We start from the raw sequence: 57671 nt of genomic DNA, 5'->3' as shown, positions 1-57671 counted from the left end.
TTCAACACGGCCACATTGGCCACGGTCCGCAAGCGCGGCTGGGCCGAATCCATCAACGAGCGAGAAGAGGGGGTATGCTCCATTTCGGCCCCAATCCGCAACGGATCCGGACAAGTCATGGCAGCCATATCCATCTCCGGGCCTGTCAACCGCATGTCCACCACGCCGGGAAGGCGATACGCCCCTCTGGTCATGGCCGCTGGCAAATACCTGACCGAAGCCCTGCTGCGAGCCTCATCCCCCGCCCATCACAGGGTCTGAGCGGATTCCTGGCTCTTCACGGCCGCCTGGTGGAGCGCCAAGAGGCAATCAGCCCCGCCAGGGCCGTCAGGCCACCTGCCAGAAATCCGGGCCGACGCAGCAGATTGACCGCATCCCCAGTAGAGGTAGGCACATGGCTCATGGCGAAGGTATAGACCTTGTGGGATCCGGGCCGTCCCACCAATTGGCCGAATTCCAGGAGCTGGGTGCGCGGATTATGGGGATGGCGAATGTCGAACTCGAAAAGCCGTGCCGCCCGCTTGCCGGGCACCGGTCCATAGGAGCCAAATCCGCATGTGGGCGTTGCCCCCAGAGTCAGGTCACCACTGCGTCCGACGAAGCCATTGCGATGGTCATGCCCGGCGAAGAGTGCAAAGTAGCCGCCGTCGCGGGTCAGCAGGTCATACTCCCCGCTGTCCTCGTCCGGACAGGAGACGCCCTCGCCCAGGTAGGAGCCCGGGCAGGTGCGCGATTCATCCAGGATGTAGCAATGGGAGTCGAAGCTTCGGTAGCCCTGGACCGCATAAGCCGTAGTGGCCGGCACTGGCTTAAGCAGATCATAGAACTGGGGAATTGGCATGTGCTGGAACACCATGGATCGGTTGCCTAAGAGATCCGGGACGGCCGCCAGGAAGTCCAGGGCCTGGGCCGAAGGCGGGCCATAGCCGCCGGAGCGGGCATAGTCGCCGGAGTCCAGCAGGACCAGGCCCATGACCACCCCATGACCGTCGCAATCCGCCACTGGCAGGGCGAAAGTGCCTGGGGCACAGACGAAGGCCGTCTGGGAGGGCAGGGCCGATCCGATCAACGCGTGGACCCGATCCGGATGGGCGACCGTAGCCTCTGGGTTCAGACAACCGGGCACTTCCCGGTAGATGGCATCCATCTGATCGGTGTCTAGACCGCACTGGAAGTCGTGATTGCCGTAGGTAACGACGAAGGGAATCCCCCGTTCTACCAGCGGGCCGGTGATCAGACCGACGGTTCTGCGGACCAGGTCCTCGGTGTGCTTGATATTCTGCCGACGTACAGGCTCGGCACCCCTGCCGGTCTCTCCATGCTCCGATCCCCGGCGGCCCGCAGCCGCTTGGCCATTCTGGGGCTTGGAGGAGCGCCTCAGCGAGGCTCCCCCCAGTCCCAGGGCGCCGCCCATGCTCAGACCTGCTGAGTAGATGCCATCCAGGGGAGTACTCCAACGCCTCTTGCGGAAGGTGTGCTCGTAGGCCGTGTCGTAACCGGCCACCTGGTTGCCCGAGAAGACCACCAGATCAGGCCTGGCTGCATCACAGGCCGCGCCTATCAGCCTGATCGTGTCCGTAGAGACCTTGGGGCCCTCCTGGACATCGGCCAATTGCAAAAGTCTGAACTTGCCCGAGTGATGGAACTGAAGTCGCCCTAGCCGGGCCGAAACGGACAGCGGTCGATCATGCCCTGCCTCGCCGCCTTGTGGGCAGGCCTGATACGCGTGGTAATGCTGACTCATATATCCCAGCCTACTTCACCTGGCTTCGGCCCTCGCCCGATCTGTGCAACCACTCCCCAGAAATGGCCCGTGAAGATGGCATCCTTCGTCCTAGGTCGGAGCATCGCCGCAGCGCGGTGGCAGCAGGGTGTGAGATTGGCCACATTGGCCACAGCGGCAGCCAGGACCGGGCCAATGATCTCCAGGCATGGTCTTGTACTTGGTATATTGAATATGTTGCGGTTCTCAACAAGCGAGAGGGAGCATACCTCCATGGCAGAAGGACAAGGGCTCCTGTTGCGCAAGGATCTTGAGCGGGTCGTCGACCGCCTGCACCAAGAGCGCACCCATGTGGCTCCCTATCAGGAGGATTACCGTCGACTGCTGGACAACCACGGCAAGATGATCCGAGCCGCTATGGTGGTCCTCTTTGCCCGAGCCGGCACCAGCACTGAAGGGCTGGTGGACGACACTGTCATCACCGGCGCAGCCGCCATCGAGATGCTCCATCTGGCTACGCTGGTTCACGACGACGTTCTGGACAGTGCCCCCATCCGCCGCAACAAGCCTACGGTCCACACCATCCGAGGCAACAAGGCCGCCATCTATCTGGGAGATCTGATCCTCTCGCGCTACATGGAGATCATGGCCTCCATAGCCCCTGATACAGCCTTTATCAGGGAGCAGGCCGGCACAGTCTGCGAAATTGTAGGCGGGGAGCTTTATCAGGAGTCCGACCGCCACCACACCCAGATAACCATAGACGACTACGACCGAGCCATCTCCGGAAAAACGGCGGCCCTCTTCCGCCTGGCCTGCCTGACCGGGATCCGCCTCGACGGCCAGCCAACCGACCCGGCACTGGAACGGACTGCCCGAAACTTCGGCAGTAATCTGGGTATGGCCTTCCAAATCATCGACGACATCAATGATTTTGAACTGGATCACGACACCGGCAAGCCCAAGCTGGAAGATATCCGCGATGGGATCTACACTCTGCCGGTTCTGCTGGGATTCCAGGAGGATGAAAACTTCAGAACACTGGTCCAGCAAGACGATCCTGTCCAGGTAGTCGCCTACTTCAGAAGCCATCCCCACCTGATGGAGAGCAGTCGGCAAACCGCCAAGGACTATCTGCGGCGTGCTGCAGACAGTCTGGAGGATTCCCCCGTGGCCAAAGGCGTGCGCGACCTGCTTCAGGGCATGGCAACTACGATGACCGCTCAGATCTGACCGAATCGGCACTACCAAACGAAAGGGAGCGAAGTCGGTCGGATATCATGCATATGCCGAGCATTCGCCAAAACATTCGCTTCATGCTCGGGATTGCCCCCCACTGACGCCAAGGCCTGATGGCAGCAAAGCCCCCGTCCCGAACCGTGAGGTCCGAAACGGGGGCTTGCCGAAGGGGAAGAGAGGGTGGGCCAGCTAGCCAGCCAGCCGTCAGGCCAAGGCCACCCGGGCGGGAGCGCCATGCACCTTGGCGGTCTGCGGCCCATTGCCGTCATCCGGCCGGTAGAAGGGTCCCTGGTGCAGGGTCCTCCTGGTATAGAAGACCATGACTCCGCCCAGTACCAGGAAGAGGAGGAAATAGACAGTGCAGGTGAAGAGCAGGTTTGGCACCGTGCTCGTCGGCGAAACTCCATCGGCAATGGTCTGGAAACCGTAGACCAGCCATGGATATCGTCCAAGCTCCGTCACCAGCCAGCCGCTGGTCGTGGCCACGAAGGGGACGAAAGTAAAGATACCCATGATCCAGAGCTTCCAACGAGTGGTGAACAGCGTGTTCTTCTTCTTGCGGGTAAACCAAAGCACCAATGCGGATATCAGAGCGAAGGCAAAGCCGACTCCGGCCATCAGGCGGAAGACCCAGAAAAGGGTGGCGGCCGGTACGTAGTAGTTCATGTCCTTGCCATACTTGGCATCATACTTCTCGTGCAGCTCCTTGTTGATGGTGTTCATGCCCTTGACGGCCCCTGTGCTCTTGCCGTAAGCCAGTATGGACATGGCGCCTGGAACCTCGACAGACCCGTCGACCTTGTGATCCTTCTCGTTGACCAAAGCCACAACCGTCCAGGGGGCAGGATCGCCGGTATCCTCGTAGATGCCCTCAGTGGCGGCCAGCTTCATCGGTTGATCGGTCACGATGTACTTGCCCTGCAGATCACCATAGGTAATCACGCAGATGGAGCCGATCAGCCCCATCAGGGCGGCCAGACGGATGGACTTGGTGAAGAAGTTGACCTTGGCCTGCTTACCGGAGTCAGCCTCTACAGCAGCCACGGCCTTATCCTTGTTGCCCAGATGCATCCTCAGCAGGCTGAAAGCGCTGCAGCCCATGACCACAAAAGCCCCTGTGCAGACGGCAGCGAAGAAGACGTGGGGGAATTCTATCCATAACTGGGGGTTGGATACCACCGCGCCGAAATCGGTCAGACGCACATGGCCGGTGGCCTGGTTGATCTCGAAGCCGACCGGATGCTGCATGAAGCTGTTGGCAGCCAGAATCCAGATGGCCGACATGGATGAGCCCAGGAAGGTCAGCCAGATGAAGACCGCATGCACAGCCGGCTTGAAGCGGTTCCAAGTGAACATCCACACACCGATGAATGTGGATTCCAGGAAGAAGGCCAGCAAGGCTTCGATGGCCAATGGGGCACCGAAGATATCACCCATGAACCTGGAGTAGTTGGACCAGTTCATGCCGAACTGGAACTCCTGGATGATCCCAGTGACCACGCCGACTGCGAAGGAGAGCAGGAAGATCTTGGACCAGAACATGGTCATCTTCTTGTAGACATCCTTCTTGGTCACCACATAGATGGTCTCCATGATCGCGACCGCCAGGGACAGACCGATGGTCATAGGGACATAGAAGAAGTGGAATATCGTCGTCATGGCGAACTGGAATCTAGACAATCCCAATACAGTGAACATCGTTCCTCCCAATCTCTGCAGTGATTCGTCGGGCGTGAGTGCGCGGGTCGAATCCGAACGGATTCAGATGTGACCGGACTTCTTGCCTACGAAAGCCTTTTGGCCCTCCCCGGCTTAGCGATCCTGCCGCTTCTCCGGGCTTCGGCTTCCATACCGTACAGTCCATGAACTGTCGGCATGCAACAACCAGCAGGGAAGCCATCCGCCAAGATCGACGACCTGGCAACCGCGCAAAGCTCACTGCCCGGAAAACAGCCTGATGGTCATTCAACAGGGTTCCGTCCATCCGAATCTGACTGCCAGTCCAAGTATATCCCTTGACCGTCGCTCTTGTCCACGTCCGAGACATCCATGCGATAAAGTTCACGGAAACGTGCGTTCTCCCGATACAGGTCGACCGGGCGCCCTTGCATGACGATGTGCCCGTCCTGCATGAAGATGACCTGGTCGGCCTCCTCCAGCCCCTGCAGGTGATGGGTCACCCAAAGGAGTGTGCGCTTTTGGCTTACTCTGAAAATCATAGCCATGAGCCGTCGCTCGGTAATGGGATCCAGACCGATGGTGGGCTCGTCCAAAAGAATGATGGGAGTGCGCTTGAGCACGATTCTGGCCAAGGCCACACGCTGACGCTGCCCGCCTGAAAGACGGCCGCCGGCCTCCTCCACCGGCGTGTCGATTCCCTGGGGCATGCCCGCAACGACCTTATCCAGCTGAACAGCCTTCAAGGCCTGGCGGACCTGATCGTCATCGGCCTGTGGAGCGCCCAGACGCACGTTGGAGGCAATCGTGGTATTGAAGAGGAATGCCTGCTGGTTCAAATAGCCGAAAAGCTCGGGACGCTGGTCCTGCAAGGCATCGACCGGTATTCCATTGATCAGGATACGGCCACTGGTGGGGCGCAGGTCGCCCAGAAGCAGCTGAAGAACCGTTGTCTTGCCCTCACCGCTGGGACCGAGCAGGGCCACTCGTTGTCCACCCTTGATCCGCAGGCTGAAGTCGTCCAGCAACAGCGGGTCATCAGGCCCGTAGGAGAAACTGACATGATCGAAAACGATCGACCGGATCGGCCCCTCCAGCCTGGTCTGAGCACTGGCCGGAATCCGCCGGGACTCGACCCGGTCGGTCAGTTCATTCAGGTGGCCCAGAGAGTCCGTATAAAGGGGAACCTCAGCCACCGCCTGGGAGACCACGATGAAACAGTCGACCAAAGGAAAAACCGCCAGGACCACTGCTGCCGCGAAGTCCGCAACGGAGGTGGAACTGGTCATACGCAGATCCGCTCCAACGATCAGAGCCACCACCATGAGGGCGAAAATCATCTGGATGCCGCAATTGCGCCATCGTTCGAACCGCTTTTGCTGCCTACGGCCATTAGCGATGTCGTTGAAATCGTCGGACGCTATATCCACAAACCGCCGCCGGCGGCGGGTGATCACCCAATCCCCCAGGCCCATATAGCTCTCAGTTACAGCAGTGTACTGGTCCTGCCGCCTTGCCTTCTCCATGTCATAGCGCCCGTCTGAATAAGCCAGCGAGACCAGCGGGACCAGGATCAGGATCAAGGCGAAAAGCAGGAAGAGCAGGAGCGAGGTCAGCCAGGAGAAGACTCCTACGGCGATGGTGACCACCACCCACATAATATAGGCCACGACCGTGGGGAAGATGGTGCGCAGGTAGAAGTTCTCCAAATGGTCCAGGTCGTCCGAGAGCATGCCCAAAACCTCGCCCGTGCGTTCATGCTCGTTCAGGAAGGCAGCATCCTGCGAGAGGGTGCGATAGAGCTGAACCCGCAGCTTGGAGACTACTCGGAGCACCCAATCATGGCTCTTGATGCGCTCCAGGTACTTGAATGACGGCCGTCCGATGCCGAAGGCCCTGGTCAGGACCACCGGCACATAGACTGCGAAGATGTTGAAGGGGTGACGGGCCGACCTGCTGATCAGGAAGCCCGAGGTGAACATCAGCCCGGCCGCGCAGACGAAGGTGATGGCCCCCAGGAAAAAGATCAGGGCAAGCAACCCCTTGTTCTGACGAAGGTAGGGCCAGAACCAATGATCCCGGTGCCAGATCTGCATGTAGCCTGACAGCCCGCGGCCGCGGCGGGAGGTCTTCGGCGCCCTCCTGCCGCCTTTTCCGGCGGCATCAGTCCTGCTGGTAGTCGGCAATCTGGTTCCCCCCCATCTCATTGATCAGATCATCCAAGGGCCCGCCCTGACCGATCAGCTCGCGCGGATCGCCTTGGGCTACAATCCGTCCATCCTCCAGCATGATCACCCAATCCATGTTGGCCAGCCAGTGCAGGCGGTGGGTGGCCAGGACGACAAGGTGCCCGTTCATGATGGGCAGCAGTGTCTGCTTCAGATCGTATTCCGTCTCGATGTCCAGGTGGGCGGTGGGCTCGTCAAACAACAGGATCTCGCGTGAGGGGTCCAAGACGCCCCTGGCCAGGGCGATTCGCTGAGCCTGGCCGCCGCTGATGCCACGGTTGCCCTCACCGATTCGGGTGTTCAGACCGTCGGACAGTGTTTTTAGCCAGTCGGTCAACCCGGCCTGGTCGGCTGCACGAGCCACCGCAGCATCGTCTGCATCCTGGTTGTAGAAGCGTATGTTGTCAGCCACGGTGCCATGGAAGATGAAGGGGTTCTGGGGAATATAACTGATGTGCCGCTGCCAGGCAGCCGCATTGCAGTGCTCCAGCAGATGACCGTCCAAGTCGATGCTGCCCGCCTTGGGCTGCTCAAAGCCGGCCAGCAAATCCATCAATGTGGACTTGCCTGCTCCTGAACGGCCGACGACGGCCACCTTGGAAAAGCCGCGCAGGTCCAGGTCCAGCCCGCTCAGGGCCAGGGGCTGCTCCTCGGCATCGCTGTCGACCCGGCGGACCTGTGACTCCGGAACATCCTCGACTTCGGTTCCTCGCGATGCTCCGGAATTGGATGCCACCGAAACCGGCATCCCATCACCGTCATGACCCTTGGATGCCTTGGGCTTATTGCTTTTCTTGCCGGTCTTTTGATTCTCGGATTTGGCCATGGCATCCATCTGCGCCCCGGCTGAAGCATTGCTCTGCAACGGCTTGGGGCCAGGATAGGCGAAGTCGATTCCCTCCAGGTGCAGGTGGCTGTCCTGCTTCCACCCGGACCAGTCCAGCTCCTCCAAGCGCTTAGGCTCAGGCTGGGCCAGCATGTCTACGATGTCATCCAAGGCATTCTTGCCGTTCAGTGTTGCATGGAAGTCGTCTCCGAACTGGCGAATAGGCATGAAGTATTCGGGAGCCAGGATCAGGGCCAGCAGGGAGGGAAAGAGCTCCGCTTTGCCATCGATCAGGCTGTTGCCCAGGAAGACCGCCATGATGGCGATGGCCAAAGTGGCGAAGAAGTCCAGGGCAAAAGTGGAGGTCATAGCCACCCGGATAACGCTCATGGTCCTCTTCCGGAAGCGGTCGGATACCGAATAGATCTCGTCCTCGTACTCCTTGTCGATGCCCAGCATCTTCAGGGTCGGCAGGCCCAAGACCGTATCCATGAACCTTGTGTTGAGCTTTCGGAACTGGGCGTACTGTCGACTGGAGCGATCCCTGGCGGCCAGGCCCAGGATGACCATGAAGAAGATGAGCAGGGGCAGCATAAGCAGGAGAATCAGACCGGAACCTGCATCCTGTGCCCAGACCATGACCAGAACGATCAGGGGGATGAAAATGAGATCCATCAGCTTGGGCAGGACCGTCAACACATAGGTGCGCACCTGGTCGAGTCCGTCCACCAACATGGTGACGGCCGATCCTGTGCCGCGCCGGGCCAGAGCCGATGGACCCAGCGAGAAGACCTTGTCCTGAATTCGGGGCCGCAGCTGCGCCACGACGGCATCGGCACGATCGGTGGCGATACGATCCTTGGCCACGTCGCAGAGCTGCCGACAGGTGTAGGCGACCAAAAAGATCAGCACTGGCGCCACCAGCACACTGAGGTTCTGAAGGTGCCAAATGCGCACCAGAGCCAAGGTAAGTCCATAGGCCTGAGCCACCACACCGATTCCCTGGACCAGGGACAGGCCGGCCAGCAGGCCCAGGGTGGACCGGACTCCATCGAAACGGAAGAGATTTTTGTCGATCAATGCATTACCCTTCGGATGTCCTCCGGTCCTGTCGGCGCTGCCTCCCCTGCCCCTAGAATTTCAGAGGGTCTCAGCCACGGTGGCCGAAGGGGCCACAGGCGAGGTCAGGTGGGCGCCATCGGTCTCCAGCCGCTTGCGCTGGATGAAGTAGCTCCAGATGAAGTAGGCCAGCATGATGGGCAGGAGGATGCAAAGCACCACAGTCATGATCTTCATGGTCAGCGGAGAAGCCGAGGCATCCTGGATCAGCAGGTCGTGAGCCGGATTGTCGGCAATCATCACACGGGGGAAGAGCCCGTTGAAGATAAAGGCGATGATGGCCATCAAAGTGATGCCCGAGCAGGTGAAGGCATAGCCGCCGTGCTTCTTGAAGACAGCAAGGTGGCCTCCAATGACGGATGCCAGAATGATCACAGTGATCAGCCAGGTGGACAGGGGGCGGGCCTTGTAGAAGTCGGTGTTGAAGATAGCCAGGAGCACAAAGACGACCAGTGCCGGATAGGCGATCCAATAGGCCTTCTCGCTGACGTTGAGCATCCGGCGTGAATCCATGGCTCCAAGCTTCAGGCTCAGGAAATGCAGGCCGTGGACGAAGCTGAAGAAGACGACTGCTATGCCGCCTACCACGGAAAGCCAGTTGAACACGTCAAAGAACCCGGGCCAGGCATCGCCGTTCTTATCCATGGGAATGCCCTGGATCAGACTGGTCAGCATCATACCCAGGAAGAAGGGCGCAAACAGGGAGCCGATGAAGTTGGCCCACTGCCATACGCCACGTTCACGGCTGGTCAGTGCGTGGGAGGCGAACTCGAATGAGACTCCGCGCAGGATCAGGGCGACCAGCACCAGGAAGAGCAGGATGTAATACCCCGAAAAGAGGGAGGCGTACCAGAGCGGGAAAGCCGCGAACATGGCGCCGCCGGCAGTGATCAGCCAGACCTCGTTGCCGTCCCAGTGGGGGCCGATGGCCCTCATGAAGGTGGCACGCTCATCACCATCGCGGGCCACGAACCTGGTAGCCATGCCAACGCCAAAGTCGAACCCCTCGAGCAGGAGGAACCCTGCAAAAAGCAGGCCAATGACGAAAAACCACAAACCTTGTAGGAAACTCATGCTAATGCCACTCTCCTCTCGCTCCTGCCGATCCGCATACGGGCGCGGGATCTCCGCACTCCTGGCGGAAGCCGCAGTCGGCCGGGGTTTCCGCCGGAATGAGAAGGAGCAGGAGGTAGTCAATCATATTGATGAACGCAGGGCCAATGGCAATCCTCGCCGCAAATGATCCGATCCGAGGCTGGAGCGGAACGAACCTGCTTTCCGTCGCAGACCGATGCGGCGACTTCCTCATGTCCTGAATCATGTTCGTCCTCCCCTCTTTCATCGCCTTGTCCCTTGCATTCCTTGAGACGCTGGTTCAGTTGCTCTCCAGCATGGTACGCACGTCGGCCAACTCAAGGACCGACCGCTCGTTGACGATCCACTTCAGGACCGAGACCATCCTGCCCCTGAGCTTCAGCGTCCCCATTCGGTCGATTTCGGCGACCCCGGCGTGAGGGCCAAGGGAGCACACAGTTCCTTCGCTCCGGAAGGTGAACCGCTGAGGCTCCTGCCCCCGCGTTCTGGCAAGGACATTCGCGGCCGCGGTATCAGCCTGGGCCATCGAAATCTGTGCAGTAGTTGGGTAGAGCCGACCTGACTGGGGGTCGGGAACGGCGCTCACATCACCCACCAGGAACTCCTCTGGATGCTGCTCCACCGATAGGTCATCCCTGACCACTACACGGTTGCGCTTCTGATTATACCCTGAATCGGCAATAACGTGGCTGCCACGTACGCCCGTTGTCCAAATGATCGTATGGGCCTTGAACTCCTGGTCATTGGAGACCACGGCACCTTGCTTGACCTCGGTGATAGGGGTCGAGGTGTGGAAGTTGACTCCCCGCTTGCTCAGGTAATCCACAGCCCAGTCGACCAGGTCCTTGCTGAACATGGGCAGAATCTTGGGCGACGCCTCTATGCAGTCCACCTTGACCCGATCCATGGGGAAGCCCAGGCGCTTCGAAAGCTGAGGCAGCCGATAGACCAGCTCGCCCAGGTACTCGATGCTGGTGAAGCCCGCGCCACAAACCGCTATGCTCAGGTCCAGCGGATCATGGCTGGTCTGGTAGCGGGCCAGCGTCTGCTCCAATTTCCTGCGGGCTGCCAGAGCGGTGTCCACGTCCACGATGGGCCATCCATGCTCTTCGGCCCCCTTGATGCCGAAGGTTTCGGACTCGAAGCCCAGGGCGTTGACCAAGTAATCGTAGGACAGGGGATCGTGATGCTCCAGGCTCACCCGATGGCCGTCCTGATCAATGCCGACCACCTTGTCGACGATCAGTGTCACCGAATCAGGTAGAGACTTGCGCAGGTCGAAGACCACATCCGCTGGCTCCTTGGTTCCCGCCGCCAACTGATGCAGCTGGGTGGACTCGTAGTGGTACTCATTCTGGTTGACCAGCACCACATGGGCATCCGTCTTGGCATGAGCCAGCCTCTTGACCACGCGAAGGCCCGCATAACCGGCTCCCAACACCATGATTGTCGTCATGTTCACGCACCTTTACCAAAGAAAACCGTACAATGACTCAAACACTGGGTGATGCCGCCCGATCAGCCGATGACCGGGTCCATCACTCAAACTTCTATGCTCAACGTATCAGATTCCACCATCGGAAACTCTGACATGACTGCCTGCCGGGCCTCCTCTTTTTGTTTGCTTGCTCACACCGCGGACGACTCTCATGGACACGACCGGCCGCCTCTTTGGAAACCGGAAGCATTTCTGAGAAACGCAGCAATACGCATACAAGAAGAGCGGAACATCGTTTCGATGCTCCGCTCTTGGGGACTCTGAATCCCTACTGCTGGGGTACCTGGACTCGAACCAAGAATGGATGAACCAGAATCACCTGTGTTGCCAATTACACCATACCCCAATTGGCTGTGCGACAACCGCTTGGACGATTGCCACATGTCGTACCCCCGACCGGATTTGGACCGGTGTTGGCGCCGTGAGAGGGCGTAGTCCTAGACCGCTAGACGACGGGGGCTTCACTTTTCGCCGCGTACGAACCCGGTTCAGCAGGTCAGTAGCACAACAAAAAAGAAATATACCCGCTCAGAGGTTTTGGCGCAAGTTGGCCATCCTCCGGAGTGTTGTGCTCTTGCCCAAGATCTCCAGGGACTCAAACAGGGGTGGCGAAACCCGCCTTCCCGAGACCGCCACCCTGACCGGCCCGAAGGCCAGTCGGGGCTTATAGCCGCCCTCATCCACCAGCGCCTGAGTAAGCAGGTCGTGCAGGTGATCGGTTTTCCAGTCCTGGTCGGATACATCATCCAGAGCGGCAATGGCCAGGTCCAAGACTTGTCCAGCGGAGTCCTTGAGCTGTTTACGGGCATCCGGCTGGGGCTCCAGGTAATCCTCCTTGCTGAGCAGACTGCCTACCATGCCGGAGACCTCGCCCAGCAGACGTACGCGAGGCTGGACCAGGGGGGCGGCAGCGGTCAGGATCCGCTGCTCACGATCGCTCAGGTCCTGCCAGCGCTCGGCACTCACCAGCCTGTCGCGCCTGAGGTAGGGCAAGGACCGGTTCAGGAAGTCCTGTGGCTCCAGCATGCGAATGTGCTCGGCGTTGATAGCTACTGCCTTGTCGATGTCGAAGTGGGCCGGATTGGCCTTGACATCCCGGATGTCAAAGTGCTCAACCATCTCATCCATGGAGAAGACATCCCGGTCGGGGCCAATTGACCAGCCCAGCAGGGCCAGATAGTTGAGCAGACCTTCCGGAATGAAGCCGTGCTCCCGGTGCAGAAAGAGGTTGGACTCAGGGTCGCGCTTAGACAGCTTCTTCTTGCCCTGGCCCATGACATAGGGCAGGTGCCCGAAGAGAGGCATGGCCCGGGCTATGCCCAGCTTCATCAAATAACGGTAGAGAACGATCTGCCGGGGGGTGGAACTGAGCAGGTCCTCGCCGCGCAGGACCACATTGATGCGCATCAGGGCATCATCCACCGGATTGGTCAGAGTATAAAGCGGATCGCCGTTGGGGCGCACAATCACATAGTCGGGCACGGACCCGGCCTTGAACTCGATATGCCCGCGAATCAGGTCGTCAAAGGCGATGTCCTCGTCAGGCATGCGGATGCGCAGGGCGGGCCGCCGACCCTGGTCGCGGAAGGCCTGACGCTGCTCATTGCTCAGGTCGCGGTCATAGCCGTCATAGCCGAAAGCCGCCGGTCGACCAGCGGCCAGGTTACGCTCCTTGATCTCCTCGGCAGTGGAATAGGACTCGTAGGCGTAGCCGGCATCCAGCAGCTGCCGGGCTACATCGCGGTAAATATCGCCACGCTCGGACTGCCGGTAGGGGCCATCCGGGCCGCCGACCTCCACACCCTCGTCCCAGTCCAGCCCCAGCCACTTGAGGGCCTCCAGAATCTGCTGGTAGCTCTCCTCGCTGTCGCGCTGGGCATCGGTGTCCTCGATGCGGAAGACGAAGGTACCGTGCGAGTGCCGAGCCTGAGCCCAGTTGAAGAGTGCGGTTCGAACCATGCCCACATGCGGGGTGCCGGTCGGCGAGGGGCAGAAGCGGACCCTCAGATCCTTGGGCAGGTCGGGTTTGGCGTCGTGATCATGCTCATCAGTCATGACACCCATTGTGCCCCGGCAAGGCGACGTAGACCAACTCAGAGCAGGAGCCGGTATCAGCCCCGCTGCTGCTCTTGCTGCCTGTCCTTGCTGTAGGTCTCCGGAATAAACCTGGTCTGGTCATGCAGCTTGGGCCAGATGACCACCTGGCCCTGCTCCAAGGAACGCGGCACATCGATGATCCGCTGGTTGTCCGAGCCCCGGAACTGGAGCAGGCTGTTCTTCCGATTCTCCAAGTAGCGTCCGTCCACCAACACGTCAAGGTAGGAGATCAGCTGGGCCTTGTCCGGGGTCTCCCCCGGCCGGTTCAGCTCCTCCCATGTATAGCCTGTCCAGCACCAGATATCCTTCTCATGGCCGAACTCGCGCCGGATCCGCTCCGAAAGGCCGAGCAGCATGGGGGTGTTGAGCAGGGGCTCCCCGCCCAGGTAGGTGATGCCCTGCACATAGGACAGCGACAGGTCCTTGACAATGCGGTCCTCAAGCTGCTGGGTATAGGGGTGCCCGGCGCCGAAGTCCCAGATGGAAGCGTTGTAGCACCCCTGGCAACGGAAAGGGCAGCCGCTGACGTAGAGGGAGCAGCGGATCCCCTCGCCGTCGGTCATGACCAGACGCTTGTAGTCCGCCACGATTCCTCGACTAAGCCGACGGCCGTCCCACTGGCCGGCCTTGGGATTGTTGGTCAGCTCAGAGGGGATCCCTGGACCGCGCCCCTGCTCATCAGCAGCGAAGTCACGGTGGCCGCCTGTCTTTCTCATGGCTCCCTGTTTGTCCATCATCTGGTCCTCCTCATGACAATGGCGGGCCGCAAACTACCCGGCCCGCCATGTACTGCGCCTCTTCAGAGCCTATTCGGCCTTGTCGTCGAACCACTCCCTGGTGGATCCGTCCTTGAGGACCACGTGGCCGGTCTCGCCCTCCATGTGCTTGACGCGGTGGGCGATCTCCTCGTGCCTGCCGTGGACCATGGGCCGCTGGACTGGGTTGCCCAGGTAGCCGCAGGTGCGCTTGGTCACGTTGCACTTATCGGGGTCGTCATTGCCGCATTCGGGGCATTTGAAACCCTCCTCAGTGGGCTCGAAGTCGCCCTCGTAGCCGCAGACGAAGCAGTGGTCGATGGGGGTGTTGGTGCCCAGGTAGCCGATGCCGATGTCGTAGGCGTAGTCCCAGACCGCCTCCAGGGCCTTGGGGTTCTGCTGCATGGATGGGAACTCGCAGTAGTTGATGAACCCGCCCGAGGCCAGGTAAGGGAAGTCCCGCTCGTAGCTGAGCTTCTCCATGGGCGTGGGCCGCAGCCAGACCGGGTAGTGGAAGCTGTTGGTGTAGAAGTCGTGGTCGGTGACGCCGTCGACTACGCCGAACTTCTCCTTGTCCATCCGTGCGAAGCGGTCAGTCAGCGACTCGGCCGGAGTGGAGTAGACCGAATAGTGGTACCCCTCAGCCTTCTCCCACTGCTTGCAGAGCTGGTTCATCCGGCGCACAATGCTTAGGGCGAACTCCTTGCCATCGGGATCCCAGGAGTGGTCCTTCATCCAGTCCTTGCCGTAGAAGACGCTGGTGGCCTCATAGAGTCCGATGTAGCCCAAGGAAACAGTGGAGCGGCTGTTGCGGAAGAGGGTGTCTACGCTGTCGGTGGGCTTCAGCCTGCCGAAGGCGCCGTACTGGTAGAGGGTGGGGGCGTTGATGGGCGTGGCCTGCTTGCAGCGCATGATGCGGAACTGCAGAGCATGGTGGGCCACCTCCATACGCTGGTCAAAGATCTTCCAGAAGCGGTCCTTGTCGCCGCGGGACTCCAGAGCGATGCGGGGGATGTTGACGGTCACGACACCAAGGTTCATGCGACCGTCCTCTTCGTCCTCGCCCGTCTCGGGATTGGTCCAGGCCTGCAGGAAGGAGCGGCACCCCATGGGGGCCTTGAAGGAGCCGGTGATCTTGACCAAATTCTCGTAGAAGACCACGTCAGGGTACATGCGCTTGGTCGAGCACTCCAGAGCCAGCTGCTTCATGTCGTAGTTGGGATCGCCCTCGTCCGCGTTCAGCCCATGCTTGATGGTGAAGACCAGCTTGGGGAAGATGGCGGTGTGGCGGTCCTTGCCCAGTCCGCGGATGCGAATCAGGAAGATGGCCCGCTGAATCTCCCTGGCGAACCAAGAGGTGCCCAGGCCGAAGCCCACAGTGACAAAGGGTGTCTGACCATTGGAGACACGGTTGGAGTTGATCTGGTACTCCATGGTCTGCATGGCATCGTAGATGTTCTTGCGAGTCAAGATCTTGGCATAGACCTGACGCAGCCGAACAATCTGCGGAGCGTCCAGATCGAAGGGGGCGTCCTCGCCAATGGGAGCACGATCGTCCAAGTGGAGCCAGTCAGCTTCCCGGGCCTTGAGGCCGCGGACGACATCCTTGGCCACGTCGATAGGCTCCTCGTCCGGCAGAACAGCCTCAGCCATGGAATAGTTCTTCTTGTAGTCCAGACGCGCATACCTGTCCAGCATCTCGTCACAACGGTTGACGGTCTGACCGCCGTACTGGGAGCCGGCAATGTCCTTGATGATCTGGGTGATCTGCGTAGCAGCGGTGCCGATGGACTTGGGCGAGTCCATCATGGCGTTGCCCAGCTCGAAACCATGGGCCAGCATGTCACCGAAGTCAGGCAGGGAGCAGTTGGTCTCAGCAGTAAAGGGCGAGTAGTCCGCGTCGTGGAAGTGGATGTCGCCCTTCATGTGGGCGTTGGAGACATCCTTGGGCAGCATGGCGAAGGCCGAGGCCTTGGATACCGCGCCGGCCAGCAGGTCGCGCTGGGTGGCGTAGACGTTGGCGTCCTTGTTGGCGTTCTCGCGCACCAGAGTCTCGTCCTTGCTGGTCAGACGATGAACGGCCTCATTGACATCAGTGGCCTTGGCCCGCTGAATGTCACGGTCAAGACGGTAGGAGGTATAGGAGCGAGCAATCTCGTAAAGATGGGCATTGACCAGGGCATGCTCGACCAGGGTCTGGATGTCCTCGATCTTGACTGGGTTGGTGTAGCGATCAGTGATCTCGGACTGGACGGTCAGGGCCATACCCCGGATCTGCTGGCGATCCTCAGGACTGACCTCGTGCTTGACATCCTTGAAAGCAGCTTCGATGGCGTTCATGATGTTGACAGGATCAAAATCGACGATCCGGCCGTCGCGCTTCTCGACCAGAATGCCGTCAACAGCATCGCGATCCGAAATGCCACGCTCCTTCACGCTATCGGTCATGACCTCAGTATCCATCGTCACTCCTCATACGGTTGTCATACGGTTACTCATGTGCGCTTGCTTTGGCGTTCCCGAATTCCATACCGGGAACAGCGAATCACATGTATGTCATTTTTGCTGACAGGACTTACTCTATCACGTCGTGACCACCATATGTAGTGTCTGATGATGATTCGTTTCCTACATTTAGTTGTTCCCGTGTTTGGTGGACTAAGTCACCAACAGCGGGGTCTGGACAAGGGCTGCAAATGGCCGAAGAGCCATCGGGGGATCATCTACAGGGACGACGCAGCCGCCCGACACGCATGCATTTTGTCCAGCCCCGACCCCTGCATCAAGCAGGAACAGACCTAAGCCAACAGACCCCGCGGCACAAAGAGGGTTTGGGTGCGCAGGCGGCGATCCATGCTCATGCCCTCCGGGGCCTGCCGCCCCGACTCGATCATGGACAGGAGCATGTCAACCCCCTGGCGACCCATGCGGTCCACCTGCTGGGAGATGACCGACACCTGAGGACTGATCAGTTGGAAGACCTCCAGGTCGTCGAAAGAGACCAAGGGCACTCGCGAGCGCTGGTCGCCGTCCCACTCCATAGCAACGGCCTTGATGGCATCGGCAGAGTAGCCGAAGATAACGGCGTCCACCCCCTGACCGAGCAGGTGGCGCATGGTCGCAGCCGCCCGGGGGCGATCCTCGAAACCTTGGCGGACCACCAATCCCGTCAGCCCCTGACAGGCATCCACACCGGCCAGAAAAGCCTGCTCGCGCTCGCGGAAGGTATAGGAGCGACTCTCTGGGCCCGGGACGAAAGCCACTCGTCTGCAGCCCCTTGCTACTAGAGCATCCAAGGATGCCTCCAGGCCAGGCACCGGGTCAGAATCCACCAGAGGAACACCGGGCAGGGTCCGGTCGGGACGGTCTACGAAGACCACAGGAAATTCCCTTGCCAACATGGTGCGAAGCATGGGCGAGGTGGGTCCGTCAGGCACGACCAGAACACCGTCCATATGCCGAGACAGAAGGATGCGGTAATAGTCCTCCTGCCTGCTGGCTTGGCAAGAGGACACGCCGATCAGGGGCGCGTAGCCTGCCGAGTAGAGCTGGTCCTGGACGGCGTAGACCAGCTCAGAGAAATAAGGGTTGCGAATGTCGGGGACCAGCAGACCTACGGCATGCGAGCGCGAGGATCGCATGGAACGGGCTCGGCTGTCAGGGATGTAGCCCAGCTCCATGGCCGCCCTGCGAACCCTGTCCTTGGTAGGCGAGGAGATGCGCCCCTTGTTATTGAGCGCCTGGGAGACCGTGGATACGGACATGCCCGCTTGCTTGGCCACATCACTGATGGTCACCGACATGGGAACCCTCTCCGTCGAACCCTACCGAAATCGGTTGTCTTGCTCCTGACGAGACCGACAGCAGCCGGCCCGCGCGGACCTCTCGTGAGCCTCCAGTATACGGGCAAATGATGCAACCTTTCATCACGGCAAGGCAGGACCGGCTGGGTTGGACTAGAGTGGTCTTGTTCGCGCGGCTGGTGGCAGCAGCCGTGACACACATCGCAGAATTCCATCGGTCAAGACCGTACCGGATCGTCGCGCGGGCTCCTCACCTTCCCGTAGCGGCCCCGATGCGGATGGGCACCAGGAGTGCCGGAGAGGCAAGGTGACAGTGATGAGCATGTCGGGGAACAGAGGCTCCAGGAGAATTCCCGGCCACAAACTGATCATGCGGGCGCTCGCCCTGGTAGCTGCGCTCTGCATGGCAGCTACGAGCGCAGCATGCGGTGTCAAGGGGGCAGAGAACAAGACCGATGACGGCTCCAGGCTCTCCTTCATGCTGGACTGGACGCCCAACACCAATCATGTAGGCATCTACGTGGCCCGGCACCTAGGCTACTTCGACAAGGCCGGCCTGAAGCTGACCATCCTGCCGACGGCCCAGGCAGGAGCCGAGACCTCCGTTCAGAACGGGGTCGCCGACGTAGGCTTCTCCAAGCTGAGCAACCTGGCCACCTTCAACTCCCAGGGAGCCGACCTGCGGCAGGTCTTCAACATAGGCCAGCATTCCGTGGCGCGCTGGTGCTCGCTGGCCTCGCGCACCGACATCCAGACTCCAAAGGACTTCGACGGCAAAACTTTCGTCAGCTTCGGCTCGGCTGAACAGACGGCCGTAGTCAAGCAGATGATCCGCTACGCAGGAGGCAAGGGCGACTTTAAGCGGGTGACCAGCGGCACCAACACCTTCGCCGCACTGACCAGCGGCAAGGGCGACTTCGCCGGCTTCTACGCCAATTGGGAAGGCGTGCAGAGCGAGCTCAAGGGCCCAGCCCTGCACTGCTTCACCCAGGCCGACTGGGGAGTGCCCGGCAACCCCGACCAACTGGGCTTCGTGGTCAAAAATTCCTGGCTGCGGCAGGCCGGCCACCGTCGCGCCTTGACGGCATTCGTCAAGGCCTGCCTGAAGGGCTACGACTACGCCCTGAGCCATCCCGACCAGGCGGCGGACATCCTGGTCAGGGAGACCAAGGGATCGGCCATCGACCCGACCCTGGCCAAGCGCTCCATGGAGAGCATCGTCAAGGAAGGGTACTGGGTCGACAGCCCGGAGCAAAAGAGCATCAGCGGGCTGATCAACGTCAAGGATGCCCAGGACTATCTGGACTTCCAATTCAAGGCGGGCACCTACCGGGATGCCAAGAAGGGCGACCCCAACAAGGCCCCTCGGGCCACGGACCTGTGGACCGATCGCTACGTCCGGGAAGCAGCTGGTCGATGAGGGTGCGGAAGCAGGGCAGAGTCCGGGCGTTGCCTCCGACCCTCACCCTGCTGGCGCTCCTGATCATCTGGGAGCTGGCTGCCCGGCTGGGCGGAGTCAGTGAGCAGGTTCTGCCAGCGCCCAGCCGGGTCCTGGCTGCCACAGTGCAATCCCGGGAGGACCTGCTGCCCGCCACCGCTATCACCCTCCTTGAAGGCCTGCTGGGCTTTCTCCTGGCCTCGGTCCTGGGAATAGTGATCGGCCTGGCACTCTACCGCTGGCGAACTCTGCACGACGCCCTCTACCCTCTGATCGCCGGCGCCCAGATGATCCCGCTGATCACCGTCGCCCCCCTGTTCGTTATCTGGTTCGGATTCGAGCCCCTGGGCAAGGTAGTCATCGTGGCCGTCTTCGCCCTCTTTCCCATCGTGGTCCAGACCTACCGGGGCCTCAAGTCCGTACCCCGCTTCTACCAGGACGTGGCGCTGAACTGCGGGGCAACTCGAATATGGACCCTCTTGCATGTCAAATTGAGAGTGGCCGCAGGACAGATCTTCGGCGGTCTGCGCATCAGCGCCGCCTATGTTTTCGCCACCGCGGCCACCTCGGAGTATCTGGGCGCCAGAAACGGCCTGGGCATATGGCTGCAATCGGCCTTCAACTCCTTTAGAACTCCACTGATCTTCTCGGCCACCCTGGTCATCATCCTGCTGACCGCCCTCCTGCTGGGGCTGATCACCCTGACCGAACGGCTGCTTCTGGGCGATGCCAGCGACGATCATATGGTCAATCCGGACGACGAGTGAACCGCCCTGCAACAGCAAACATACCGAATCCGACAAACCAGCCCGAGGGAATATGACGAGTCCCCCATCCCCTGCACTACCCATGACTGGCAAGCAGAAGAAATGGCCTGCCATAATAGGAACATACAGAAGAATCAGATCCGGAATAATCAACAGAAGATGAGAGGGACAATATCGATGAGCTATCCAGATGATACGAACAACGGGGGCCGGAGTCCCAATGACCAGGGTTCGGCCAACGGCTGGCCCCAGAACGATCAGGCAGACGGAACCGCCTCAGGACCCACGGCTTACCTGAATCAGCCTCAACCAGGACAATCCGGCTATGCACAGCCAGCTTCGGATCAGAGCGACATCTACCATCCGATCAGCGAAGTCCAAAGACCTGCCGACGACCACCGCCAGGAACAGGCCTACCAAGAGCGGCCATATCGTCAGCAGCCGGGCTCCAACCAACAACAGCCCTATGGCCAGCAGTACTATGGACAACAGCAGGCGTCCTATGGCCAAGTTCCGAATCCCGACCAGGCCAATGGTCGGCCCAATGGCACAACCCCGCCGTCCGGCTATGCATCGGGCAACCCTTATCAGACACCCGAGGGTTGGTCGCAGGCAGGCTACCAATCGGGGTATCAAGCAGGCCAACAGCCCGGGCCTCAGATTCCACAGTATCCGGCTTACCCCTATGCGGATGCCGGATTCAATGGCGAGCCGCCACTGAACGCACCCTGGTACGGCATTGACTTCGTAAGTGCCTGCAAGCGTTTCTTCGCCAAATATGTGGTCTTCTCCGGAAGGGCCTCCCGTGGGGAATATTGGTGGTCTGTTCTCATGGTCTTCCTCATCAACTTAGCGCTCTCGCTCATCACCTCAGAATTCTTCTTTGTGGGACGGATCCTGTCCCTCCTGGTTACCCTTGGATTTTTCATACCGAATCTGGCAGTGGGCATACGGCGACTTCACGACACCAACCTGTCCGGTTTCTGGATACTCCTGCCCTTCGTAAGCGAGCTGGTGGGCGGCATCCCTCTGGTCTTCGCCATCATAGCTATTGTAGACGGGCACCCGGGATCCTCGCTCTCCCTGCTTGGCTTAGGCGCATTGATCATGATCGCCGGAGCCGTCGCCGGGATCATTCTGCTGGCCCGGCCCAGCGATCCACGAGGAGCCCGTTTCGACCGCTGAATCCACCCTTCCCTTCGCCTTGACCGATGCCAAGGCGAAGGGAAGAAATTCTTAAAGCTCCACAGGAGGCTTGTTGAGGTCCTCGGGCACATGGGCGAACTTGGCCTGCAGAGCCTCTCGACTCTTGCGCTCATCATCCTCCTTGGCCCTGCGCTTGGCCTCCTCGGGATCCCAGAGCACCTCCTGGCGATGGCGGTCCCACTCAGCGCCCACTAGAGGGGCCAGCAGATCGGCGAAAGCCTCGGGATCATTCAGCAATCCCAGGGCGTGGACGACATCCTCGTCAGACAGGAAAGCCCGGGGAATGCCCAGTCGCTCGTTGAACTCATTGACATAGACCAGGATTGGCGCGGCGGTCGCAGCATGGCCAGGGTCAGCGCCTGCACGCTGAAGCAGATCACGGCAGATCTCCAGACTCGTAGCAAGGGCCTGGGCCACTCCCTCCTTGTCCTGAGAAGATTCGGAAAATTTGTTCTGATCCTGCAGGGACTGCTCGGCCTTGGCCACTCCGGCAGCCACATCCTGCTGCCGGGCCTGGTCCCAGCCGCTGCCCAAAGTGTCAGCCAAATCCGCAAGCGCCTTGGACTGGTCGCCCTGCGCCTGTGCAGCCGCCTCGATGGCGTCATTGGCCGCCATGAGGGCATCCACCAGCTCCTGAGGACGTCCGGGGATGTCCTCAGCGCCCTCATAGACGTATTCAGCGTCAGGGATAGTCACATCCTCGCCCGTCATCAGCTGTGCCAGCACCATGCTGATGCGCACCTGCAGGTCCTCCGCATACTTGGCGTCGTTGGCCAGATGCTCGGCCTTTGTCAAGGGCCAAAGGTCCACCAGCCTGGCCCCCTGTTCAGCTGCCTCAGCCACGGCGGGCCGTCCGCTTATCGACTCCGCGCTCGATTGCACATCCACCATGATCATCACGCTCCTTCATCGGGTTCTCGGACAATCTTCCACGACAGTATCCCCTGTCATCCTAGGCCGCTCAAGCGGTCTTCACACGCCTGCCGCCGGGTTTGCATAGGCGATTCCCAGCACTTTGCCAGTAGCGCAGTCAAGGGTGATAGAGGTCACCGAGGCCAGGGCAGCGGCCCGGAGGAGCATATTGTGCTCGGGATGGCCGGTCTCCAAGAGGTGGCGATACGACCAGATGGGCGACTCATGTGAAACAGCCAGAACCTGTGCATCAGGATGGCTGCGGACCACCTGCCGGACAAAATCCCCCACTCGCCGGGCGATCTGCCGATAGGACTCCCCCCAGCTGGGACGGCGTAGATCCAGAATCAGCCTCAGGTTGGAGGGCCGCCAGAGGGCCCCCTGCCCGTAGCCGATGCGCTTGCCCCGGAATTCGTTGCCGGCCTCAATCAGACGACGATCGTACCTAGGCTCCAACGGTTTCAAGCCGTGCTGGACACGGGCGGGGTTGATCTGCTCAAGCAGGATGGCCGTAGTCTCCCTGGTCCTGTCCAGCGGAGAGGAGTAGACGGCTTCCAGATCGCGCATGCCGGGAGCGTCGGCCATAAAGCGGGCCGTCGCCTCGACCATGGCCCTGCCTCTGTCAGACAAGTGGAATCCCGGCAATCGCTCATAGAGAATATGATCGGGATTATCAACCTGGCCATGACGGACGAAATGAATGGTCGTCGCAGGCACGACCCACCTCCCAAACTCCCCGGCGAGCCTCATCAGTGGCCATGACGGAGGGTAGAATTATCAGTATCCCAATGGCACCCGTCAGGTGCCGATATGGTTACCACTGTAGCAGTGCCCCCAGCAGCCTCACATCCCTTCATACGTGGGGAAGGTCCTGAGGAAAACATGCTTCGGGACCGTGCAAACACCCTAGGAAAGCGAGACGAACAGCCCATGCCACGGCAATTGAAGGCAGCTCTGGTCGAAGCCGGCCGCAGGGTCTTCGGAGGATACTCGGCGCTCCTGCAACTGCCTCACACGGCACAGTTCGCAGTGGGGTCGGTCATTGCCTCCATGCCCTTCCCCATGGTGGGCATGACCATCACCATCTCGGTGCAGCACTACTACGGCAGTTATGCCCTGGCCGGCGCCCTGACCGCCATCCAGGCCGTGGCCCTGGCCCTAGTCAGCCCAATGCTGGGCAAGATGGTCGACAAGTTTGGCCAGCGACAGGTTTCCATCCCCACGGTTCTGGTCTGGATCGTGGCCGCCACGGTCCTGATCACGGCCATCACCGCCCATGCTCCCACCTGGGTGCTCTACCTGGCCACCCCCTTCATGGCGGCCATTCCGCCATGGGGAGCCATGAGCCGCAGCCGGTGGACGCATCTACTTCGTGGCGACCATCGAGCCACCAGCCAGGCCCTGTCCCTGTCTGGGGTCTTCGACGAGGCCATGTGGGTGATCGGCAACCCGCTGGCTTCCATCCTGGCGGTCATTTCAGGCGTGTTGGCCTTCTCCTTCACTGGGATCTGCGTGCTGGTGGGAGCCTTTATGTTCCTCTCCTGCCGAGAAACCGAGCCGCCCTCACAGACGGACATGGCCCGCGCCCAAGGCATCACCCGCAAAAAGTACAGAGAACGGCAAGCTCAGCAGGTGGCTAGTCTGCGGACCCAGGAGGGCGGAAACAACCGCAGCGGCGCCTTCTGGAGCGCTGGCATGATCGCCGTCTGCGCCACTTGGTTCGGCCTGGGAGCTTTTCAGAGCGCAGCGTCCATCTCCATCATCGCCTTCGCCACAGAGCAAGGGATGAAGCAGATGACCGGGTTCGTCTTCGCCTGCTTCTCCTTCAGCTCCCTGGTCGGCGCCCTGCTTTACGGGGCCAAGAACTGGACTATTCCACTCTGGAAGCGTTTCTACTTCTGCCTGCTGGTGGTCAACCTGGGTATCGGAACCTTCATGTTTGCCAGGAATCTGTGGACCATCATGGTCATCTATCTGATCATCGGCGTCTGCCAGGCACCCACCTGGATCAACGGCAACCAGCTCATGCTCCACCTGGTGCCGCCCATCCGCTTCACCGAAGGCATGGCCTGGCTGAGTGCCATGAATTCGATCGGGTCCTCAGCCGGTTCGGCAGTGGCCGGGCAGTTCATCGACCGTTACGGGTCCCAGGGCGGATTCGGGGTGGTCACTACTCTGGCTCTGACCTCGCTGGCCATCGCCTTTGTGGGCTTCCGTCAAATCCGCAACAGCACCGAGGACCCCATACTGACCGAGCTACCCGCCTGAGGGCGCAACGTAAGGCTTTTGCACACAAGCGGCTCCTGCTACCCCGTGAGCACAGGATGAATGATTGAATGGGCTATCGTGCGTAGATTAATCGGACAGCTGCTCAAGTTCGGCATCGTGGGCGTCATCGCCTTCCTGGTTGACATCGGCATCATGAACCTGCTGATCATGGGGCCGCACCTGAACAACGTCCTGGCAGGGGCCATCTCCTTTCTGATCTCCCTGGTCTTCAACTATCTGGCCAGCATGCGCTATGTCTTCAAACACCGGGAGGACATGGCCCGGTGGATGGAGATGGTAGTCTTCCTGGTCTCCTCGGTGATCGGCCTGGGGATCAACGAGGTGATCCTGTGGATGGGCACTGCCATGCTGCCGCCGGACGCCATTACCACCATGCACGCCCGTTACCTGCTCTACGCCAACATCGCCAAGATCACAGCCACCGTGGTGGTAGCCATCTGGAACTTCCTGATCCGCAAGTGGCTGCTGGACGCGCCAGCACCCGACAAGCCGGTCAATCCCCGTTCTGTGGCCCACCGTCTGGGGGACTGGTCCCTGAGTCATCGTCCCTTCGGCTGGCGCTAAGCCAGCCTGCCCGGTCGAGGCTACTATGGGACGGGAATAGTCAGCCATCCGGCATACGGACTGAGTCATCCTGATTGGTCATGCCGGACGGATCGGAAAGGAAGCGCCATGCCCGTCATCCACACCCATGTAAGCACACCCATCACCGCCGAACAGCGCGAACGGATCAAGACCGCCTATGGCAAGGCCATCACCGCCGTCCCCGGCAAGTCCGAGGGATGGCTCATGTGCCCCTTCGAGTCGGACATGCCCATCTACTTCGGGGGTAATGACAGCAAGCCTGCCGCCTATGTTGAGGTCAACGTCTTCGGCAGTGACGTACCCAAGTCTGCCTGGGAAAGCCTGACCAAGACCATCATGGACACATTGGAATCGGAGCTGTCCATTCCCAAGGACCGCACCTACATCCGCTATACGGCCACTACCGACTGGGGTTGGAACGGCGGCAATTTCTAGGCGAGTAATCCCCTGTAACGCATAAGGAGGCCTTCCCACGCATATACCTGCTGCGGGAAGGCCTCCTGCTTAAGCCCAGATCCCTATTTCAAAAAGGATCGTTATGGGATAGGTCAGATTTACTACTCTGCGACGACCTTAACCGTGAAAGCGGCCGAGATCTCGGGGTGCAGGGCCACGGTGGCCGGGAACTCTCCGGTGGTCTTGATGGTCTCCACGGAAATGGAGCGGGGATCCACATCGGCCAGGGGGCGAAGAGCCTGGGCGATGGCATCATTGGAGATGCCGCCGAAGAGCTTGCCTGAATCGGACACCTTGGCTGCGATCTCGACGGTCTGACCATCGATGGCGGTCTTGGCCGCCACGGCATCCTCACGGGTGGCCATGGACTTGGCCCGACGTGCCCGCTGCAGGGATTCAATCTGCGCAGCGGCGCCCTTGGACCAGGCGAAAGCCAGACCCTGGGGAATCAGAAAGTTGCGCGCATAGCCGGGCTTGACCCCGACAACGTCGCCCTTATGACCCAGATCGGTCACGGTATCGGTCAGAATTACCTTGGTTTCCTTTGCCATAATCCGGACCTCCCTCAGCGACCGTTGGTGGCATAGGGCAGCAGGGCCATCTCGCGGGCGTTCTTGATAGCCTTGGAGATCTCGCGCTGCTCCTGGACGGTGACACCGGTGATGCGGCGGGAACGGATCTTGCCGCGGTCAGAGATGAACTTGCGCAGCAGAGCCACGTCCTTGTAATCGATGGTATGGATCTTGGCAGCCCTCAGAGGATTCGGCTTCTTCTTGAAGGGCTTGACCGGCGGTTGCGGCCTTTTACGTGACATTGGTACTCCTTAAATGAATGATGACGCTATGAAACTTCAGAATTCGGGATCGTCTCCAGAACCACCGAACTCGCCGGTGGATCCAAAGGATCCGAAGGAATCGCCGGATCCGGTCGATGACCAAGGATCCTGGGCTGGGGCCTGCTGGCTCTGCGCTGGCTGCTGACGACCCATAGGGGCCGATGCCGCGCCGGCGCCGCCCTGGTAGGATGCCCCACCCTGGTAGCCGCCGTTGTTGGATCCAGCGAAACCGCCGCGAGATCCTCCGCCACCGGTGTTGGCGTTCCTGGTGACCTGAGCGGTGTTCCGTGTCAGTGCAGGTCCGATCTCGTCCAGACGCAGCTCCACAACCGTACGGTTGTTGCCCTCACGATCCTGATAGGAGCGCTGCACCAGACGACCCTGGGCGATCACCCTCATGCCCTTGGTCAGACTGGCCTGAATGTTGGAGGCCATGGGACTGTAGGTAGAATCCCAGGCCGAGCAACGCATGAAGAGCGAGTCGCCGTCCTCCCACTGCCCCGAGTTCCTGTTGAACTGTCTGGGCGTGGACGCGATGGTCAGGTTGGCCACCGTGCCTCCGTTGGAGGTCGTACGCACCTCCGGATCCGCAGTGAGATTACCCACCACGGTGATGTATGTATCTCCCGCCATGTCACGACCTTTCCTCGGAATGAGGACTTGGGAATGGGCCTGCTGGGGCGAATCCCGCACCCTTGGACCTTCGACGCGAGAACTGAAGGTCAGCCGACGCTTCGATGTCCTTTTGCTGTTTGCTTACTTGTCATCCTTGCGAAGAATCTTGGTGCGGATGACGGACTCGTTCAGGTTGAGCACACGATCGAGCTCAGCGCTGGCAGAAGGCTCGCAGGTGTATTCGACCACCACGTAGTTGCCTTCCTTGTGCTTGTCGATCTCATAGGCCAACTTGCGACGGCCCCAGACGTCGATGTTGTCGACAGAGCCGCCTTCCTTGGTGACCACCTCGAGATACTGGTCGGTCAGCTTCTTCAGCGAGCGCTCATCCATGGCCGGATCGGCAATGAACATCAATTCATACTTGTGCGCAGACATCACCCACCTCCTTTGGACTTACAGGTCACGGACCTTCCGTGACAGGAGGGTGTAGCACATCAACCCGCTATGCCACTTATACATAGACAGATAAATCATATGCTATCTATTGTGCAAGACAACCTGGCTGGTTGACATCATCGGTTTCAGGTCCTCGGATTAGGGTTTCAGCGGCTTTCTCGCTGATATCGCAATTCCGTCGTTTGCTTTGCAGCAATCCACCACGATTCATGCCTTTTATACCATTCTATAGTGGCCTCCAGACTCTTGGCGAAATCCACCTGAAGAGGCTTCCACCCCAACTCACGCCGTATCTTTGAAGCATCAATAGCGTATCTTCTGTCGGCCCCCGGCCTATCCCTTACAAACTCCACTTCGTCAAGAGGCCGGTTCATCATTGCCAAAATCATCTGCACCACAGCGAGATTACTGAGGCGATTATCTACTCCAACCAGATACGTCTGCCCCAAACGACCCCGACAGTAAACATTCCAGATCGCTCTGCAATCATCCTCTACGCTTAGCCAGTCTCGAACATCTTTGCCCTGGCCATACAGCTTGGGCCTATAACCCGTCAGTATATTGGTTATTTGCCGGGGAATGAACTTCTCCACATGCTGGAATGGACCATAGTTATTCGAGCTGTTCGTTATAGTCACTCGGGTGCCGTAAGTCCTCCACCAGGCCCTGACCAGATGATCAGAGGCCGCCTTTGTCGCCGAATACGGACTTGATGGACGATAGGGACTGCTCTCATCAAATCTCGTCACATCCTCAACGGATGTATCGCCAAATACCTCATCCGTAGATACATGATGAAAGCGCAGGTCATGGCGTCTTGCGGCCTCCAATAGAACGTAGGTCCCATAAATGTTGGTACGAATAAAGGGAGCAGCATCTCTAATGGAATTATCATTGTGTGATTCTGCTGCAAAATGGATGATTCCTTTAATATGATACTGCTTGACGATTTGCTCAACCAAAGATGAATCGCAGATATCACCCCTGATCACTATAGGCTTGCGCGACAAACCATCCAAACTATGCTGATTGGCGGCGTAGGTCATCTTATCCAGAACAACGACCTTCGCTTGCGGATTCACTCGGGCAAGATATCGAACAAAGTTGGAGCCAATAAAACCTGCCCCTCCGGTGACAAGAAGGCTGGCAACTTCATCCTTATCTGTCAATCTATGTCCTCCATGCCAGTACGGACGATCTCCATGCTTCTGTCGTTGATCAGGCCTGCAAAATTGGTAGTGCCATGATTGCGCACTACAAAATCGCAGGCATTCTCATCGCTGGTGAAAGCGAGCTGCTCGTAGTTGGAAAGGTTAGTAACGTCAGGGATGATCCGCATAGAGGCAATGATGCGGAAGTTCCCATCATTAAAGAGCTTGAGCGGCATGGAAAAATGAACCAGATGATGCCCCGGGCTATTGACATGAAAATGAGCTCCGCAATCGAAAGGTACCCCTCCCCGACCGGTATCCATGACCGACATGGGTATGTAGAAGTCGCTACCTCCCCGATAGTCATACTCTACATCGAACTCGAAGGTGTCATCGCAGGTAAGCAGCTGAGGCGATACTGGCAAGACCCTAAAGATAGGTACCTGATCGCTCAGTCCCGGCTCATGGGCTTGCTTTTCCGCCTTCTTTTCCGTTTTTTTCTGCCCAGCCTGGAGGTTCTCCAAGGTGTACTGGCTGGCAACATCATTCTTGTCTCCATCAACCACAATCTCGCCGTCACGGATCAGGATGGCTCTGTTGCAGTATTTCTTGACTGAATCCATGCTATGCGTGACAAGAATGACTGTTTTAGTCGGATCTTTCTTGATTTCAGTGAAGAAATTATCGCATTTGCGCTGGAAGGCCTCATCACCGACTGCCAAAACCTCATCGAGCACCAAAATGTCGCCTTGCGCCTTGATGGCCACGGAAAAGGCCAGTCTGACCTGCATGCCGCTCGAGTAGTTTTTCAGCTTCTGATCCATGAATTCACCCAGCTCGGCAAAATCGACGATTTCGTCGTACATGGCTGCTACCTGATCATGAGAGAAGCCAAGAAGCGCACCATTCAAAAAAACGTTTTCCCGGCCGGTCAATTCAGGATTAAAACCCACGCCAAGCTCGATGAACGGCACCAACTTGCCGTGAATATCCACACTGCCGTGTTCCGGCACATAGATTCCCGAGATGATTTTCAGCAGGGTGGACTTGCCCGAGCCATTTCTTCCTACGATGCCGAAGAAATCACCCTGATGCACTTGGAAGCTGATGTCTTTAAGGACAACCTGCTCCCTGTACCCTTTGATTCCCTTGGTCCAGTTGATGAAAGCCTGCTTTAGGCCAGTGGCCTGCTCAGTCGGCAACCTGAAAGACTTGGCCACATGGTCAATCGAGAGTACGACTATCCGATCATCAAACTGATCAACCTGCGTAGTTGACTTCCTCTCAACATCTTGCATTACAAAACCTCCGCGAATTGTCTGCTATGCGACCGAAAGACATACAGGCCGAACATGAAAATAAGAACTGTCAATAACAAAGGAATGAAAGCGAACAACTTATTGCCGTACAGGGTCCAAACGGTTGGCACGTTTTCAGGAGAAATGAGATTATGACGCACGTCCATGATGACCTGGGCTGCGGGGTCCAACAGCATAAATTTTGCAATTATAGGATAATTCTTTTGCACCATGGACAATGGATAAATAATGGGAACAGCATAAAACATAGCTTGAAGAACCACTTCCCAAATATGAGCGATATCGCGATAATAAACGAACATCGTAGATAGGATCATGGCAATGCCCAAGGCAAGGATATAGAGCTGAAACACATTGAGGGGGACCAAGAGAACCCTCCATGTGAAATGAGCCGTAGTGAACAGCCCGAAAACGATGACCACGCCCAGGTTGATTGCTAGGCTGATCATGGACCCCATCGTGACTGACGCGACGATGATGTATGTAGGAAAATGAACCTTACGCAGCAGGTCTCCACGGTTAACAATCGATTGCAGTCCCATGCTGGTGGCCTCCGAGAAGAAACTCCATAGGCAGGTGCCGCAAAGCAGAACAATGGGGAATGTGGGCGTTCCGTCAGTAAAATGAAGGAATCTTACAAAAACCACATACATGACGCAGAACAGCATCAGTGGCTTGAGAACCGACCACAGTACACCCAAGAAGGACCCTTGGTACCGGAGTTGAAAATCTGTCTTCACCAACTCTTTGAAAACGACAAACGAGTAGCGATACCTTTGCTGTAGTCGCTTAAAAAAAGCTTTCACAAAACTCCTATTCTACTGAACTCGTCCAAAAGCGCAAAAGCTCATTATCCCAGGAAATCTCTTACAAGGCAGCGGTTATTACCTCATATAAACAGGAAGCCCACAATTGGGAAGTAACATAAGTACCAACCACCAAGCAAGGAGTCTTATTTGGCATGAATAATAAGGACAGACAGAACGGGCAGCGTATAAAAATCTATGTAGCCACCCGTACGCGCGTTGCAGTCCCGCAATGCGATGCGATCAGTCTCCTGCAAGTCGGAACAGCACAAGCACCGGAAAAGCTCCCGTATATGCTTCACGACGACAGCGGGGACTCGATTTCTTCGCTCAATGCTATGTATTGCGAGCTCACTGCGCAATATTGGGCTTGGAAAAACGTCGATGCCGATTACTACGGATTCTGTCACTACCGTCGCTACTTCGATTTCAGCAGCGCACCTCACCAGGCCAACGACTACGGTGAAATCATGGATGACTTCATCGACGATGCCGCTGCACGGCGGTATGGCCTGGATGATGAATCCATCAAGTGCCAGGTGATCGGCTGGGATGTCATTACCTCTCCCATCAACAATGTTGAAGCCATGGGAGGGTATCATTCGTTGATCCAGCATTATGCAGGCAACGATCACCTACGAGTCAGTGACCTCCGCCTCATGTATGAGATCCTTTGCAAGAATTACCCTAAGTACAGGGAGGATGCAGATTCCGTATTACATGGCGACAAGGGTTCTTTCTGCAACATGTTCATAATGAAGAAAGAAATCTTCCAACAATATTGCCAATGGTTGTTTCCGCTCCTGCAAAAATTCACGGCCATATGGGATGCATCTACGGCCGACATTGAACGCATGAGAACCCCAGGACACCTGTCCGAAAGGCTGCTTAACATTTTCCTCTGCCATCATCAACGCACCAGCGGGAAGTGGAAAATCAAACAACTGGGATGCGTGCACTTCCGCTATCCCGATGCCCAGGAAACTGCAGAACCAGGAAGCGCAACGGACAAGGCTGTACCCGTAGTGTTGGCGGCCAACAATGCCTATGTGCCTATGCTAGCCACGACATTGACGTCCATACTACGCAATTCATCAGCGAATCGTCGATACCGCATCATTGTCTTGGAGCAGGATATATCAAAGGACAATAAAGAGATCCTTGCAGGGATATTCGCAAAATACCCCTGGTGTTCTTTGCATTTCCTTAATGTACGGCAGCGTATGGCCGGTAGAACTCTGACAACAAATAACGGTTTTATCAGCAATGAAACCTATTACCGATTCCTGATCCAGGAGGCACTGCCTCAATATGACAAAGTGGTGTATTTAGACTCCGATCTAGTTGTTAACCGAGACATAGCCGAGCTCTACGATACCGACGTTAGGCATTACGCTGTGGCAGCAGTCAAAGACCTGGACTTTTTAGGCAACCTAGGGTGGTATTCCGATGGCAAGCGTCTGCAATACGCCCGCAATGTGTTGCATCTGAAGCATCCATATTCATACTTCCAGGCCGGGGTGCTGGTCATGAACCTGAAGGCTCTCCGAATAATTCACACCACCAATGAATGGATGCAACTGGCAGCAAACCCTCACTACATATATAACGATCAGGACATACTCAACATGGAATGTCAGGGAAAAGTCAGGTTCCTTGACGGTCGGTGGAATGTCCTGCACGATTGCAACGACCGTGTCGAGACGGTCTTTAGGTACGCGCCAGCACAAGCATTCAAGGAATATGCACAAGCCCGCGAGGAGCCGTATATTGTTCATTATGCTGGCTTCGACAAGCCTTGGCTGGATCCTTGGTGTGATCTCTCGACCTGGTATTGGCTGTATGTCCGGAGCTCCCCGCTTTTCCACCAGATACTGGCGATCATGACTAAGACCGGATCTCTTTCGACCGGGCATCATAAACGTCTTATTACAGAAGACAGCCCTCTTAGGCAGCATGCCGACAAAATATTTCCGATTGGCTCCAAGAGGCGCTCCCGCATCAAATCATTGCTGCGAGTCATACTGCATAAAGCGTAAACAGCAGTGTTCTACAAACCTGGAATGTGTCCTGTTATAGCGCACAAGGAGGGAAGGCAGGTCTATTGACATCCGCCCCTTCCCAAGGGTCAGGAAAAGGACATTGACCGCTTTTACTCTCGATGCCACAAATCGCGGGTATAGACCTTATCCGCCACATCATTCACATCCTCAGTCATCCGGTTGCACACAATCAGATCACATGAGGCCTTGAATTCATCAAGATTGTGGGTCACCCTATGCCCAGCAAAACTATCCGCAGCCATGGGCTCGTAAATTATGAAATCCACACCCAGGCTATCCAAATACTCCATAATGCCCTGGATGGAACTTGCACGAAAGTTATCCGAACCTTTCTTCATGACCAGCCGGTAGATTCCAACCAGTTTAGGCTCGCGAGAGGCGATTTGCTCCGCTATGAACCGCTTTCGCGTATCGTTGGATTCAACCACTGCTTTGATCAGGGTCTGCGGCACATCCTTGTAGTTGGCCAGCAACTGCTTGGAGTCCTTGGGCAGGCAATACCCGCCATAGCCGAATGAAGGGTTGTTGTAGTAATCGCCAATCCTGGGATCCAGGCACACGCCCTTGATGATCTGTGTCGTATCCAAGCCACGGACTTCGGCGTAGGTGTCCATTTCGTTGAAGTACGAAATCCTCAGTGCTAAATAGGTGTTTGAGAAAAGCTTGATAGCCTCTGCCTCAGTGGCACGGAGCAGCAGGCAAGGAATTCCGTCATCCTCAGCGCCCTGCTGGAGCAGCTGAGCGAACTGCTCACCATAATGCCTCCAGCCCTGCATGTGGTCGGCAGGTATACCCACGACAATCCTAGATGGATGTAAGTTGTCGGCAAGCGCATGGCCCTCGCGAAGAAACTCAGGAGAGAACACAATGCGCAATTGCGGATGACGCTTACATATGGTCTCGGTATACCCTACCGGAACCGTCGATTTAATGACGATGCAGGCCTGGGTGTCACGACCATCCAACCTTTGAAGCTCGTGCTCGATTGATGAGGTATCAAAGTAATTACGCTCCTCGTCATAATCGGTCGGAGTGGCAAGAACAATGAAATCCGGCTCCTCGTAAGCCCAATCAGGATTCAGCGTAGCTCGCAGGTTGCATTTTCCCGAAGCAAGAAAAGCACTGATTTCAGAATCCTTGATGGGCGAATGCCCCTGGTTGATGGCATCGACCTTGTCCTTTAGAACATCCAGAGCTCGCACCTCATTGTGCTGTGACAACAGACAGGCCAGGGACAGACCGACATAGCCAGTACCTACGATCGTTATTCTCATATATAACAGTGTACAGTTCATTCCGTACTGGGAGTGTCAGGGAAATATTTGTGTAATCCAGCTGAATATTCAATGGCTATGTTCCTGCATATTGCGGCAACCAGGTAAAATACGTAGAGACTTCGTCGCCCTCGATTAGCTATACAAGGAGATGCCAGCTACATGCCAAAGATCTCAGTCGTAATTCCCGCCTACAACGTGGGAAGGTACCTTCCGGAATGCCTTAACAGCATCAGCTCACAAGATTATGAGGACTTCGAGGCTCTGGTCATCAATGACGCAAGCACGGACAACACATCGGCCATTGCAGCGGAAGCAGCTGGCAAAGACGAGAGAATTCGATTGGTGGAGCACCCCAGCAACATGGGCACCCATTTGACAAGACGCACTGGTGTGCAGGAAGCCAAAGGGGAGTTCACCTTTTTCCTGGACGGCGACGACGCCCTGGCGCCTTTCATGCTCAGCGAGCTGTCAGAGGCCATAGACCTTCACCCTGCTGACATCATGCATTTTGGCATCACTGTGATGGCAGCGAACGGCACTCTGGACAGCGAGCGGCAGGATTTTGAAAACTTTAATAACAAGCCTACCAAGCCAAGCCAGGGTCTCGATATCATTCGTGACATTTTTGATGAAGACCGCGGACAACAGGTGGACTGGCGGTTCACCCAGCGGCTCTACAAAACGGCCCTACTCAAGAAAGCCTTTGCCGCCATGACCGATAATCGCCTAGGTCGCTCCCAGGATGGGTATGAGTGTTTTGTTACATCGGCGCTTGCGCAGTCTTATCAGCCTATCAAGGAATGCAGAGGATACCGCTATTACTATGGCCGTGGGATCAGCGGCACCGGTCAGATTTCCCCCAAACTGTATGCACGATATTGCCGGGAATTCCAATCGAACTTCGCAGCTGCTTATGATTTCGCCGACGACCCACACTCGGCCATATTGCAGAAATGCGCCCTGGGATTCGAGCATAAGGGCACGGAGATACTTGCCAATGACTGGTTGCTGCGCATCGATGATGAGCATAAGGTAGAGGCCGCCCACGATATGAGCGATATTTTCGGCCCCGCCATCACCGGTAGGGAGATCTACCGCTTTATTCGAGATAGAGCATATGGCCTTCTTCATCAAAAATCCACCATTAAGGACACAGACCCTCTGTGGAGATGGAAAGTCATAGCAGATAGGATGTTTGTGAACTCTGCTCCCCCCCAGCAACTTGAACGCTATCAAAGCATGCGCAGCAAGGCCAATGAACATCTGAGTGATCTCAAGACCCGACAAACACTTGATGCCTATAATCGACAGCGCATCAGGATTTTTGTGACAACACACAAAAAGGTCGACATCCCAAAGTCTGAGATCCTGCAACCCGTGCAGGTAGGCCCTGGCCTTAAAAAGGCAAGGATGAAGAATACCCTCCATGATGATGACGGCAGCAATATCTCAGAAAAGAACCCCAGATACTGCGAACTCACCACGCAGTATTGGGCATGGAAAAACGTAGATGCCGATTACTACGGATTCTGTCATTATCGTCGATACTTCGATTTCTCTGAGGTCAACCATAGGGAGAATTCTTACGGAGAAGTCATGGACGACTATATCGACGATGCTGCCATTCAACGATATGGCCTGGACGATGCAACTATCTCCGCAACCGTCAAAGGCTATGACGTTATCACCGCCGGTATCAAGGACCTTCGCACAACTATCGACAATTGGGGCAGCCCGCTAGCTCTGTACAGGGCCGCATCGGATCTGTACCTGAAGGATCTGCAAAGGGCATGCGCCATTGTCATCAAGTCGCATCCCGACTATAGCGATGATGTCAAACAGTATCTGCATGGACATTCTTCCTGCTTCTGCAATATGTTTATTATGCGCAAGGATCTCTTCTTTGCATACTGCCAATGGCTGTTCCCCATACTTGCCGAATTCGAGCAGAGCACCGACATGTCCTCATACAGCCAGGAGGGTCTGCGTACGCCAGGTCATCTGGCCGAGCGGCTTTTCAACATCTGGCTTATCCACCAGCGTCATATCAAGCCCACATTGCGTATCAAAGAGCTGCAATGCGTTCATTTTACCCATCCCGAACAGCAGACGATCTGCAGGCCTCTTGAACTTGCCGAGAATGCAAAAGAGATCATTCCGGTAGTCTTCGCGGCCAACGACGCCTATGTCCCCATGCTGACTACAGCCATATACTCGCTCCTATCAAACGCATCAGACAAGTATCACTACGATATTGTCGTTCTGGAAAGGGATATGAGCAAGCAGCATAAGGCTGTCATAAGGAATTTTCTTGTGTCTTCCCCCAACATCACCTTGCGCTTCGTGAATGTGGAACGTGAAATTGCCGGCTGCAACCTGGCAACCTCCAATCAACATATTAGCATCGAGACATATTACCGATTTATCATCCAGACTGTCCTGCCTTTTTACGACAAGGTTTTGTATCTGGATTCAGATTTGGTAGTGAACGACGATATTGCAAAACTCTACAATACAGACTTGGGCACTGATCTCTTAGCGGCTATCCACGACATCGATTACCTAGGCAACCTAAACAACAAGGACGGCAAGCGGCTGCGCTACAGCAGGCAGGTATTAGGCATGCGGGACCCTTATTCCTACTTCCAGGCAGGCGTACTTTTGCTGAATACTGCTGAGCTACGAAAGCTGCATTCCCTGCCGGAATGGCTGCGGCTATCTTCAAATCCCAGGTTTATATACAACGACCAGGATGTTCTCAACGCCCAATGCCAGGGCCGAGTGACTTATCTGGATTGGTCATGGAACGTGATACATGACTGTGACGCCAGGTTGGAGCGCATATTCAGCCATGCGCCAGCCAACGCCTACTACGGCTATCTCCAGTCCCGTAAACAGCCAAGAATTATTCACTATGCTGGATTCATAAAACCTTGGAATGATGCCAGTTGTGATCTGGCTGACGTGTATTGGTCCTACGCCAGGCTGACGCCCTTCTACGAGAGCCTGATACAACACCTGTCTGACTCCCATAACCAGGTACATGTGGCAAAGCATGAACGAGCGATTGCTGAAAACAACGGACTCCGCAGGTTGGTAGACCCTATCGCCCCTATCGGCAGTGCACGCCGCGAGATCTTGAAAACGGTAGCCAGAGCTGTGGAAGGTCGGCAGTAGCATCATCAGACGTTGCCGGTCATTCTACTAAGAAGGTCGGTAGCGTCAGATTTCTTTCGGCAATCGTGTAGTAAAACACTGTAATCAAATTTAGCGCAATGCAGTTACCTGACAGTTTCCCTTCAAGCCCTAAAATATAAGACGCATAGATTGTTCATCTGCATGCGAATCGATACAGATCCCATTGACTCCCCGGCTCGATTTGAGAATCAAAGGCACTGATTTTTGCCAGCGTTCCCCGTTGTTCATATTTATTAATCAAACGGTCATCATGGAAGGGATAGTACTGCTCCTTATACGTAAACATACGCAGGCTTGGAGATTGTGGACCCATAGTCAAAAAGTACTTGTTGCTTCTCTCTTCAGGCTTGCTCTTTGCTTTATAACTGGTCACGACTGGGCACACTGTATGCAGCAGGCGTTCGGAATCACCTGAAGCGAATGCACGCTCCACTCCTCCGAACACCTGGCCATTTTTCGTATCCATGGGATTGTATACCGGATACAGCATATCCATTCCGTAGAGAGCCATTCCATACATGGAGCCATTCAATGGGTCAGACACAACTACAGCATTGTCCTCCACTAAGTTATGCACCTTCTTCAAGACATGGTATTTATCATGGCTTAATTGTTCCCCTGGAGTTTGTGCTTCGATATCCGTGCTACCAGCGACAATGGCCGACAATTGTTTTTTTGCTGGTTCAAAACTCGAACAGAATACTAAGACTACAACTAAAAGCAACGCTGCGATCACACTGACAGGCGTGAGTTCAACCTGGGATGACACAGGTCGGAATACAACATGGGTCTTCAAGCTTCTGTCATGACTAGGCTCAAGAAGGCAACGCAAACCAAAGGCCAGCAAGGGAACGACCGCCAAAGGTATCATGGTCAAGGGCCGTGTCTCCCCACGATACCATACAGCAGTGATCACGTTGGCCAATGGTCCAGTAAGCGCAGAACTGGAAATGAAGATCAGAGCAGTAAGAAGAAATGCTCCGTCAACAGCAAGTGCATCACGAAAACGCTCCCCGCAAAGCAGCAGGACTGCAATAAAACAAATACAGACCAAAGTTGCCATGAAGATGCCCGAAAGGCCAGGAACAGCGTCAGTTAAAACTGTTTTCACTGCATCGCCGAGACTCCTTGTCGGCCGAAAAGTATGGAACCATGACGAAGGATGCAGGTAAGCCTTGCCGTGATCACGGTAAGAGACATAAGTTAAGAAAAACCCTGCTCCGAGGAATATGCATAGAAGGAAGCAGAGAATGTCTCTTTTGGACATTTTCACCAGGATAAAAGGGGCTATGAAAACCAAATAGGTAAACGCCACTCGAGGATGAGCTAATAACATCAGTAAGACGAGAACAATTGTCAGTAGAGACCAACGGAGTATGTGAGTAATCGTGCTTTCGCTCCGCATAACGAGTGAATCCATCAACTTAAGACTGGAATACATCAAAAAAGGTAAAAACGACGTAGCAAGTCCATAAGCGATGAGTGGACCTGCGTTCAGCATCCAGTAGGGATGAGCCACCGATACCACGGACAGCACTGGTACTGCAATATTAAGGATGATCCGACATCTCTTAGCTGAATCTGAATAAAAATAAGAGCACCATAGCAGCATACCCATGGGGAAAAGAAGGCCTGATGTAACAAGCCATATCAAATTCACTCCAGTAAAAATATTGATCTGAATCCCCAACCAATTCGACACACAAATCAATATATAGACCAAACAATGAAACAGGGGTGGGTAGAAACTGTCATTAGGGTTAAGCCCCCACATGACTGAGAAGCCGTTCTGCATAAGCTTACGAATGAAGTAGTAGTGTGAAGGCGCATCAATAGCCTGGATAGGCGAATTCCACATACTCCAAGTTTTGGGAAACCAATTTACAACAATCAGAAGGGCAAGCAAAAGACCAAAACAAGAAGATGATAATCCACAAATTTGAATTGATTGTTTATTACAAGGTACAGCTATAGTGGCCTTATCTTTTGTGTTTTTCCCCTTGACGTTTTTTTTGATACCGACATTTGCTCTAATCAGATTGTTGCCTAATATGGGATGTTTGCTTCTCATTAATTCATTCTATTTACTACTTATTCTAAAGTAGAAATGATTCGCTAAATTTGGGATTGTTTTCTATCATAATTGGTGTGAAGTAAATAATCTACTAAACTGGATAAACAGACAACATTAACTCCTGTGCGACTATCTATTCAACTGTATCAACATAGACAAGTCTGCTAACATAATTCGCGGCTCTAAGCCGGAATTCATATCGAACAAAACGTATCGAATTACTGGTCTTAATAAGTATTGGTGACTCCTGAGTACATTACAATTCAGAAGCCACCAATATGAACTATTTCTGCGTCAAACTAAGATAATCTAAACGATCACTCCTGATTCAACACAGAGGAAATGTCACCTGAAACCGTCGCGCTTACTGCATCAGTACCTCCAAGTACATAAGCAGTGTTGTTGAACGTCCTAGTGGAATTGATCCAGTTGAGTGCGTCATGATTAACGGAAGTATCCGGGCTTACCAAGACAAGCGGCGCATCCTTTACTCCAGCTAGCACACCGCCAGCAAGTGCATCAGGGAAGTTTTCACCTGTTGCAAATACTGGAGTCGTTGGTTGCAAGTTACCGTTGGCTGCAGCATACTTTGCAATGTGAAGCGAAGTCTGATAACGCGTAGCACCACCCAGACGAACAATGTTAGATTCAGAGACTCCAGCACTCTTCAGTTGACCAATTACGCTGTTGGGCACAGCGGCAGATCCTCCAGCAATTACAATATTGGTGAAACCGTATCCTTTAATATCCTTAATGGTGCTTGCATCGAGACCATTGTTGCCACTCAGGAATACAGGATATTTGTTCTTCTGTGCATAAGCAGAGATTGACAGTGCATCAGCGAAATTTTCACCAGTAGCTATAATCGCAGTATCACCAGTCCAATTTGTGGCGACTACTTGCTTCTTTGCCTGAGCAAAGATCTCATTAGCTGTATCCCTACGGGTAGCGCCTGAGATACGGACGATCTTTGCATTTGGAGCAACCCGCTTTTCAATTTGGTTTATAACACCATCAGAAACCGCTGATTTCCCTCCAATGACCACAACCTTTCCAGGGTTCAAGCGGGAAATCTGTCCGTCTGCTCGGGCAGAAAGTCTGTACGAATTAGTCAAAATTACAGGAGCATCTGCTAAGCCAGAAAGACCGGAAGATGCAAGTGCATCGGGGAAATTATCTCCAGAAGCTACGATCACCGTGTCGTGACCTGAGTTGCCAGGATAAGCTTCTTCGACAATCTCACCCATCGTGTCGTATCGATCATTACCAGACAGCCGCTGAATTACACTTCTACTTTGCTTAACTGTACCAGAATAATGACCGAGCGTCACGTTATTTTGGGTTGATACGGCTGTGTTGAAATTAAACCATACACTATCGTATTTGGCTGGCGCAGACCATGTGACTTTATTGCTATTTGGCCCAACTACACCATTTTCACTTGTGCCCGTAATAGCCGCGTAGACCGGGCCAACCTTCAGACCATCGAGAACCCAATCAGCTTTTTTGTCGAATTCATGATCAGGCTTCACCGTAATATTCTGATCATCAGCACTCAACCCGTGAGTACTCAATGACACGATACCAAGAAGAGGAGTTATGTCTTTGATGTTGTTTTCGTCAAGAGTGAGCGCTGTTAGAGCAGTGAGATTACTCAACGGACTGACATCTGAAATCTTATTGTTCGTCAGGTCAAGCGTTGTCAACTTATCCAAACTACTAAGAGCAGAAATATCAGTGAGTTTCTGACCCTTTAGAGACAGTGACGTTAAATTCTTGAACGAGCCTACAGGTGACAAACCATCGATGAATTGTCTTCCATTCCCGTTGACCGCAAGAGTCTTTAATTTATTTTTCTGTCCTAGCTGTGAGAGGCCATAAACGATTGGATTCCCTGATAGATCCAAGTTCTCCAACTCATTTAGCCCTGACAACTCAGTCAGATCGCGAAGTCCATCGTTTGTCAAGCTGAGGGACTTAGTATTAGTGAAAGTTTTCAAACCCGCTAATTCAAGATTTGTCTTACCATCAACAGATACACTTATGGATTTGTCCTTAATATCCTTCATTAAGGAGCTATCATCACCAGTGCCTACTGCAACTGTATTCAAACCCGTTTTAATAGCTTCACGAAGATCACTATTTGGCACACACTGCTCGAGTGTGTTGTCGTCTTTGCACTTTGGTTCCGCTGCCTGTGCAGGCACAGTCAAAGCACCAACGCATGCAATCAGTGTTGCGCCGCAGATCAGACCGGCTCCCAGCTTCAACGGTAGGGATTTTTTAACTTTTGACAACTTACTCTCCTTCAATGTATAAGTTGTGCCATATATCAGTTTCTATTATCGTGAAAGAACCTACCGGCCCCTTCCGCAACAAGACTATACTCCTACATGAGTAGTTGGCAAGCTTGAATGTCATAGAATCTGACTCATCATTGCTTTAATCAGCATCTATAACTCTGTTAATTAACTGATTGGATTTTGCGACCTTGCTCCTTTCTAAGACACCTAGTCTAGCATAATACCACCAATCATTGTCATATAGAACCGTGTTTCAACCTCTGCTTCAAAAATGCGTTGCCTTATTTAAGTTAGTATTTATTGACGTGACACATCAACCAGTCGAAACAGAATTACAATAACTTATTCAAGTTATCGTCTCGGACAGCCTTGTCGAAATCCAGCTGGTATCCATTTGCGTTTAGATAGCCGAGTATCCGACTGAAAACCTTATCGTTGCCTCCGCTCTCAGTATTGACGTGGCAGAGAGCCTCTTCTTGAGTACCGGGCAAATATTGAAGAAGTTGATTATCTGTGGAAGCAACTACCGGAATAGGCCGATGAGCTCCTACTTGCATGATTTTCAACCACACGTCATCTGTGGTGGGGCATAGAGACATGATCAAGTTCTTGGCGAAGGTAGAGTCAGGCATCAAGTGTGGAGGGAAAAGCGTGCCGGCGCCGGTAGTGGCAAAAAGACGCATGGATGGCACACCCACTAGACGGGGATGATAATGCGGCGCCTCGTAAATCCAATCCTCATATTTTTTACGACTGCCGTCGCTGTTAAAAGTGATGAGATGGGTGCGGGAAGCCACTATGGTTTGCGGATAGCGGCGGTGGGTCGCTAGAAGATCCCCAATCATGGTGTTTCTGTAGATTAAATCATCATCAACTGTGACAACCAAATCGTTCGGAAATTCGCGCAGGGCCCAATAATATTTCTTGTGTGGTTTCAAATCGTCATTGACCCAACGCACCTGGACATCCATCCAGAGCAGGTCTCTCAAGCTGGAAGGCAGGTCACGTTCTCCACCTGGAAAATCAGATCGGCACAACCAAAGAATGATCAAATCAGGCAGGGTCTTTTGTGCAAGCAGTGATTTTATGGCCAGGTGAACAGTCTCGATGCGGGCTGGGTACGAGGTCATAGAGGCAATGATTCGTGGACGGCCAGGCGCCAGGGCCAGACTGCATCGGGTACCCAGACGCCTCAGTCTGTTGCGCTTCTCCTTGAAAGACATGCCTGTAGGCATAAATTCCACCTCACTTCGGCTACCGCTATAAATATAAACACTTTCGGATCGCTAAGAACTTGAATTCCTTACAGTCATCATGCCACAAAGTCTAGTTTTACCAAGCTGGAATCGTATTCCTTACCGGTAGGCAAGAACACTCATCAGTTCTCCAACAGCGTGATAGTAGAGCCCTTGAGGAACGCCCTGGAAATCGCCCCGATTGCTTTTATGTATAGACTGATCATGACGTGAAAAGGCAAACATCACCCAATGACCATATGGGCCACAGTTCCAAGGGGAGTAAAGTCGGTATCACTGGTTAGGACGATTAGTTATAGCTTCTGCCGACTTTTCAGAATCGAGTGTGGAATAGAGGTTAGAGCCGGTTCGCGCAAGCGAATGCACATGATTCAATTCAGGGATTCTCACACGAAAGAGGCTGCAGATGAATGATCAGCAAAGAGCTGCTCCTCCTGAACATGCAATGAGACAAAGAATCCCTAAAAATCGGATCGCTGGCCTTGATCTGGCAAAATCGCTGGCAATATTTCTAGTTATTTTTATACATTATATTTTTTACACAGGTTTTGTCGGCGACACCACACTGAACAACCTTGCCTCAACTTTCTCAGTCGTCGGAGTGCCCTTGTTCTTTGCAGTCAATGGGTATCTTCTGATGAACTCGCGATTTTCGGCAGACAAGCATCTTCATAAAATCCTTAGGATGGTATTCATCCTGCTGACATGGAAGATCATCAGCTTGCCGATAGTCAGTGCCCTGATGCACAAAAGTATAGATTGGAAATCGGTTCCCCAGTATCTTCTGGGCGGATCTTATGACATGGTTCCTCTGGGTTACTTCTGGTTCATCAATGCACTGCTGGCCATTTATATTGTTTTCCCCATACTGAAGACTGTCTACGATGACCCGAACGGGAAACGATATCTGGGCTACGTCACAATTGTGCTTAGTGCCCTGATATTCGGTGTAACGCTAGGAGACAATGCCAAAGACATACTGGCAGGCTATAGCGGGCATCAGGTTCCGCAAGTGCTTGCCTCACTCAGCCAATACAACATACTAGGAGGCTATGGTTACGCATTGGTATATTTCATTGCCGGAGGCTACGGGCATGATATAGCAGCCTGGCTGTCTCGTCACTTCTCAAGTGCGAGGACGAAAAACATCTGCCTTTCTCTCGTGGCCCTATTGGCCTGGGGTTTGATTTTCGCCCTGCAACGGTTCCAGGCTCGAGCAAAGAGCATATCTTTCTATGTGGAGTCTGGTTACCAGAATGTTTTAACCTTGATCCTGACCATCACTCTATTCCAATTATTCATACAGGTCAGAACCGTCTCGTCAGGCCTAAATCCAATCGTCACCTGTATTGGATCTAATACGCTTGGCATCTATTATCTGCATCTGATGCTGATATTGGTAACTCGTGATCTGGGCCTGCACTTCCATTTATTCTACAAAGCGCCCATGCTCATCAATCTTGCACTGGTGACCGCTATTGTTTTGATTGCTGCCTTTATAAGCTGGGTCGGCAGCAAAATCCCCTTCTTCAGACATCTTTTTATTGGCTGAATACAGAGCCCCCAGGGCTAGGGGAGCCGTCAGCACTGCATGAAACACATACCTCGTGGGATCCATTCGTCCTGGGACGGAAAACGATATGGGGTATGCGAACAGGCTCAGCACTGAAACGAAATAGGGTGCCAACCGCATAGCCAATACCATCAAGCGTTCCCTGCCGCGTCTTCGCCAAACAGCGTACAGAATGAAGAAGGGTACGACCGATGACCAGATAGCCACGTAGAAGCAGACATTCAGCACCGGTATGGTTGTCAGAGTCTGGTATGTTTCATCGGCCAGCCGTTGGCGCCCATTGGGCTCCGGATCCTTTTGCAACCGCCCGTATGTATCGGGATTCGTCATGGTCCATGTGTACACGTGCATCACCATGGGATCTTGCCTATACGGGGGTTTTGGGGCCTTGATGGATTGTGGCCCGACAAAACTTGTCCAGCCACCCTCTAAACAGAAGAAGCCATTTAGGTACGACAAGGGATGATGAAGTCCTAAGTTCACCCACAAACGCGCAAAACCAGGCAAAGACCCTTTAGGACCGTTCGCCCCATAGCCGGTAACCGGATCGGATATATAAGGTGCATACTTTGCTGCCATTCCCTCCCAGCCAAAAGGCATCATCTCATCTACTGCTTTTTTCTGGGAATCGGCGATTGCTGTTGAATGATCATGAGCCGTCCTGGACAACACCTGTACAGGCATGACTATCGCTGCAACCTTCTCCCCCGGTACCACACGCAGCACAGGAAAGAGACATGCAGGTATTAGCGTGTTGACAACCAGCAAAGTCGATGCTACCAAGCAAGCGGCCAAAATCTTCATTTTCCTCCGGAAATAGCCGAGAACCAGCAAGAGCAGACTCACCACAATTATGTAAAGGCCCATCTTCTTTGTCAGCGAGCTTAAAACAGTCAGAACAATGAAAGCGCTGAGAAAACGGGGGTTCTTCAAGGGTTCCAGTCGGCCATCAACCAGCTTTACAAACAGGATGGCCCAAGGCAGGAAAAACAGGGCATGAGTCGTATCCTTGCAAATCATCATAGCCATCATGGGGACCGGAGGAAAAAGGCAGAAGAAGGCTGTGCAAAGGGCAATGAGTCTTTTTCTCATCGGCCTTGTGAACATATAGGCCAGCAGCCAGGCGATACAGAGCGCAAAAAGTATGACCTGAATTATGACACACAAGGAAAAACCGAAATTCGGACTGCCTGTCAGGAACCGACCAAGATCGGAGAACCATCCGTAAAGAAAAGTATCAAAAAAGGGATGACGGTCAGATATAATGCCAGGGGCCTGGCTGAAAGCCGCAATCCCGTAGTATTGGGCCAGCTGATCACCAGTGTCCCAAAAAAGCGAACCCGGATATAGAAGAATCAGATACGGAAGCCAGCAGATGAGAATCCGTATGCCATCGCAGAGCACGCCTCTAGGCGATTCAATATGATTGAAGTACAGTCGTCGTATCAAACTGTTTTTTTGCTTTTTGGCTCGGTCATCCGAAGAAGAACCGATCCTATCAAGAAAGCAGAATCGGAACATTCTAGCGAATAAGACCCAAAAGAGTATTCCAAAGAGCACAATATTCAGATACAGATGCGCCTGACCCCATTGAATGGCACCATAGGTTCCTGCATCTGAAGACAGAGAGAAAAGCACTCCCAGTAGCAGAGGGAAGAAGCACCCTTCCATTGCTCTGCCTTGCAGCAACACGTCACGGTTCTTGCCATGCGCGATCGGCCTAATTCGATTCGAATCAATACTGTGAAGTCCGACCATGATTCCCTTTGCATTTTGATGGATACGTCAATAATCCAAGCTTATCCTCCCGCCTACCTTGCAACACCACGAGGAAGCCGCCGAATATGACCCTGATTCATTGTTGCGCTGATTGGTAAACTTGTGCCATGTGGAAGCAATAAGGAAGAACAAGGAAGCACGCGTGGCCGTACTTATTCCCTGTTACAACGAGGAGATAACTATAGGTAAGGTGATCGACGATTTCCGTAACGCTTTACCTACGGCCGACCTGTATGTCTTCGACAATAACTCCACGGATGCAACGGTTTCCATAGCCAGGCAACGAAACGCCATCGTCTGCCAAGAACCTCGGCAAGGCAAGGGCAATGTCATCAAAGCCATGTTCGAGGAGGTTGATGCGGATGTCTATGTGCTGGTTGACGGGGACGACACCTACCCGGCCGAAGCGGCGCCAGAGCTTGTCTCCAAAATCCTCCAAGGATATGACATGGCCTCAGGTGATCGTCTCAGCTCCACCTATTTTCAAGAGAACAAACGGCCCTTGCATGGCCTTGGCAATCGACTGGTCAGGTCTTCAATCAACTTGCTTTTCGGAGCCCATCTGACGGATGTCATGACCGGTTTCAGAGCCGTATCCTTTGCCTTTGCTAAAACCTGCCCCGTAACCTCCTCGGGCTTCGAGGTAGAAACCGAAATGACCATTCACAGCCTGGACAACAACCTGCGCATCTGCGAAATCCCCATCCAGTACCGCGACCGCCCAAATGGATCGGTGAGCAAACTGGATACCTTCGGTGACGGGATCAAAGTCATGTCAACCATCTTTCGCATGATACGCGAGTACAGGCCTTTGCCATTCTTCGGCATTTCCGGACTGTTGATATCCATGGTTGGGCTGCTGTTGACTCTGAGCGTCATGATCGACTATTGGAAAACCGGCGTGGTTCTACGCTTCCCCACGCTTATCGGATCCGTAATGCTCGTCATTGCGGGCCTGCTGCTCATCGTGGCCGGCATCATCCTGGACATCATGGCAGCCGAGGAGCGCAAACGCATCATCCTGGCTCGAAACCAGTTCACGTATCTGAACAGACAGCAAGCCGCTAGTACAAGGCCAGATAGGCCTTGTCGCCAGAGAATACCAGCTGCTGATCCAAATCAATCTGGTTCCAGTCCCGACCAGCAAAGTATCGGCGATAATCCGACCGAGGCATCTCGATTCTGCTGAGGTTCGAATGGCTCAGATAATTGATCATCTGATAATTTGAATAGGGGGTATTCATGATGCGCCGGTTCAGTTCGTACCTCTGATAACGCACACTGTCGTATTTGACATGCACCCTTGCATCAGGAACTATGGCGATAGCTGTTACACGTTGCCCGGTGGAAGCCTCATGCTCTTTGATCTTCTGCGCCACGCTCAAGGCATAGGCCTGGTCCTGGGTATTACTGACATAGGCATCATAAGCTATATCCGCCATGCATAGGCTTGAAAAGAGCAGGAAGACGCCAGAGACGGCGATAAGCCTTGCAGCATGCCGAGCACCGTTGCCAGAGCCCGAGAAGGCCTCGGTCCCCTCAATCGTGACTTCGGCCTTTCGCTCTGGTTCCGGCATGGACTCGGTCGAGGTCCTGACCATGAGCGGCTGATGACGGGATACGAGCAGGGAAACCGCAAAAACCGTGGTCATTGACGCAATCCAAGCCCAAAAAGCCATATTGCTGCGCGGGGTCAAGAGGATATTCTTCTCGATATAGTGAGGAGCAAAGACTGCCAAATAGGCGACCAGGGCGGCGCAAGCCAATTGTCCATATGGCAGATTGTGCCTGGTACGGAAGGACAGCACCAGCAGAGCAATCAGAAAGAGCAGTATCAGGGTAACGCTGAATCTGGGCATGAGTCCATCGGCATTATTGAGCAGAGACAGCTGGTATCTCAACACCTGTTTGCAGTTAAAGACGATAGTCGGCAAAGAAAGCCTGGCTCCACGGCCGGGATCGGCTATGTACTTAATATGTATCAAATATCTTACGCAGATGACATTAAAAACAGAGCCGAAGGCAGCCATGCCCAGCACCTTGGCCCAACGAAGCATCACCCGTGTAAATGGCTCGTGTCCTTCCCTCAAAGAAGTCAGGCAGCCTCCCAGCAAGGCGAGCGCCAAATACACGCCTACCAAGCTTTGGTAGCACCCCAAGGCAATCAAAAGACAAATCAGCGATGCAGCCGACAGCCAAGCATTCCGTCTGCCAAGGATGAGGCTGACGGCCAAGCTGACGAATATGGAACCGACGGCTGCAGACACAGCGCTTTCGGGGAACAAGAGGAATTCAAGTACGAATACGTTGATCCATACCACCGACAAGGTCAGACACAGACAGCACTGCCCAGCAAAGGATGAGATTCCGCCCAGCCTGGCAAAAGAGGCCGTGAGAATAACCAAAGAGATGGAGAATCCGACAATGCAGATTGCCATGAACAATCGCTGCCGCAAAACCAGGTTCAGACCGAGGCTGTCCGCCATCAGCGTCAAACGCCACCATGTGTATCGGCCATTCTGCAAATACCAAAGAGCATTCTGGTCATCAATCAGATGATAGGAATCCACCGAGTAATGTCGACGGGCAATTAGGGGAGCAAAGGCAACAACGTTAAGGATGAAGGCCAATAGAGCAATGCCGGCGTGACGCTTCAGCGATTCGATAGGCATCGGCGCATGCCGAGAGAGGGCAGATTTCAAGTTGAATACCTCTTTTGAATTATCTTGTCGAGACTTTCCCGGTTGAAATGCGGTTTGACGTACATATCAGATGCGTTCTTCGACGATATAGCGGGGTCGATGCTTCACTTCCAAATAGATTCGGCCAACATACTCACCCACCACGCCAATGCCTGACAGAATCAGCCCTCCAAGGATCCATATTGAACACATCACGGACCCCCAGCCGGCCACTGCACGACCACAGAAGAAGGAGACCAGCACATAAATAAGGATCACTATGCCTACCGCAACCGAAATGAGACCGATGCCGGTGATGGCTCTGAGCGGGGTGATCGAAAAAGAAGTAATGCCTTCCACTGCAAATGACATCATCTTTTTCAAAGGATACTTGGACTCGCCTGCTGCTCTTGAACCGCGCTTGTAGTACACCTTGCTGTGGGGGAAACCAAGAGAAGGAACGATGCCTCGCAAAAACAAATTGACTTCAGTGTAGTGAGAAAGAGCCTTCAAGGTTGTACGGCTCATAAGCCGGTAATCAGCATGGTTCGGTATTGTGTCAGTTCCCAGCCATGACATCATCTTATAAAACAGATCCGCTGTCGAGCGCTTGAAAACAGTGTCGGTATCCCTGTTGTCCCTGACACCGTAGACGATGTCGTTTCCTTTGGCATACTCCTTCACCATTGCATCAATGGCATCGGGATCATCCTGCAAATCCGCATCCATTGAAATGGCCGCGTCGCATCCACGACTCAGAGCCTCCATAAGCCCTGCATACAGGGCGTTCTGGTGTCCCCTATTATGAGAAAACTTAAGGCCATGCACTCTCGTAGGGTACTGGGAATGACTCGACTCGACAATTGGCCATGTGGAATCCTGAGATCCGTCGTCCACAAGAAGAATGTAGCTGTTCTCTGTGATGAACCCACGCTTTTCCAAGTCTGAGAGCTTGGTATTCAGGACGGGCAAAGTGATAGGCAGAACATCCTGCTCGTTGTAGCAAGGAATCACCAAGGCGAGTTGCGGAGCGCCCCTACCGCAACCCTGATCAGATTCGGCTGTCTGGCTTTTAGGCAGGTCCGATTTCAATTGCCCAGCAGTGTTCATGGTTTCTAACTTTAAACCCATGCTCAACCAAGTTTGCAGGATACCAGCGAAGGCTTGCTAGAAAGACAAACTATCAATCAATTGAGCACCGCCCCAGTCGTCTCATTGAAGTGGCGCATGGAGCCTTCGACCCGCTGCCAGCCCTTTAGCATCCACCCCATAACCGGATCGTAATATACCCACTTGCCGCCGTTGGATGCCAAGTGCTTCCATCCATAAGTGGTGGCGCCGCTCCAATCGTTGAAGTAGTACCAATTTTCATTGATATAGGCCTCTCCATGGAGCATCTGGCCGTTGGACGGATCGTAGTAGACCCACTTGCCGCCGTTGGAGGACACATGCTTCCACCCCTTAGCCATAGCGCCGGTAACGGGGTCGAAGAAATACCATTTGCCGGCCTTGCTGCTTTCGCCCTTGACCATTTTTCCATCGGCGGCGTATCTTACATATTTTCCGCCGTTTGAAGTGAGGTAAAAATCCCGGCTTCTGACCATATTGCCGTCATAGGCAAAGTAATACCACGCCCCATCAATGAGCCTTTCGCCATAGGCCATTCCCAAAGTGCGGGGATCGTAATACACCCTTCGCCCATCAGGCAGCGTCTTCCAGCCCTTGGCCAGCTGACCGTCGTCACCTGCCCAGTACCAGAGTCCGGCAGAAGAATCATATATTTCCTTGGAACGGGCTTTTTCTCCGTTCTCATACCAGTACTTTCCACCATCAGCGCTCACCAACTGACCTGATGCTGAAGAGTTGCCGTTGCCGCTTCCATTAACGCTGACCAGCTTGAATCTTTGATTCTCGCCTTGATTGGCCGCCCATAATTCCAGCCTGGATCCCGGGGCATCATTTGAGGCAGTGATGTCCCAAACCTTGCTCCGACCTCCGGCATATACAGAAGCGATGTAGTACGAACCATCGATGCCCCGATACAGGCTCCACTGCTGGTTGCGACCGCCATTTGCCGAAAACTGAATCAATGGCGTCCCGTTATCAGCCGAAGGTCCTGACGCATCCACCACTTTGCCATAGCTGGTCGCAATGGTGTAATTACCGCCACCGGCTGGCTTGATATAGAATTTCTGGTTGTCCTGCCCGTTGTAGGGCCAGATATCCAGAGGCACGCCATTGTCAGGACTGGCTCCTGTTACGTCGACATAACGATTGTCAAACAGGCTGGCGATATAGTAACGCCCTTCAGGCACGTCCGTTACTTTGGAAGCGAATGAATTGGGGTCGGTTCCATTGAAGTCAGGCTGACTGCGTGTGTTGCTAAAGGCGTTCAAATCCACGTGCCCATTGATGCCGCTGATTGAACCGCTATTGCTGTATTGCCAACCCTTATCAGCAGTTCTGAAATGAAAACCAGTACGCGGACCATAGCTAGCCACCCAATGCGTCTTGGAATGGAGGTTATCGGAATTCAAGGCAGAATAAAGATAGTTGGTGTATGAGTACAAGGAAAGCCTGTTGTATCCGGCAGATGACAACTTGCCCCACCAGGAATTGACTATTTGATCATACGTTCCAGGATTGGTGGGATGACTGTGACCTGCCCAAGTCCAATTTTCCAAGTCATAATGAACGGGATAACTGAGGTCATAAGGACTGACTCCTGCCTGCCTCAACAGGTCGACCGCATTGTCGCCCTCGGCAGCGGCCGTATTGGCATCATAGGCATACGAGTAGATATAGACCCCGAAAGGTATTCCCAAACGCTTGCATTCGCTGATGTTTCTCTTGGCCTGTTTATCCAGGCCGTTGCCCCAACCATAGCCTAGGCGAATGATGGCGCCGTCGACTCCGGAGTTCTTTACAGCCTCCCAATTTATAGTATTCTGCCACGCAGAAACATCGATGACCCCCTTGGCCTGTTCCGCGAAGAGAGTCCCATCAGCCTCAAAAAATGCCTGTGAACCTTGATACGAGCCCCAGTGAGCACCGTATTCATTATTCTGCAAGGAGGCAAAGGAAGTACGCGACCGTACGGAGGAATCAGCTGTTGCCGGTCTTGCCTCCTCACCTTGGTTGCCCTTGGTCTGTTGATCGGAATCCGTCTTGGAATCTTTTATGGCTTTCCTGACTTTATCCACATGAACAGGGATGAATGATTCTCCATTGGTCTTAGCCAAAGGATCTGCCTGACGGGTTGATGTCCCGACGATTTTCGGATCGGTAACTTTCTTGCCTGAGTCCAATTGCTTAAGCTGCTGGTCTGGTGTCAAAGCCAGATCATTCGCAACTACGGTCGAATCCTTAGGTATGGCGTTGCTGATTTTCTCTGGCAGTGGTTGATTGGGGTTGTCCGGCATAGACGCGCTCTGCGACTGGCCTTGATCGCCGATGGTCGAGGGGTTCGCATGCTCTTCCTCAGCCACCTTTTCCTGCGCTGCTGACTGTGTACTCCATTCAGCAGCCGTGGATACAAGAGCACCAGGCTGAAATCCCATAGGGCCCGCCATGGCAGCAGTGGCAGCAATAACCAGAATATTTTTAATCACAGACCAAAGCACCGTTACGGCTCCCCTTCAATCGTCATGCAACAATGTGCCCACCAACCACACTGGTACTAGCTTAGGAGGTAAAGCCGAGTTCGTCCAATGACCACAGAAGCGGTTCGAAACATACCAGACTTTCCAGTGTCACTGAAAGCCCCAAGGCCTACCGAGCGGTCACCTCAGCCCAAGAAAAGGCGTTTGTATTGGTCCACAAGCCTTACTTGAAGATGATAAGCGAGAAGTCCATTCATCTGCTGCCAGGCAGAGTCTGGACATTTTGGGGAATATAGCTGGATCTTCCCGCAGATTCGGGGAGCACTATGACTCCCAACAGCAAAGCGATGCAGGGTGAAATAATCCATGAAATCATAGCTATCGATGATGGGCATGTTCCCTGATGGACAGCGCAACCGTCACTACTGCCAGGACATCTACCATATATAAAACTATTGAATTACTACCTTGATTTTTGAAGCCTGCGCATCATCTAATCCCAACGGTTCAGCAATCCCCTTCGATACATCCTCATCCCTATTGGGAATACTCCGCCCAGCCGATATCTTCTGAACGCGGACTTGCGCACCCTTTGATGCGTCCCCAGGCGAAACTAATTGCAGCAAGGTGCCTGGGCCTACCCCGTGCCTGCTCAGGTACCTGAGCAATGCTGGATCCTGATCGCTTACTCGCCATACGCGCACGGTTTGCCCCTCTTCCACCTGAGACAAAGACTTCGTTAGAGGGACATCGGGCATGCTGCCAGATTCGGTCGGTATGGCATCCCCGTGCGGATCCTGGGCTGGATGGCCCAGATAGCGATCAATCCTGTCAACCATCTTCTCAGAGACGGCATGCTCAAGGGCGTCAGCCTCCTCATGCACTTCATCCCAGCTATAGCCCAGGACTTCCTCCAGAAACGTCTCCAGAAGGCGGTGGCGACGGACCATGGTAACGGCCGAGCGCCTACCTGCCGAAGTGAGACCAACCCGTCCATAAGGCTTATGTTCTACCAAACCGGCATTAACCATGCGTAAGAGGGCACCGGAAATGGTCGATTGCTTCATGCCGGTCCGTTCAGCGATATCCGTCGGGTGGACTGGGCCATCGTCCCACTCCTCCAGATCCCAAATGACTTTGAGATAGTCTTGGACATTGGTGGAAAGCTGAATGACGTCCATGTGCACAGTCTATAGCACAATTCCTTAGCCCCTCCCCCAATTTTTAGTCAAGCATCAGCAGAATCTGGCATGTAGACAATGTCACAGATATGTCCTCGTCAAGGTCTCGCAATTTTCATGTGACACCATTAGACTTCGAAGGGTCGAAGTTTTCTTTCAGACCTTTGAGCAACCAGAATCAAGGAAGGTGTCATGCCGAACACTCAGACCAGACCCTCCTCAGGGTCCGCCAGTCCAGCCGGATCCGAAGTCAGGACTCCGCCGTCCAGTCGGCAGCGCCAATCCCACCCCATCATCGAGACGGCCAATGGGCGATCCCTGGAGGAGATCAACGCCACGGTCTCCGTGCCCAGCTCATCCACCTCCTTTTGGAAGAACCTGGCGGCCTTCTCCGGCCCCGGCGCCCTGGTGGCCGTGGGCTACATGGACCCCGGCAACTGGATCACCTCCATCGGCGGCGGTGCACAGTACGGCTACCTGCTCATGAGCGTCATTCTCATCTCCAGCCTGATCGCCATGATGCTCCAGTACATGTCGGCCAAACTGGGAATCGTGACGGGCCTGGACCTGGCCCAGGCCACCCGCCTGCACACCAGCCGCCGGCTCAGCTTCGTCCTCTGGATCTGCACGGAACTGGCAGTGATGGCCACTGACATCGCCGAGGTCATCGGCGGGGCCATCGCTCTGAAGCTGCTCTTTGGCATTCCGCTAATCCTAGGTGTGACGCTGACTGTCCTGGATGTGCTCATCCTCCTGTTGCTGACCAAGATCGGCTTCCGGCGCATCGAAGCCATCGTAGCCACCCTGATTCTGGTCATCATGGCGGTATTCCTTTACGAGGTCTTCCTAGCCAGGCCGGACCTGCCGGCGGTCTTCCGCGGCTTCATTCCCGACAAGGCCATTCTGGGCAATGGCCAGCTGACCATGGCCCTGGGCATTGTGGGCGCCACAGTCATGCCCCACAACCTTTACCTGCACTCATCCATCGTCCAGACCCGCGACTTCGACCGTAGCGACGACCGTCAGGTTGCCAACGCGGTCCGCTTCGCCACCTGGGATTCCAACATCCAGCTGTCCGCCGCTTTCGTGGTCAACTGCCTGCTGCTGGTGCTGGGTGCGGCCATGTTCTTCGGACACGGCGAGGGGCTGGACACTTTCACCGCGCTCTACAACGCTCTTGGCGACAAGGCCATCGCCGGGCCGGTGGCATCCGGACTGCTCTCCACCCTCTTCGCTGTAGCCCTGTTGGCCTCAGGCCAGAACTCGACAATCACCGGCACCCTGACCGGGCAGATCGTCATGGAGGGCTTCGTCCGCATGAGAATCCCTCTCTGGCTGCGCAGGCTAGTCACCCGCGTAGTCTCCATCATCCCCGTGCTGATTTGCACCATCGCCTTTGGCGGCAGAGAGTCCGCCCTGGATAGCCTGCTGGTCTACTCCCAGGTCTTCCTGTGCGTGGCCCTGCCCATATCCATGATTCCCCTGGTCTGGTTCACCTCCTCCACGAAGATCATGGGCAAGTACGCCAACCCTCGGTGGATGGCCTTCCTGGCCTGGATTGTGGTGGCTGTCCTGACCGGGCTCAACCTCCAGCTGGTCATCCAGGACGTGGGCGAACTCATGCAGATGCTCTGAGGGCCAGGCAGTCCGGGCATATCCGGCAGGCCCAACGTGTCCTACGAAAGACCCTATGGTTTTCCCCCCGTTCCCCATGGCGGCCATTTCCCGACAAATCCTGATGAAAGGCCATTGTTCCCCATACCCGCATGGCAGCCACGCTCAGCCAGGCCTATCCGTCATCCTCTCCGCCCCTCTTGTGACACGCCAGGCGGCTGAGAGACTGTCATGTCCCGGCTCGCAAGAGTGGTTAGTGTGAAAATTCCACAAACCCGGTCGAATCTCACCTAATCTGAAAGCGGTATCCATCGAAAAACAACGATTCCGGCCATCAGCCATTACGGAGTCCAAGGGGATGAAGCACGCTCCACACCCCCAACATCTTCGAGTGGAAAATACAGACAGAACGGAGATAAAACCATGAACGACAAACTCACCACCAGCGAAGGGCAGCCCTGGGCAGACAACAACCATAGCCAGACGGCGGGCACCCGCGGACCCATCCTCATGCAGGACTACCAGCTTCTTGAAAAGCTCGCCCACTTCAACCGCGAACGCATACCGGAGCGCGTGGTCCACGCCAAGGGGGCCGGAGCCAAGGGAACCTTTACCCTGACCAAGGACATGAGCGCTTACACCAAGGCAGACCTATTCAATGGAGCTGGCAAGACCACGCCCATCCTCCTGCGCTTCTCCCAAGTGGCCGGCGAATCGGGCTACCCCGACACCTTGAGGGACGTGCGCGGCTTCGCTCTGCGCTTCTACACCCAGGAAGGCAATTACGACATAGTAGGCAACAACACTCCGGTCTTCTTCGTCAATGATCCCCTGAAGTTCCCCGACTTCATCCACTCGCAGAAGCGCGATCCGGCCACCCACCTGCGCAGTCAGGAGATGCAGTGGGACTTCTGGTCCCACTCCCCTGAGTCCGTCCACCAGGTCACCTATCTGATGGGAGACAGGGGCAACCCGGCCAGCTACCGGAACATGAACGGCTACGGGAGCCACACTTTCAAGTGGGTCAACACGAAAGGCGAGCAGTTCTGGGTCAAGTACCACTTCCTGAGCGAGCAGGGCGTGAAGAACATGACCGATGAGACCGCAGCCAAGATCGCCTCTGAGGACACAGACTTCCTCCTGCATGACCTCTACGATGCCATCGACCAGGGCGACTACCCCAAGTGGAAGGTCTGCGTGCAGATCCTTCCCTATCAGGAGGGCCTGGACTATAAGGACGATATCTTCGACGTGACCAAGGTGGTCTCCAAGAAGGACTATCCGCGCATTGAAATAGGTGAGTTCGTGCTGGACACCAACCCGACCAACTACTTTGATGATGTGGAGGAGGCGGCCTTCTCCCCCGCCAACTTCGTTCCCGGCATCGAGCCATCGCCCGACAAGCTGCTGCAGGGCCGCCTGTTCGGATACAAGGATGCCGAGCGTTACCGTCTGGGCGCCAACTACGAACAGCTACCCGTCAACCGACCCGTCAACCAGGTCCATAACTACGAGCGCGACGGCTTCATGGCCCAGGGCCAGGACGGTTCAGTCAACTATGAGCCCAACAGCAAGGGCGGCCCTGTGGAGGACCACGATGCCCGTATGCATGGCGATGCCGTCCAGGGACAGACCGAATACTCCCGCCCCTACGACACGGACTACTATTCCGCCGCCGGCCGTCTCTACAGGCTGATGAGCCCGGAAGAGAAGGACCGCCTGATCCAGACCATCAAGAACACCCTGGGCTCCGTCGATGACCAGGAAATCCGGGTTCTAGAGACCAAGCAGTTCTACCAGGCCGACCCCGACTACGGCCGGCGTGTGGCCGAAGCCCTTGGCCTGTCCTTGGACCAGATCGAGTAGATTCCACCAATCCCGGCTCATCCCGACTCCTTTATCAGCGCAAAGTCTGGCAACAACTACTGAGATTCAAAAGTGTCAGATATATCACATTCTGTGTATGAGAGCCAATGCCTGATGAAGGAGTCAGCGTGAGCACAGGATACCCAGAACAAGAAGAAACCAGTGGATCCAAATATGTCATATTCGTCGTACTGATAGCAGCCATCGGCGGTTCGCTTTTCGGATACGACCAAGGCGTCATATCCGGTGCCATCAGCTTTTTCTCTGTACATTTCAAACTGTCCCAGGCCCAGGTGGGATTTGTGT

The 57671-nt window shown here is 55.0% G+C and carries 41 protein-coding genes, 2 tRNA genes and 2 pseudogenes (2 of these 45 running past the window's edge); 15 read left to right on the top strand and 30 right to left on the bottom strand.

The genetic code is table 11. The annotated features are described in order from the left end of the window. A protein-coding gene (locus tag J3U06_RS06745) for an IclR family transcriptional regulator (RefSeq protein WP_258561538.1) crosses the window boundary here: on the top strand, positions 1–261 show its final stretch. The gene continues 540 nt to the left of window position 1, outside the view; the window shows 261 of its 801 coding nt (coding positions 541–801); its start codon lies off the left edge, out of view; its stop codon occupies positions 259–261. Between the two features lie 16 nt (positions 262–277). Here the strand turns inward: J3U06_RS06745 and J3U06_RS06740 are convergent, their stop codons facing one another. After that, positions 278–1744: a serine/threonine protein phosphatase gene (locus J3U06_RS06740; RefSeq protein WP_267444708.1), complete on the bottom strand. Its 1467-nt coding sequence runs from the start codon at positions 1742–1744 to the stop codon at positions 278–280. A gap of 252 nt (positions 1745–1996) precedes the next feature. Between J3U06_RS06740 and J3U06_RS06735 the strand changes: the two genes are divergently transcribed. Further along, entirely contained in the window at positions 1997–2956 is a 960-nt protein-coding gene (locus tag J3U06_RS06735; RefSeq protein ID WP_267444707.1) for a polyprenyl synthetase family protein, read from the top strand. A 210-nt stretch (positions 2957–3166) separates the two neighbouring features. Here J3U06_RS06735 and J3U06_RS06730 read toward each other — a convergent pair whose 3' ends face one another. From J3U06_RS06730 to J3U06_RS06680, 11 genes are all read right to left on the bottom strand, one after another. Further along, complete coding sequence (locus J3U06_RS06730) at positions 3167–4660, bottom strand: cytochrome ubiquinol oxidase subunit I (protein WP_220236826.1); 1494 nt, start codon at positions 4658–4660, stop codon at positions 3167–3169. 263 nt (positions 4661–4923) lie between these two features. Further along, a complete protein-coding gene (gene cydC, locus J3U06_RS06725) occupies positions 4924–6825 on the bottom strand; it encodes a thiol reductant ABC exporter subunit CydC (protein ID WP_267444706.1) in 1902 nt (633 codons plus the stop codon). Next, positions 6803–8773 (bottom strand): ABC transporter ATP-binding protein/permease, encoded by a 1971-nt coding sequence (locus J3U06_RS06720; RefSeq protein ID WP_267444705.1) that lies wholly within the window; start codon positions 8771–8773, stop codon positions 6803–6805. The genes cydC and J3U06_RS06720 overlap by 23 nt, the downstream gene beginning before the upstream one ends. A gap of 60 nt (positions 8774–8833) precedes the next feature. Next, positions 8834–9886, bottom strand: a complete 1053-nt coding sequence (gene cydB, locus J3U06_RS06715) for a cytochrome d ubiquinol oxidase subunit II (RefSeq protein WP_267400541.1) — start codon at positions 9884–9886, stop codon at positions 8834–8836. Between the two features lie 301 nt (positions 9887–10187). Continuing rightward, entirely contained in the window at positions 10188–11363 is a 1176-nt protein-coding gene (locus J3U06_RS06710) for an NAD(P)/FAD-dependent oxidoreductase (protein ID WP_267444704.1), read from the bottom strand. Between the two features lie 316 nt (positions 11364–11679). Continuing rightward, positions 11680–11751: transfer RNA gene (locus J3U06_RS06705), tRNA-Gln, on the bottom strand. Between the two features lie 41 nt (positions 11752–11792). Next, a tRNA-Glu gene (locus tag J3U06_RS06700) sits at positions 11793–11865 on the bottom strand. 68 nt (positions 11866–11933) lie between these two features. Beyond that, on the bottom strand, positions 11934–13460 hold the full coding sequence (gene gltX / locus J3U06_RS06695) for a glutamate--tRNA ligase (RefSeq protein WP_220236823.1): 1527 nt from the start codon (positions 13458–13460) through the stop codon (positions 11934–11936). Between the two features lie 56 nt (positions 13461–13516). Next, complete coding sequence (gene nrdG / locus J3U06_RS06690; RefSeq protein WP_267444703.1) at positions 13517–14239, bottom strand: anaerobic ribonucleoside-triphosphate reductase activating protein; 723 nt, start codon at positions 14237–14239, stop codon at positions 13517–13519. 69 nt (positions 14240–14308) lie between these two features. Beyond that, positions 14309–16705, bottom strand: a complete 2397-nt coding sequence (gene nrdD / locus J3U06_RS06685) for an anaerobic ribonucleoside-triphosphate reductase (protein ID WP_267444744.1) — start codon at positions 16703–16705, stop codon at positions 14309–14311. Between the two features lie 350 nt (positions 16706–17055). Further along, complete coding sequence (locus J3U06_RS06680) at positions 17056–18060, bottom strand: LacI family DNA-binding transcriptional regulator (RefSeq protein WP_267444702.1); 1005 nt, start codon at positions 18058–18060, stop codon at positions 17056–17058. 322 nt (positions 18061–18382) lie between these two features. Between J3U06_RS06680 and J3U06_RS06675 the strand changes: the two genes are divergently transcribed. From J3U06_RS06675 to J3U06_RS06665, 3 genes are all read left to right on the top strand, one after another. Further along, positions 18383–19480 carry an ABC transporter substrate-binding protein gene (locus J3U06_RS06675; RefSeq protein WP_267444701.1) on the top strand — a complete coding sequence of 366 codons (1098 nt, stop codon included), beginning with the start codon at positions 18383–18385 and terminating at the stop codon, positions 19478–19480. Further along, on the top strand, positions 19477–20265 hold the full coding sequence (locus J3U06_RS06670; RefSeq protein ID WP_267444700.1) for an ABC transporter permease: 789 nt from the start codon (positions 19477–19479) through the stop codon (positions 20263–20265). The genes J3U06_RS06675 and J3U06_RS06670 overlap by 4 nt, the downstream gene beginning before the upstream one ends. A 177-nt stretch (positions 20266–20442) precedes the next feature. Next, positions 20443–21450, top strand: a complete 1008-nt coding sequence (locus tag J3U06_RS06665; protein ID WP_267444699.1) for a DUF805 domain-containing protein — start codon at positions 20443–20445, stop codon at positions 21448–21450. Between the two features lie 51 nt (positions 21451–21501). Here J3U06_RS06665 and J3U06_RS06660 read toward each other — a convergent pair whose 3' ends face one another. Beyond that, positions 21502–22362: a hypothetical protein gene (locus J3U06_RS06660; protein WP_267444698.1), complete on the bottom strand. Its 861-nt coding sequence runs from the start codon at positions 22360–22362 to the stop codon at positions 21502–21504. Between the two features lie 81 nt (positions 22363–22443). Then, positions 22444–23100: a histidine phosphatase family protein gene (locus J3U06_RS06655; protein WP_267444697.1), complete on the bottom strand. Its 657-nt coding sequence runs from the start codon at positions 23098–23100 to the stop codon at positions 22444–22446. A 213-nt stretch (positions 23101–23313) separates the two neighbouring features. On the opposite strand from J3U06_RS06655, the gene J3U06_RS06650 reads away from it, so the two are divergent. The 3 genes from J3U06_RS06650 (at position 23314) to J3U06_RS06640 (ending at position 25692) form a co-directional block, all read left to right on the top strand. Beyond that, a complete protein-coding gene (locus J3U06_RS06650; protein WP_267444696.1) occupies positions 23314–24651 on the top strand; it encodes an MFS transporter in 1338 nt (445 codons plus the stop codon). A gap of 78 nt (positions 24652–24729) precedes the next feature. Continuing rightward, the gene (locus J3U06_RS06645) at positions 24730–25236 is read left to right on the top strand and encodes a GtrA family protein (protein WP_267444743.1); all 507 of its coding nucleotides are present in this window, start codon (positions 24730–24732) and stop codon (positions 25234–25236) included. 108 nt (positions 25237–25344) lie between these two features. Beyond that, positions 25345–25692, top strand: a complete 348-nt coding sequence (locus J3U06_RS06640; protein WP_121914342.1) for a phenylpyruvate tautomerase MIF-related protein — start codon at positions 25345–25347, stop codon at positions 25690–25692. Positions 25693–25814: 122 nt separating this feature from the next. On the opposite strand, the gene rplI is transcribed toward J3U06_RS06640, so the two are convergent. The 7 genes from rplI to J3U06_RS06605 form a co-directional block, all read right to left on the bottom strand. Next, positions 25815–26264, bottom strand: coding sequence for a 50S ribosomal protein L9 (gene rplI, locus J3U06_RS06635; RefSeq protein ID WP_024627583.1), 450 nt, complete (start codon positions 26262–26264; stop codon positions 25815–25817). A 14-nt stretch (positions 26265–26278) separates the two neighbouring features. Continuing rightward, a complete protein-coding gene (gene rpsR, locus J3U06_RS06630) occupies positions 26279–26527 on the bottom strand; it encodes a 30S ribosomal protein S18 (protein ID WP_015021310.1) in 249 nt (82 codons plus the stop codon). 36 nt (positions 26528–26563) lie between these two features. Continuing rightward, the gene (locus J3U06_RS06625; RefSeq protein ID WP_045923912.1) at positions 26564–27181 is read right to left on the bottom strand and encodes a single-stranded DNA-binding protein; all 618 of its coding nucleotides are present in this window, start codon (positions 27179–27181) and stop codon (positions 26564–26566) included. 123 nt (positions 27182–27304) lie between these two features. After that, positions 27305–27601 (bottom strand): 30S ribosomal protein S6, encoded by a 297-nt coding sequence (gene rpsF, locus J3U06_RS06620; RefSeq protein ID WP_015021308.1) that lies wholly within the window; start codon positions 27599–27601, stop codon positions 27305–27307. Between the two features lie 167 nt (positions 27602–27768). Then, entirely contained in the window at positions 27769–28791 is a 1023-nt protein-coding gene (gene rfbB, locus J3U06_RS06615) for a dTDP-glucose 4,6-dehydratase (protein ID WP_267444695.1), read from the bottom strand. Further along, positions 28788–30071 (bottom strand): ABC transporter ATP-binding protein, encoded by a 1284-nt coding sequence (locus tag J3U06_RS06610; RefSeq protein ID WP_267444694.1) that lies wholly within the window; start codon positions 30069–30071, stop codon positions 28788–28790. The genes rfbB and J3U06_RS06610 overlap by 4 nt, the downstream gene beginning before the upstream one ends. After that, positions 30071–30898, bottom strand: coding sequence for an ABC transporter permease (locus J3U06_RS06605; RefSeq protein WP_267444693.1), 828 nt, complete (start codon positions 30896–30898; stop codon positions 30071–30073). Before J3U06_RS06605 ends, J3U06_RS06610 begins: the two co-directional genes overlap by 1 nt. A gap of 155 nt (positions 30899–31053) precedes the next feature. Between J3U06_RS06605 and J3U06_RS06600 the strand changes: the two genes are divergently transcribed. Continuing rightward, on the top strand, positions 31054–32937 hold the full coding sequence (locus J3U06_RS06600) for a DUF4422 domain-containing protein (protein ID WP_267444692.1): 1884 nt from the start codon (positions 31054–31056) through the stop codon (positions 32935–32937). Positions 32938–33050: 113 nt separating this feature from the next. Here J3U06_RS06600 and J3U06_RS06595 read toward each other — a convergent pair whose 3' ends face one another. Then, positions 33051–34235 (bottom strand): nucleotide sugar dehydrogenase, encoded by a 1185-nt coding sequence (locus J3U06_RS06595; RefSeq protein ID WP_267444691.1) that lies wholly within the window; start codon positions 34233–34235, stop codon positions 33051–33053. Positions 34236–34397: 162 nt separating this feature from the next. Here J3U06_RS06595 and J3U06_RS06590 point away from each other — a divergent pair, with 162 nt between their 5' ends. Next, the gene (locus tag J3U06_RS06590) at positions 34398–37415 is read left to right on the top strand and encodes a DUF4422 domain-containing protein (RefSeq protein WP_267444690.1); all 3018 of its coding nucleotides are present in this window, start codon (positions 34398–34400) and stop codon (positions 37413–37415) included. A 154-nt stretch (positions 37416–37569) separates the two neighbouring features. On the opposite strand, the gene J3U06_RS06585 is transcribed toward J3U06_RS06590, so the two are convergent. The 3 genes from J3U06_RS06585 to J3U06_RS06575 all read right to left on the bottom strand — a co-directional run bounded on the left by J3U06_RS06585 (position 37570) and on the right by J3U06_RS06575 (position 43048). After that, a complete protein-coding gene (locus J3U06_RS06585; protein WP_267444689.1) occupies positions 37570–39507 on the bottom strand; it encodes a DUF6541 family protein in 1938 nt (645 codons plus the stop codon). Positions 39508–39827: 320 nt separating this feature from the next. Beyond that, entirely contained in the window at positions 39828–41807 is a 1980-nt protein-coding gene (locus tag J3U06_RS06580) for a cell wall-binding repeat-containing protein (RefSeq protein WP_267444688.1), read from the bottom strand. A gap of 338 nt (positions 41808–42145) precedes the next feature. Further along, positions 42146–43048 (bottom strand): glycosyltransferase family 2 protein, encoded by a 903-nt coding sequence (locus tag J3U06_RS06575; RefSeq protein WP_267444687.1) that lies wholly within the window; start codon positions 43046–43048, stop codon positions 42146–42148. Positions 43049–43475: 427 nt separating this feature from the next. On the opposite strand from J3U06_RS06575, the gene J3U06_RS06570 reads away from it, so the two are divergent. Continuing rightward, positions 43476–44621 (top strand): acyltransferase, encoded by a 1146-nt coding sequence (locus J3U06_RS06570; RefSeq protein WP_267444686.1) that lies wholly within the window; start codon positions 43476–43478, stop codon positions 44619–44621. Positions 44622–44765: 144 nt separating this feature from the next. Here the strand turns inward: J3U06_RS06570 and J3U06_RS06565 are convergent. Then, positions 44766–46163: pseudogene (locus J3U06_RS06565) on the bottom strand (DUF6020 family protein); the annotation flags it as partial. 376 nt (positions 46164–46539) lie between these two features. Between J3U06_RS06565 and J3U06_RS06560 the strand changes: the two are divergent. Beyond that, positions 46540–47610, top strand: coding sequence for a glycosyltransferase family 2 protein (locus tag J3U06_RS06560; protein WP_416378946.1), 1071 nt, complete (start codon positions 46540–46542; stop codon positions 47608–47610). A 493-nt stretch (positions 47611–48103) separates the two neighbouring features. On the opposite strand, the pseudogene J3U06_RS06555 reads toward J3U06_RS06560, so the two are convergent. The 4 genes and pseudogenes from J3U06_RS06555 to J3U06_RS06540 form a co-directional block, all read right to left on the bottom strand. Then, a pseudogene (locus J3U06_RS06555) lies at positions 48104–49093 on the bottom strand (glucosyltransferase domain-containing protein); the annotation flags it as partial. A gap of 96 nt (positions 49094–49189) precedes the next feature. Continuing rightward, positions 49190–50212 carry a glycosyltransferase family 2 protein gene (locus J3U06_RS06550; RefSeq protein ID WP_267444684.1) on the bottom strand — a complete coding sequence of 341 codons (1023 nt, stop codon included), beginning with the start codon at positions 50210–50212 and terminating at the stop codon, positions 49190–49192. Positions 50213–50289: 77 nt separating this feature from the next. Beyond that, on the bottom strand, positions 50290–52713 hold the full coding sequence (locus J3U06_RS06545; RefSeq protein ID WP_267444683.1) for an RICIN domain-containing protein: 2424 nt from the start codon (positions 52711–52713) through the stop codon (positions 50290–50292). 443 nt (positions 52714–53156) lie between these two features. Then, the gene (locus tag J3U06_RS06540) at positions 53157–53885 is read right to left on the bottom strand and encodes a metal-dependent transcriptional regulator (RefSeq protein ID WP_267444682.1); all 729 of its coding nucleotides are present in this window, start codon (positions 53883–53885) and stop codon (positions 53157–53159) included. Between the two features lie 192 nt (positions 53886–54077). On the opposite strand from J3U06_RS06540, the gene J3U06_RS06535 reads away from it, so the two are divergent. The 3 genes from J3U06_RS06535 to J3U06_RS06525 form a co-directional block, all read left to right on the top strand. After that, on the top strand, positions 54078–55520 hold the full coding sequence (locus J3U06_RS06535; RefSeq protein WP_267444681.1) for an Nramp family divalent metal transporter: 1443 nt from the start codon (positions 54078–54080) through the stop codon (positions 55518–55520). A gap of 402 nt (positions 55521–55922) precedes the next feature. Next, positions 55923–57365, top strand: a complete 1443-nt coding sequence (locus tag J3U06_RS06530) for a catalase (RefSeq protein ID WP_267444680.1) — start codon at positions 55923–55925, stop codon at positions 57363–57365. Between the two features lie 128 nt (positions 57366–57493). Further along, a protein-coding gene (locus J3U06_RS06525; RefSeq protein ID WP_267444679.1) for a sugar porter family MFS transporter crosses the window boundary here: on the top strand, positions 57494–57671 show its 5' end (the start). The gene runs 1208 nt beyond the window's last position; 178 of the gene's 1386 nt are visible here — the first part of the coding sequence; the start codon lies at positions 57494–57496; its stop codon lies beyond the right edge, outside the window.

The organism is Bifidobacterium sp. B4142, from assembly GCF_026537325.1.
Taxonomy (GTDB): domain Bacteria; phylum Actinomycetota; class Actinomycetes; order Actinomycetales; family Bifidobacteriaceae; genus Bombiscardovia.
This window is presented reverse-complemented; position numbering and strand designations above follow the sequence as displayed.

Excerpts from the sequence above, each read along its gene's own strand:
- J3U06_RS06740 (WP_267444708.1), bottom strand. The coding sequence starts at position 1,744 with ATGAGTCAGCATTACCACGCGTATCAGGCCTGCCCACAAGGCGGCGAG.
- J3U06_RS06735 (WP_267444707.1), top strand. The coding sequence starts at position 1,997 with ATGGCAGAAGGACAAGGGCTCCTGTTGCGCAAGGATCTTGAGCGGGTC.
- J3U06_RS06730 (WP_220236826.1), bottom strand. The coding sequence starts at position 4,660 with ATGTTCACTGTATTGGGATTGTCTAGATTCCAGTTCGCCATGACGACG.
- cydB (WP_267400541.1), bottom strand. The coding sequence starts at position 9,886 with ATGAGTTTCCTACAAGGTTTGTGGTTTTTCGTCATTGGCCTGCTTTTT.
- J3U06_RS06710 (WP_267444704.1), bottom strand. The coding sequence starts at position 11,363 with ATGACGACAATCATGGTGTTGGGAGCCGGTTATGCGGGCCTTCGCGTG.
- gltX (WP_220236823.1), bottom strand. The coding sequence starts at position 13,460 with ATGACTGATGAGCATGATCACGACGCCAAACCCGACCTGCCCAAGGAT.
- nrdG (WP_267444703.1), bottom strand. The coding sequence starts at position 14,239 with ATGATGGACAAACAGGGAGCCATGAGAAAGACAGGCGGCCACCGTGAC.
- nrdD (WP_267444744.1), bottom strand. The coding sequence starts at position 16,705 with ATGACCGATAGCGTGAAGGAGCGTGGCATTTCGGATCGCGATGCTGTT.
- J3U06_RS06680 (WP_267444702.1), bottom strand. The coding sequence starts at position 18,060 with ATGTCGGTGACCATCAGTGATGTGGCCAAGCAAGCGGGCATGTCCGTA.
- J3U06_RS06675 (WP_267444701.1), top strand. The coding sequence starts at position 18,383 with ATGTCGGGGAACAGAGGCTCCAGGAGAATTCCCGGCCACAAACTGATC.
- J3U06_RS06670 (WP_267444700.1), top strand. The coding sequence starts at position 19,477 with ATGAGGGTGCGGAAGCAGGGCAGAGTCCGGGCGTTGCCTCCGACCCTC.
- J3U06_RS06665 (WP_267444699.1), top strand. The coding sequence starts at position 20,443 with ATGAGCTATCCAGATGATACGAACAACGGGGGCCGGAGTCCCAATGAC.
- J3U06_RS06660 (WP_267444698.1), bottom strand. The coding sequence starts at position 22,362 with ATGGTGGATGTGCAATCGAGCGCGGAGTCGATAAGCGGACGGCCCGCC.
- J3U06_RS06650 (WP_267444696.1), top strand. The coding sequence starts at position 23,314 with ATGCCACGGCAATTGAAGGCAGCTCTGGTCGAAGCCGGCCGCAGGGTC.
- J3U06_RS06640 (WP_121914342.1), top strand. The coding sequence starts at position 25,345 with ATGCCCGTCATCCACACCCATGTAAGCACACCCATCACCGCCGAACAG.
- rplI (WP_024627583.1), bottom strand. The coding sequence starts at position 26,264 with ATGGCAAAGGAAACCAAGGTAATTCTGACCGATACCGTGACCGATCTG.
- rpsR (WP_015021310.1), bottom strand. The coding sequence starts at position 26,527 with ATGTCACGTAAAAGGCCGCAACCGCCGGTCAAGCCCTTCAAGAAGAAG.
- J3U06_RS06625 (WP_045923912.1), bottom strand. The coding sequence starts at position 27,181 with ATGGCGGGAGATACATACATCACCGTGGTGGGTAATCTCACTGCGGAT.
- rpsF (WP_015021308.1), bottom strand. The coding sequence starts at position 27,601 with ATGTCTGCGCACAAGTATGAATTGATGTTCATTGCCGATCCGGCCATG.
- J3U06_RS06610 (WP_267444694.1), bottom strand. The coding sequence starts at position 30,071 with ATGCAAGATGTTGAGAGGAAGTCAACTACGCAGGTTGATCAGTTTGAT.
- J3U06_RS06600 (WP_267444692.1), top strand. The coding sequence starts at position 31,054 with ATGAATAATAAGGACAGACAGAACGGGCAGCGTATAAAAATCTATGTA.
- J3U06_RS06595 (WP_267444691.1), bottom strand. The coding sequence starts at position 34,235 with ATGAGAATAACGATCGTAGGTACTGGCTATGTCGGTCTGTCCCTGGCC.
- J3U06_RS06590 (WP_267444690.1), top strand. The coding sequence starts at position 34,398 with ATGCCAAAGATCTCAGTCGTAATTCCCGCCTACAACGTGGGAAGGTAC.
- J3U06_RS06585 (WP_267444689.1), bottom strand. The coding sequence starts at position 39,507 with ATGAGAAGCAAACATCCCATATTAGGCAACAATCTGATTAGAGCAAAT.
- J3U06_RS06575 (WP_267444687.1), bottom strand. The coding sequence starts at position 43,048 with ATGCCTACAGGCATGTCTTTCAAGGAGAAGCGCAACAGACTGAGGCGT.
- J3U06_RS06570 (WP_267444686.1), top strand. The coding sequence starts at position 43,476 with ATGAATGATCAGCAAAGAGCTGCTCCTCCTGAACATGCAATGAGACAA.
- J3U06_RS06550 (WP_267444684.1), bottom strand. The coding sequence starts at position 50,212 with ATGAACACTGCTGGGCAATTGAAATCGGACCTGCCTAAAAGCCAGACA.
- J3U06_RS06540 (WP_267444682.1), bottom strand. The coding sequence starts at position 53,885 with ATGGACGTCATTCAGCTTTCCACCAATGTCCAAGACTATCTCAAAGTC.
- J3U06_RS06535 (WP_267444681.1), top strand. The coding sequence starts at position 54,078 with ATGCCGAACACTCAGACCAGACCCTCCTCAGGGTCCGCCAGTCCAGCC.
- J3U06_RS06530 (WP_267444680.1), top strand. The coding sequence starts at position 55,923 with ATGAACGACAAACTCACCACCAGCGAAGGGCAGCCCTGGGCAGACAAC.